This is a genomic window from Pseudomonas sp. Irchel s3f7, assembly GCF_900187615.1.
GTDB lineage: Bacteria > Pseudomonadota > Gammaproteobacteria > Pseudomonadales > Pseudomonadaceae > Aquipseudomonas.
Genome location: NZ_FYDO01000022.1, coordinates 57,672 through 115,342, shown reverse-complemented (window position 1 = coordinate 115,342; position 57,671 = coordinate 57,672). Strand labels below are relative to the sequence as shown.

The window sequence follows — 57,671 nt, the reverse complement described above, 5'->3', positions numbered from 1 at the left end:
CCATGTCACAGCCGGCAGTCAACGCCGCTTCAATGCGGCTGGCGGCATCGCCGACCACCTGGGCGCCGGCCATGGACAGGTCATCGCTGAAAATCACCCCATCGAATTGCAGCTCGCCACGCAGGATGTCCTGCAACCAACGACGGGAAAAACCGGCAGGCTGGGAATCGACTTGCGGATAAATCACGTGAGCCGGCATGACGGCAGCCAGCTGCTTGCTCAATTTCGCGAATGGCACCAGGTCGTTGGCGCGGATTTCATCGAGACTACGCTCGTCGTTCGGGATCGCAACGTGGGAATCTACCTCGGCCCAGCCGTGACCGGGGAAGTGTTTTCCGGTGGCAGCCATACCGGCGGCATTCATGCCTCGGATAAATGCACCGGCCAGTTGAGCGGCGCGCTCAGGATTGCCTTCGAAAGAGCGAGTGCCAACGACGGCACTGCGCTGATAATCGAGGTCCAGCACCGGGGCGAAGCTGAGGTCCAGGCCCACGGCCAGCACTTCGGTGGCCATGATCCAGCCACATTGCTCAGCCAGGTACTCGGCATTGGGGTTATCGGCAATTGCACGCATGGCTGGCAACCGGACAAAACCTTGTCGCAGGCGCTGAACCCGCCCGCCCTCTTGATCCACGGCCAGCAGCAAGTCAGGACGAACGGCACGAATCGCCGCACTCAATTCACGCACTTGGCGCGGATGCTCAATATTGCGGGCGAAAATGATCAGGCCACCCACTTCGGGCTGGCGCAACAATTGGCGATCTTCAGCCGTCAGCCAGGTACCGGCGACGTCCACCATCAATGAGCCTTGCAGGCCAGCAGTCATAGAGATTCCTTGAAAACGATAAACCCGGCCCGCGCCAAATCGCCGCCGAGGGCAGTGCCCGGCAGATCGGCGATAGCAATGGGGAGCGGGTTCAGAACGAGAGTCGGCATGGGCGGCTAGCTTAACGGATGTCAGCTGCCGCGCCCACCCGTGCGCGGTTAAACCTTGGCGCCAACCGCGGGCGATTTGCTGCGCGGACGCAACTGAGCAGTGGCCATGGCTGCGTCAGTGACACCCGATTCGGCGCGCATGCCAGCGGCCAGGAACGGCACCATCAGACGCATGACTTGTTCAATGGATGTGTTAACACCGAAGTCGGTTTCGGCAATCGCGCGCAAGGCCTTGATACCGGACATGCTGAACGCGGCCGCACCCAGCATGAAGTGCACGCGCCAGAACAATTCGATCGGAGGAATACGCGGGGCGGCTTCGTTGACCAGCATCATGTAACGACGGAACACCTTGCCGTACATGTCTTCCAGATAACGACGCAAGTGTCCCTGGCTCTGACTGAAGGCCAGTCCCAGCAAACGCATGAAGATGGACAAGTCGTTGCCACTGCGCGGCTGAACCACCAGCGCCTGCTCGACGAGGATTTCAAGCAGCTCTTCGAGTGTCGGCTTGATTTCAGGCTTGGCCTGACGTCGCTCCAGCTCTTTATCGAGACTGATGCAGAACGGGCCAAGGAAGCGGGAGAAAACCGCCTGGATCAACGCCTTCTTCGAGCCGAAGTGATAGTTCACTGCCGCCAGATTGACACCGGCCTTGCTGGTGATCAAACGCAACGAGGTTTCAGCGAAACCTTTTTCCGCGAACAACTGCTCGGCTGCATCAAGAATGCGTTCAACGGTTTCCGACTGGGCCATGGCTACTCCGCCTGACAAACACTTGTTTGAAACATACGTTTCAGCCTGTGCCTTGTCAAGCTTGGCAGTCAGTTTCGGGAATGGTCGGTCAGACATTTAACCACACAACTGTGCAGCTTTAATCTACTGGTTGCCCGACCGTCCGGCGGTCAGCAAAAAATCGGGCATTGCCAAGAACGTTTCACTGTATATAATCCCAGTCACTGTATAAAAAGACAGAGCGATCAATATGCTAAAGCTGACGCCACGCCAAGCAGAGATTCTGGCCTTCATTAAACGATGCCTGGAAGACAACGGTTATCCGCCGACCCGCGCGGAAATCGCTCAGGAACTGGGCTTCAAGTCGCCCAACGCGGCTGAAGAACACCTCAAGGCGCTCGCCCGCAAAGGCGCGATCGAGATGACGCCCGGCGCGTCCCGCGGCATTCGCATCCCTGGCTTCGAAGCCAAAGCCGACGACTCCACCCTGCCCATCATTGGCCGAGTCGCAGCGGGCGCCCCGATTCTGGCGCAACAACACATCGAAGAGTCCTGCAACATCAATCCTGCCTTCTTCCATCCACGCGCTGATTACCTGCTGCGCGTCCATGGCATGAGCATGAAGGATGTCGGCATTTTCGATGGCGACCTGCTGGCGGTCCACACCACCCGTGAAGCCCGAAACGGCCAGATCGTGGTCGCACGGATCGGCGATGAAGTGACCGTCAAACGCTTCAAGCGTGACGGTAGCAAAGTCTGGCTGATTGCCGAAAACCCCGAGTTCGCCCCTATCGAAGTGAACCTTCAAGATCAGGAACTGGTGATCGAAGGCTTGAGCGTCGGCGTTATTCGCCGCTAACGGAGGCTCCATGCAGTTCCCACAGACACCACCACAGCAAGCCCAACTGCCACTGTTCGAGGCCTTCATGGCGCAGCCATTGGCGCCGATCCTCAAAGATGTGGTCGAGTCGCCCTGGAGCGTCGAACCGGAGGTTTTCAGCGAGCTGTCACTGCGTGGTGCAACCGGGAATTGCCTGAACCTGCTCGCACCGATTCTCAGGGAGCTGAGCCAGGACCAGGACGCACGCTGGCTGACACTGATCGCACCACCAGCCAGCCTGACTCAGGCCTGGTTGCGAGATGCAGGCCTAAACCGCGAACGCATTCTTTTGCTGCAGCCACGCGGCAGCCAGAGTGCACAGCAACTGACCTGCGAGGCATTGCGTCTGGGGCGTAGTCACACGGTTGTCAGCTGGCTCAATCCGCTGAGTGCCAGTTCACGGCAGCAGCTGATTGGCGCCGCCCGAACTGGCGATGCGCAAAGTCTGAATATTCGACTGGGTTAACGGACAAACCAGAGCGCGCCTTTAACAACGCGAGGCTTCTCCAAGGGCAGAGAAGCCGATGTGTAGCGATATCAGAAAAAACGACGGACGGGCATCAATGAAGAACCCGCGAGCCCTCTTCCTTGTCGAATTCGCCTTCAACCAGGCGACCTGCCATCTGAACACCCACGCTCAACATGGCCTTGGCGACTTCTACGTGCTGCCCTTGCAGAAACGCTTTGGCGTCCTCGGAGAAATCCAAAGTAACCAGAGAACCCTCGTCCTCGGCCCTGCGCAGCTCGATTCGGCCGTCTGGTAACTCGACAATTTCTAGAAAGGACGTTGGCATATAGGTGTGTTCTCCACGAAAGGCGGGGATTATATAGGCATCGCTCAGGCTTCGCTTGGGATCTTGACCAACTGCCACCCCGGAACTGTTTCCGTCAGCACTCGTTCAGACCTTCGCGAAAACGGATCGCCAACCCCTTCAGATTCTGACGCCAGCTCTCCAACTCCTCACGACTCAACTCTTGATCAACCTCTTCTTCGTCGAGGTTCACAGCCAGGATCAACGGCTGCGTCACATCGCCTTTAGGTTTGCGCGGCGCACGTGGCGGCTGGAAGAGTGCGGCATGGGCGGCCAGCAGTTTGGCTAGCCAGGTTTCGGGGTTATTGGCCAACTCGACCATCTCGGCCATTTCCGGAATGGCGATGGCTTCCAGGACTTCCCGAGTCAGCAACAACTCCGCACGAGGCGCGTTGGCCTGGGGCAAACGATAGAATCCGGCAATCTCGTGACACAACCCCAGCAGTGCACCGTAGAGGTGAAACAGCGCCGATTCGCGCCCAGCCTGAATCAACGCCAGGGAGTTCATTGCCCGCCCCTCTTCGGCTTTCGCGAGCGCTTCCAGCGAAAGACCGGCGAAATAAATCTTCTGATTGGTACGGGTATAGAGTTCATGGGCCATGACGGCAGCCTCCACAACGAAATAATGGCTTCACGCAGGTGGGACAGTGTCGTGGATCAGCCGATCCGACCGCAAGCACAAAACAAAAAGGCCGCATGAAAACCCGAGGGTTGTCATGCGGCCTTTTCAGTACCGCGACGCTTTACGCCTTCGCGGCTGGGCGCTTGTCTTCGACTTTCCACTTACCACCGTCGTAGAACGCTTTCCAGCCAGTCGGCTTACCGTCGACTTCGGTCTGCACGTATTGCTCCTTGGTCTTGCGGCTGTAACGGATGACCGCTGGCAGACCATCAGGATCTTTCTTCGGCGCTTCGCAGAGGAAATGGTACTTCGGATCGATCTCATCCTTGTGCGGGACGATTTCCAGCACCAGCGGAGCACGGGTTTCGCGGTTTTTCGGGAACTGGCTGGCCGCCAGGAACAGACCCGAAGCACCGTCGCGCAGGATGTAGGTGTCGTTGACCTTTTCGCATTTCAGCTCAGGCATCTTCACCGGATCCATCTTCGGCGGCGCCGCATCACCACTCTTCAAGAGTTTGCGGGTGTTCTTGCAGGTGGCATTGGTGCAACCGAAGAACTTGCCGAAACGGCCGGTCTTGAGCTGCATCTCGCTACCGCACTTGTCGCACTCAAGGCTCGGACCTTCATAGCCCTTGATGCGATAGGTGCCCTCTTCGATTTCGTAGCCATCGCAATCCGGGTTATTACCGCAGATGTGCAATTTGCGCTTTTCGTCGAGCAGGTAGGCGTCCATCGCCGTGGCGCAGATCGGGCAGCGATGCTTGCCACGCAGCACCAACGACTCCGACTCACCCTCGTCGTCCGCAGCGATTTCATCGCCCGGCACCAGGTTCACGGTGGCCTTGCAGCGCTCTTTCGGTGGCAGGCTGTAACCGGAGCAACCGAGGAACACGCCGGTCGATGCGGTACGAATCTGCATCGGACGACCGCACGTGGTGCACGGAATGTCGGTCATGACCGGCTGGTTGGCACGCATGCCGTTTTCCGGGTTTTCAGCCACTTCGAGTTTCTTCTTGAAGTCGCCGTAGAACTCGTCCAGCACGTTTTTCCAGTCGCGCTCGCCCTGGGCCACGTCATCGAGGTGTTCTTCCATGCCGGCGGTAAAGCCGTAGTCCATCAGGTTGGAGAAGCTCTCTGACAGACGCTCGGTGACGATGTCGCCCATCTTTTCCGAGTAGAAACGACGGTTATGCAGCGCAACGTAGCCACGGTCCTGGATGGTCGAAATGATTGCCGCGTAGGTCGAAGGACGACCGATGCCGCGTTTTTCCATTTCTTTTACCAGGCTGGCTTCCGAGTAGCGCGCCGGCGGCTTGGTGAAGTGCTGGGTCGGATCAAGCTTGATCAGCTTCATCGCGTCGCCCTGGGCCATGTCCGGCAGTACATCGTCATCGCCCGGCTTGGCGATTTGCGGCATGACACGGGTGTAACCGTCGAACTTGAGGATGCGGCCCTTGGCACGCAGCTCGAAGTCGCCAGCACCGACAGTGACCGTGGTCGACAGGTATTGCGCCGGCAGCATCTGGCAAGCGAGGAACTGGCGCCAGATCAGCTCGTAGAGACGCTCAGCGTCACGCTCCATGCCCGACAGTTTGCTTGGCTCGGTGTTGGCATCAGAAGGACGAATCGCTTCGTGAGCCTCCTGTGCGCCTTCCTTGCTGCTGTAGACGTTCGGGTTTTCCGGCAGGTACTTCTTGCCGAATTCGCCTTCAATATACGTACGCGCCATCGTTACGGCATCGACCGAGAGGTTGGTGGAGTCGGTACGCATATACGTGATGTAGCCCGCTTCGTACAAACGCTGGGCCATCATCATGGTTTTCTTCACACCGAAGCCCAGGCGGTTACTCGCGGCCTGCTGCAGGGTGGATGTGATGAACGGTGCCGACGGCTTGCTGCTGGTCGGTTTGTCTTCACGCTTGACGATGCTGTAGCTGGAAGCCTTGAGCTTCTCCAGCGCAGCCATGGCCTGGGTTTCGTTGAGCGGCTTGAAGGCTTCGCCCTTTTCGCGAGCCACATCGAAACGCACGGTCGCGCCTTTGGCGGTACCGAGGTCGGCGTGGACTTCCCAGTACTCTTCCGGGATGAACGCGCGAATTTCACGCTCACGCTCGACCACCAGCTTCACGGCAACCGATTGCACACGACCGGCGGACAGACCACGAGCGATCTTGGCCCACAGCAGCGGCGAAACCATGTAACCCACTACGCGGTCGAGAAAACGACGCGCCTGCTGGGCGTTGACACGATCGATGTCCAGCTCGCCTGGTTTCGAGAAGGCTTCTTGAATCGCCTTCTTGGTAATTTCGTTGAACACCACGCGCTTGTAGCGAGTGTCATCACCACCGATGGCTTCGCGCAGGTGCCAGGCAATGGCTTCCCCCTCGCGATCCAAGTCGGTTGCGAGATAGATGGTGTCAGCATCTTTGGCGAGCCGGCGCAGCTCTTCGATGACTTTTTCCTTGCCTGGGAGGATCTCGTACTTGGCTTTCCAGCCATGATCCGGATCGACACCCATGCGAGCGACCAGCTGCTTGCGCGCTTTCTCTTTCGGCGAGAGCACCGGACCTTCGCCCGCGGCAGCCTTGCCGCGCTTGGCGGCTGGCTCTTTGCTGGCGCTAGCCGAACCGCTGGTGGGCAGGTCTCGGATATGGCCGATACTCGACTTCACCACGTATTCGTTACCCAAATACTTGTTGATGGTCTTGGCCTTAGCCGGGGATTCCACAATGACCAGCGATTTGCCCATGGATCAGAAAATTCCTGAATTCGAGAAGTGAAAGGCGATTGGCGCCTGACGCGGCACCGCTATATATAGTGGCAACAAGGTGAGGTCAAGCGCAGGGTTTTGCGCGCACTCAGCTTATGGCTTGTTAAAAAGGCTTTCTTCGGCCTGCACCAACGCAAAGCGTGGCACCTGTTCGCCGTCAACTTCGACAGACTCCAGGAACATGCTCAAGGGACGCACCCAAAAGCCGTAATCGCCATACAGGGCTTGGTAGAAGACCACTTCTTCTTCGGTTTCCGAATGCCGCGCAATGCTGAAAACGCGGTACTGCGGACCTTTGTAATGTTGGTAGAGCCCAGGTTGTATCGGCATGGTTTGGCCCTCACTCAAATTTTTTCAAAAAAAAAACAAAAATAAATCCGGAAAAACAAAAAACCGGGGCACTTGGCCCCGGCTTCCATCAACGAAACGATTAAACGCGTTCGAAGACGGTGGAGATGCCTTGGCCGAGACCAATGCACATGGTGGCTACCCCGAAGGTGCCGCCATTTTGCTTCATCACATTGAGCAAAGTGCCGGAGATACGCGCACCGGAGCAACCGAACGGGTGGCCCAGGGCGATCGCGCCGCCGTGCAGGTTAACCTTCTCGTTCATCTTGTCGAGCACTTTCAGATCTTTCAGCACTGGCAGGGCCTGTGCGGCGAAAGCTTCGTTAAGCTCAAAGAAGTCGATGTCGGAGATGCCGAGACCCGCGCGCTTCAGTGCTTTTTGTGTGGCCGGTACTGGACCATAGCCCATGATCGCCGGATCCACACCTGCCACTGCCATCGAACGAATCACCGCCAAAGGCTGAATGCCCAGGTCTTGTGCACGCTGCGCCGACATCACGATCATGCACGAAGCACCATCGGTGATCTGCGACGAAGTACCCGCTGTCACGGTGCCGCCCTTTGGATTGAATGCCGGCTTCAGAGCCGCCAGGCTTTCCAGGGTGGTTTCCGGACGAATGGTTTCGTCGTAGTCGAAGGTTTTCAGGAAACCGTTCTCGTCGTAGCCCTGCATCGGGATGATTTCGTCTTTGAACTTGCCTTCCAGGGTCGCCTTGTGGGCGAGTTGGTGGGAGCGCACGCCGAAAGCGTCCTGTTGTTCGCGAGTGATGCCGTGCATTTTGCCCAGCATTTCAGCGGTCAGGCCCATCATGCCCGAGGCTTTCGCCGCGTACAGGGACATGTGCGGGTTCGGATCGACACCGTGCATCATGCTCACGTGGCCCATGTGCTCGACGCCGCCGACAACGAACACGTCACCGTTGCCGGTCATGATCGCTTGCGCAGCGGTGTGCAGTGCGCTCATGGACGAGCCACACAGACGGCTGACGGTCTGGCCGGCCGAGGTGTGCGGGATCTGGGTCATCAGCGACGCCATGCGCGCGATGTTCCAGCCCTGCTCCAGGGTCTGGTTAACGCAGCCCCAGATCACGTCTTCGACTTCGCTCGGGTCAACCTTGACGTTGCGTTCCAGCAATTTGCTGATCAGGTGCGCCGACATGTCTTCGGCGCGGGTGTTGCGGTGCATGCCGCCCTTGGAGCGGCCCATCGGAGTACGACCGAAGTCGACAATCACGACGTCTCTAGGATTCAAGCTCATAAGTTCACTCTCACTCTAGTTGGGGGCGCTTAACCGAAGAAGCTCTGGCCGTTTTTGGCCATTTCGCGCAGCTTCGCGGTCGGGTGGTACAGCGCGCCCAAATCAGCGTACTGGTCAGCCAGGGCAACGAACTCTGCAACACCGAGCGAGTCGATGTAGCGCAGCGCACCGCCACGGAATGGAGGGAAACCAATACCGTAGACCAGACCCATGTCGGCTTCGGCAGCGGTTTCGACAATGCCGTCTTCCAGGCAACGCACGGTTTCCAGGCACAGCGGGATCATCATCCAGTTGATGATGTCTTCGTCGGTGACTTCGCGCTGCTCGTAAACGATCGGCTTGAGCACTTCCAGCACCGAAGGATCGGCGACTTTCTTCTGCTTGCCGCGCTTGTCGGTCTCGTAGGCGTAGAAGCCCTTGCCGTTCTTCTGGCCCAGGCGCTTGGCTTCGTAGAGCACGTCAACGGCCGAGCGACGGTCGTCCTTCATGCGATCCGGGAAGCCTTCAGCCATTACGTCACGACCGTGGTGGCCGGTGTCGATGCCGACCACGTCCATCAGGTACGCCGGGCCCATCGGCCAGCCGAATTTTTCCATGATCTTGTCGATGCGGACGAAGTCCACACCGGCGCTGACCAGCTTGGCGAAACCGCCGAAGTACGGGAACAGAACGCGGTTGACCAGGAAGCCCGGGCAGTCGTTGACGACGATCGGGTTCTTGCCCATTTTCTTGGCGTAGGCAACGGTGGTGGCAACCGCCAGTTCGCTGGACTTCTCGCCACGGATCACTTCAACCAGCGGCATCATGTGCACCGGGTTGAAGAAGTGCATGCCGACGAAGTTTTCCGGACGTTTGAGAGCCTTGGCCAGCAAGGTGATGGAAATGGTCGAGGTGTTGGACGCGAGGATGGTGTCCTCTTTGACCTTGTCTTCGACTTCGGCCAGCACAGCTTGCTTGACCTTAGGGTTCTCGACGACCGCTTCAACCACCAGGTCCACGTGACCGAAATCGCCGTAGGACAAGGTAGGACGAATGCCGTTGAGCACTTCTGCCATTTTCGCAGCCGTCATGCGGCCCTTTTCAACGCGGCCAACCAGCAGTTTGGCGGCTTCGGCCAGACCCTGCTCGATACCGTGCTCGTTGATGTCCTTCATCAGGATCGGCGTGCCTTTGGAAGCCGACTGATAGGCGATACCGCCACCCATGATGCCCGCGCCCAATACGGCAGCCTGCTTCACGTCCTTGGCGATTTCGTCGTAGGCCTTGGCCTTTTTCTTCAGCTCCTGATCGTTCAGGAACAGACCGACCAGGCTCTGCGCGGCAGAGGTCTTGGCCAGTTTCACGAAACCGGCAGCTTCGATTTCCAGTGCCTTGTCGCGACCGAAGTTCGCGGCTTTCTGGATGGTCTTGATCGCTTCAACCGGCGCCGGGTAGTTCGGGCCGGCCTGACCAGCGACGAAACCTTTGGCAGTTTCGAAAGCCATCATTTGTTCGATGGCGTTCAGCTTCAGCTTTTCCAGCTTAGGCTGACGCTTGGCCTTGTAGTCGAACTCGCCGGAGATGGCGCGCTTGACCAGTTCCAGTGCAGCTTCTTGCAGCTTCTCAGGCGCCACGACCGCATCGACAGCGCCGACTTTCAGCGCGTCTTCAGCACGGTTTTCCTTGCCGGCGGCAATCCATTCGATGGCATTGTCGGCACCGATCAGGCGCGGCAGACGCACGGTACCGCCGAAGCCCGGGTAGATGCCCAGCTTGACTTCCGGCAGACCGATCTTGGCCAGGGTGGACATGACGCGGTAATCCGCGGCCAGGCACATTTCCAGACCGCCACCCAACGCGATGCCATTGATGGCAGCCACGGTCGGAACGTTGAGGTCTTCGAAATCGCTGAAAATCTTGTTGGCTTCGAGGTTGCCAGCAACAAGCTCTGCATCCGGCAGCTTGAAGTTGTCGACAAATTCGGTGATGTCGGCGCCGACGATGAACACGTCCTTGCCACTGCTGACGATCACGCCCTTGATCGAAGCATCTGCCTTGATGGTGTCCACGGCCTGACGCAGTTCGTTCAGGGTTAGACGGTTGAACTTGTTGACGGACTCACCCTTGAGGTCGAACTTCAGTTCGACAATGCCACTTTCAAGAGCCTTAACCGTGATGGCTTTACCTTCGTAAATCATCAACTGATCTCCACGATATGGAAGCTGAACAGTACACGTCGGACATAGGTAAACGGCTTGGCAGGGACGTTAAACGTCGATGCTACGCCCATTTACCCGACACACCCGCCAACGCGATAGTCGGGATTCTGTAGGAGCGGTCTGAAATACAAACGCTCAATTCATACGCCCGTTTGATTTGGGTACGTCACCTTCACGGAATTTCCGACAATTGTCAATCGCCCAAAACACGGGACGAAACACGACTTTCCAGTCATTTCCGTACTGCGAAGACCTTAAACACGCATGAGCATGCGAAATCATTCATAGGATCAATCATTAGAAAAGTCGCCCTAATTCCCTGCAGCCTGTGTTTAACAAGCTATGCTGGGGAACCAAAGGAAAAATGTGAACGCTGTTGGCGAATGCCCAGCGCAAGATCAGCCCACACCGTTTTACCGGCCTGCCTGGCCAATCCAGCCCGATGATTTTGTCGGGCTTTTTATTGCCTGATGATTTTTTACTGCTTACCCCTGCAGGAGCTGCCGCAGGCTGCTCCTACAGGTGCGCGGTGTCAGGCTAGTGCTTTTAGGGTGGCGTCGATTTGTTGCAAAACCTCGGCTTCGCCCTTCTCGCCCCAATACAGGGCAATCATTTGTTTGTCCGCCTCGACTTTGTAGACATTGCCTGGCAATTTTTCGAAATGATTGAGCAGCGCCTGATCTTCACAGACTTCCTGCCACTGATTGACCCACACACCCGGTGATTTTTGCCAGTAGATCCAGCAAGCTGGCTGACGGCCACGACGCGGCCGATGGTACTGGGCGCAAGGGCTCGGCGGCTCCTGACTGAGCCAGTGCGGCCAGTCCTGGGGCGCCAATTGCATGGCCAGACCAATGCGCCTGGCCTCCATGCGCAGGGCGATACGCCCGCTCTGTACCCGCGACGGACGCAACCATGCCAGCGGACTTAGCACCACCAACAGGATTGACACCACTATCCAGACCGTCATATCTGTACTCCCGATTCTTGATGAGCGCATTCAGTCACTTTGAATCCAATGCGCTTGAAACCAGCCATACTTACCCATATTGCAATCCTCAGGAGGAGCACCTCATGCCCTACAACCATATTCTGGTCGCTGTAGATCTGACCGAAGAGTGCGACCCTGTGATTCACCGCGCTCGCGAACTGTCGGTGAGCAACGGTGCAACGTTGTCGCTGGTGCACATTGTCGAGCCCATGGCCATGGCCTTTGGTGGCGACGTGCCGATGGATCTGTCGCAACTGCAACAACAACAGTTCGATCAGGCCAAGGAGCGCCTTGACCGGTTAATCCTGAAGTACCCGGAGCTGTCCAGGGAGTACAGCCACCTGACCTACGGCCAGCCGCGCCAGGAGATTCACCATCTGGCCAAGGAACAGACCTGCGACCTGATCGTGGTGGGCAGCCATGGTCGCCACGGCCTTGCACTTCTGCTGGGCTCAACGGCCAATGACGTGCTGCATGGCGCGCCTTGCGATGTGCTGGCGGTACGCCTGCAAAACAAATCCTGACAATCGATCCTGTAGGAGCCGGCTTGCTGGCGATATAGGCGCCGCGGTTCAGCATGTGAACCGAGTCATCGCCTATCGCCAGCAAGCCGGCCCCTACAGTAGGTTGTGTTGCCAATGAAAAGCCCGGCCCTCATCACTGAGCGCCGGGCTTTTTTTTGTTACCGAATCAATCAGGCATCCAGCTCGGCCCAACGCTCGACCATTACCTCGAGCTCAGCCTGCAACTGCGCCAACTGAGCAATCACTGCCGCGGTTTCGGCCGCAGGGCGCAGGTAGAAACCCGCATCCGCCATTTGCGCTTCGACCGCAGCGATCTGTTGCTCCATCGCTTCGATCTCGCCCGGCAATGCTTCCAGCTCACGCTGCAACTTGTAGCTGAGCTTTTTCTTTGCAACCGGTGCTTCGACGGCTTCCGGCGCAGGCTCTGCCTTCACTACCGCAGAGTTCAAGTCGGCCTTGCCGGACTTGCTCTCGGTCACGCCCAGCAGACGCGGCGAACCGCCCTGACGCAGCCAGTCCTGATAGCCACCGACGTATTCGCGAACCTTGCCTTCACCTTCGAAGACCAGCGTGCTGGTGACCACGTTGTCGAGGAATGCCCGGTCGTGGCTGACCATCAGTACGGTGCCGTTGAAGGTCAGCAAGACCTCTTCGAGCAATTCCAGGGTTTCGACGTCGAGGTCGTTGGTCGGTTCGTCGAGGACCAGCAGGTTCGCCGGCTTGCTGAACAGCTTGGCCAGCAACAGACGGGCACGCTCACCACCGGACAGCGCCTTGACCGGCGTGCGGGCACGCTGCGGGCTGAACAGGAAGTCGCCGAGGTAGCTCAGCACGTGACGGCTCTGGCCGTCGATGTCGATGAAGTCGCGACCTTCGGCGACGTTGTCGATCACGGTCTTTTCCAGGTCCAGCTGATGGCGCAACTGGTCGAAGTAGGCAACGTCGATCCTGGTGCCCTCTTCCACCTTGCCGCTGGTCGGTTGCAGGCCGCTGAGCATCAGCTTCAGCAACGTGGTCTTGCCGGTACCGTTGGCGCCCAGCAGACCGATGCGGTCGCCGCGCTGCAACACCATCGAGAAATCCTTGATCAGGAACGGGCCGCCCGGGTGAGCGAAGCTCACGTTCTCGAGCACCATCACCTGCTTGCCGGACTTGTCAGCGGTATCCAGCTGGATGTTGGCCTTGCCGGTGCGCTCACGACGCTCGCTGCGTTCGACACGCAGGGCTTTCAGGGCACGGACACGACCTTCGTTACGGGTACGGCGGGCCTTGATGCCCTGGCGAATCCACACTTCTTCCTGGGCCAGACGCTTGTCGAACAGCGCGTTGGCCGTGGCTTCAGCAGCAAGTTCAGCTTCTTTATGCACGAGGAAACTGGCGTAGTCGCCGTTCCAGTCGATCAGGCCGCCGCGATCCAGTTCGAGGATGCGGGTCGCGAGGTTTTGCAGGAACGAACGGTCGTGCGTGATGAACAGCACGGCGCCCTGGAAATCCTTCAGCGCTTCTTCGAGCCAGGCGATGGCACCGATGTCCAGGTGGTTGGTCGGCTCGTCGAGCAGCAGCAGGTCCGGCTCGGAAACCAGGGCCTGAGCCAGCAGGACGCGGCGACGCCAGCCGCCGGACAATTCGGCGAGAGTCTTGTCGGCCGGCAGTTGCAGGCGGCTCAACGTGCTGTCGACCAGCGTTTGCAAGCGCCAGCCATCACGGGATTCGAGGTCGTGCTGGACGTGCATCAACTTGTCCAGATCGGCATCGGTGACGATGTTCTGGCTCAGGTGGTGATACTCGGCGAGCAGCGCGCCGACGCCGTCCAGGCCTTCGGCCACCACGTCGAACACTGTCCGCTCGTCGGCCACCGGCAATTCTTGCGGCAATTCGCCAATCTTGAGGCCGGGTGCACGCCAAACGGAGCCGTCATCCGGCTTCTGGTCGCCCTTGACGAGCTTCATCATGCTGGACTTGCCAGTGCCGTTGCGGCCGATGATGCACACCCGCTCTCCACGGGCGATCTGCCAGGACACCTTGTCCAACAACGGCATAGCGCCGAAAGCAAGGGACACATCGCTGAATTTGAGCAGGGTCATGAGCTTCTCCAAAAACCGGGCGCGCATTCTACCTGACTTGAGGCTTCAGAAGGCCGGCTATTTCACTCTCGTAGCACTCTGAATGACAAATGTTGCGAACTGATGCAGACAGACCCGCAAAGCTTTCGCCGGCTGCTGGCAAAAGGCTAAGCTACAGATAATTCAGTGCGGGCCCGACCCGCACTTGTCATGTTTTCTCTGCCTGGACGTCTCATGCGCAGTCGCCTTTTCAATCTATTGTCCTGTTTTTTACTCACAGCCACTGCGATTCAATCCGCCCAGGCGGTGGACCTGTCCACCCAACGCCAGTATTACGATGAAGCCAAGCGCGCCTTGGCCAAGGGTGATACCGGGCCGTACTTCCGGTACAGCCAGGCGCTCGCCGATTATCCGCTGGAACCCTATCTGGCCTACGACGAACTGACCGCACGCCTGAAAACCGCAAGCAACGCCGAAATCGAGAAGTTCCTTGCCGAGCATGGCGACCTGCCACAAGCGAACTGGATGAAACTGCGCTGGTTACGCTGGCTGGCCGACCGCGGCGACTGGGCGACCTTCGTCAAGTACTACGATCCGAAAATGAATTTCACCGAACTGGATTGCCTGAATGCGCAATACCAGATCAGCCACAATCTCAAATCCGAAGGTTACGCCAACGCCAACAAGCTCTGGCTGACGGGCAAATCCCAGCCGGAAGCCTGTGACTCGCTGTTCAGCATGTGGGCCGCCGAGGGGCAACTGACCGAGCAAAAACGCTGGGAACGCGTCAAGCTTGCCGCCCAGGCGCGCAACTATCCGCTGGCCAACAGCCTGGTCAACGGCCTCTCCACCCTCACCCCACGCGGTCGCTTGCTGATCGACGTGGCGCAGAAACCGGAACTGCTCAACCAACCATCGCGATTCACGCCAGCCGATGAAGCCATGGCCGACGTGGTCAGCCTCGGCCTGCGTCGCCTGGCCCGTCAGGACCCGGACAAGGCGATGAACCTGCTCGACGGGTACGCCAGCAGCATGCATTTCTCTCGGGATGAAAAAGTCGCGATCGCCCGTGAAATAGGGTTGACCCTCGCCAAACGTTTCGACGGTCGCGCCCTGAACGTCATGACCAAGTACGACCCGGAACTGCGCGACAACACCGTGTCCGAATGGCGCTTGCGTCTGCTTCTGCGCCTGGCGCATTGGGACGATGCCTATCAATTGACCCGCCGCGTGCCACAAGAACTGGCCACTACCAATCGCTGGCGCTACTGGCAGGCCCGCAGCCTGGAACTGGCGCAACCGCAGAACCCGGAAGCCCAGACCCTCTATCGGGCCGTGGCTCGCGAGCGTGACTTCTATGGCTTCCTCGCTGCGGATCGCTCGCAGTCCCCGTACTCGCTGAACAACAAACCGCTGGTGATGAGCCAGGCACTGATCAACAAAGTGCGTAATACCCCCGGTATACGTCGCGCCCTGGAGTTCCACGCTCGCGGGCAAGTCGTCGACGGTCGCCGCGAGTGGTACCACGTCAGCCGCCACTTCAGCCGTGACGAGATGGTTGCCCAGGCGAAACTGGCTTACGACCTGAAATGGTATTTCCCGGCCATTCGCACCATCAGCCAGGCGCAATACTGGGACGATCTGGATATCCGTTTCCCGATGGCCCACCGCAACACACTGGTGCGTGAAGCGAAGAGTCGCGGCCTGCATCCGAGCTGGGCGTTCGCCATCACTCGCCAGGAAAGCGCCTTCATGGAAGATGCCCGCTCCGGGGTCGGCGCCTCGGGCCTGATGCAACTGATGCCCGCCACCGCCAAGGAAACCGCCCGCAAGTTCAGCATTCCCTACAGCTCGCCACAGCAGCTGTTCAACCCGGACAAGAACATCCAGCTCGGCGCCGCGTACCTGAGCCAGGTGCACAGCCAGTTCAACGGCAACCGCGTCCTCGCCTCCGCCGCCTACAACGCCGGCCCGGGCCGCGTGCGCCAATGGCTGCGCGGGGCCGATCACTTGAGTTTCGACGTGTGGGTGGAAAGCATCCCGTTCGACGAAACCCGTCAGTACGTGCAAAACGTGCTGTCGTATTCGGTGATCTATGGTGAGAAGCTCAACTTGCCGCAACCGATCGTGGATTGGCACGAGCGGTATTTTGATGATCAATAATCGGTAATGCCGGTTACAAAAAATGCCCACATCAATCGATGTGGGCATTTTTTATTGGATGGCAATGAAGCGAAGATCAAAAGATCGCAGCCTCGTTTCTCTCGACAGCTCCTACAGGTGGAGATCCAATTCTGTCTTATCGTTGTTGAACTGCAACGCCGCCAACCGCGCATACAGCGCATTACTGGCGATGAGCTCCTGATGCGTGCCCACAGCCACCAGTTTTCCTTGATCCATCACTGCAATGCGGTCGGCGTTTTTTACCGTGGCCAGGCGATGGGCGATGACCAGGGTGGTGCGGTTTTTCATCAAGCTTGGCAAGGCTTGCTGGATCAGGTGTTCGCTCTGGGCATCGAGGGCGCTGGTGGCTTCATCGAGCAACAGAATGGGTGCATCGACCAACAGCGCCCGTGCGATGGCGAGTCGTTGGCGCTGGCCGCCGGACAAACCGAGCCCGCCATCACCCAGGTGGGTCTGATAACCGTTGGGCATGGCCTCGATAAAGTCGTGCGCATAGGCAATTTTTGCCGCGTTCTGAACCTCGGCCAAGGTTGCCGACGGGTTGCCGTAGCGGATGTTCTCTTCGATGCTGCCGAAAAACAGCGCCGGGGTTTGCGAGACCAAGGCGAAACAACGACGCAAGTCCAATGGATCAAGCTGTGTGAGGGGCACGCCATCGAGCAAAATACGCCCGTGAGCCGGGTCGTAAAAACGCAGCAGCAGGTCATACACCGTCGATTTGCCGGCACCGGACGGCCCGACCAAAGCAAGGGTTTCACCGGCGTTGATCGTCAGACTCAAGCCATCGACGGCATAACTTTCGGGTCGCGACGGGTACGAAAAACGCACATCCTGCAGGATCAAGTCGCCCTTCACGCGCTCGGGCAAGCTCACCAGATCGGTGGCTGGTGGCTGGATGATGTTTTCCGAGCGCAGCAACTCGGCAATCCGCTCCGCCGCCCCGGCCGCGCGCTGTAACTCGCCGATCACTTCACTCAAGGTACCGAACGCGCTGCCGACGATCAGGCTGTAAAAGACAAACGCCGCCAGCTCACCCGCCGAAATTCGCCCGGCAATGACATCCATGCCACCCACCCAGAGCATCACCCCGACCGCGCCCAGTACCAACACAATCACCAGGGTGATCAGCCAGGCCCGCTGAAAAATGCGTTTACGTGCCGTGTCGAATGCCTCTTCCACAGTCACGGCGAAACGACGTTCGTCCTGAGCCTGATGGTTATAGGCCTGTACGGTTTTGATCTGACCGAGGGTTTCGGAAACATAGCTGCCGATGTCGGCAATCCGATCCTGACTCAGTCGCGACAGATTGCGCACACGGCGACCGAAAATCAGGATCGGCGCGATCACCAATGGCAAGGTCACCACCACGATACTGGTGAGTTTGGGGTTGGTGATAAACAGCAGAACGATCCCGCCGATGACCATCAACAGATTGCGCAAAAACAGCGACAGTGAAGAACCGATGACCGATTGCAGCAGCGTGGTATCGGCGGTCAATCGTGACTGGATCTCGGAGCTGCGGTTGTCTTCGTAGAACCCCGGATGCAGGTAAATCAGATGGTTGAACACCTGCCGACGAATGTCGGCGACACAGCGCTCGCCGATCCACGACACCAGGTAAAAACGCGCAAACGTGCCGACCGCCAGCCCCATCACCAAGAGCATGAACAAACCGATGGACTGGTTGAGCAGATGTGGCGACTGGGTCATGAACCCTTGATCCACCAACAATCGAATGCCCTGCCCCATGGACAGGGTGATGCCCGCGGTCACGATCAATGCGAGCAACGCACCGAACGCGTGCCATCGATACGGCACGATGAAACGACTGGCCAGGCGAATTGCACGGCGGTGACGGGCAGAGAGCATCGCAATCATCCAGAACATTGAGTCAAGGGTTTCAGCCTACACCGCGCCATTGAAAGCGCTGCGTAAATCACAATGAGTGAGGTTAATTATGTCGACAGCGACTAGAGCCTAGATGCTATTGGTCTAAAGTTCGGGTAGCCATCCGAGGGCATTTCTGGTGGACTGGCTCTACCGTCCGGAAGATCGTCGCAGGTTGTCACAGCCCGGTCACCTGGCGGTTCTACAGTCACTAAACAACCTGATGAGGAGACAGGCCATGTCCTTGCAAAACAGCAGCGATGACAAGATTCAAGTGATCCGCACGCAGCCAGACCAGTCCCTGGGTTGCTCGATTATTGATGAAAATGGCCGCGAAGTACCGATCACTGAAGAAATGATCCAGCAAGCATGCAGCGAACTGGAAAAGCGATTGGTCAAGCCTGCCGAACAACAGTGATATAGCCACCGTCTTCTTGGCCCGGCCCTAGTTGGCCGGGTTTTTTATGTCTTTTACTCAGGACTGTGGCGCCCTTCGCAAGCCTGCTCGCGAAGGGCGCCACCACGGTCGATCAGATTGCCGTTGCCCCCAACGCCGCCACAATCCGCTGCAACACCGGCGCATCCCCTTCGATCCGCACCTGTAATCCATCGATCTCACGGCGCGACGGATAATTCTTGCGCAGCCTATCGAACGCCGCACGCTGCTCGGTGACACTGCCTACAAGGCTGCGGCGGAAATCTGCATCGTCGCGGCGCGGGTCGTACACGCCACGGCACAGCATCGCCAACGTCCAGGCCGGATCGCTTTGTGCATTCAAGGTCACGTGTGACAACCACGGTGCCGGCAGCAAATCACTCAAGCTGACCTGGGCCGGTTGCCCGAGGAAGTCACAATACGCCTGGTAGATCTGCGCCGTGCCACGTTGCTTGCCATCGAGGCTGTAACCGGCAATGTGCGGCGTCGCCAGCACACACAGTTCGGCCAGCGCGACATCGACCTCGGGCTCGCCTTCCCAGACATCGAGCACCGCTTGCAGGTCTTCGCGCTCCAGCAACACATCGCGCAAGGCGGAGTTGTGCACCACCGGACCGCGACTGGCGTTGATCAGCCATGCACCCTGGCGGAGTCGCTTCAAACGTTCTTCATCGAACAGATGCCAGGTCGATTGCGAGCCTTGCTTGGTCAATGGCGTATGCAGGCTGATCACATCGCATTCGGCGACGATCTGTTCCAGGCTGACAAAATCGCCGCCTTCCGCAGCTTGCCGAGGCGGGTCGCAGACCAGCACTTTCCAGCCAAGACCTTGCAGGACCTTGACCAGTCGCCCGCCCACCTCACCGGCGCCGACCACGCCATAAGTACGCTGGGTCAGGTCGACGCCTTCGATTTCGGCCAGGGTCAGCAGGCTGCCGAGCACGTAGTCAACCACACCGCGGGCATTGCACCCCGGGGCGCTGGACCACGTGATGCCGGCCTGATCAAAGTACTTCAGATCCAGATGATCGGTGCCAATGGTGCATGTGCCGACAAAACGCACCTTGCTGCCTTCCAGTAACGCGCGGTTGACGTTGGTCACCGAACGCACCAGCAGCACATCGGCCTGCTCGACGGTAGCGCGGTCGATCGAACGCCCCGGCACTCGGCGGATTTCACCGAAACCTTCAAAAAACGCATCGAGCAGGGGGATATTTTCGTCGGCAACAATCAGCATGGCAGGCTCCTTTGGCGGACCGGCAGTGTAGGCGTAGATGGCCATACTGAGCCAGTGAGCATTGCACATCCCTCGCCACAGAAACCGGGTTTACAAATCCGCAACACGGGTCTTTTCCTGACCGCCGCGTCAACGCGTAGAATGCGCGCCTGTGCATCAACACTTTTTGGACGTTTCGCCATTGAATCCTGCAACTCAAAACACCATCACCCTTGATACCCCGCGCACGACGCCCGTACGCATGGAGCTCAAAGGCCTGCTCAGCCTGGCTCTGCCGATCATGATTGCGCAACTGGCCACCACGGCCATGGGCTTCGTCGATGCCGTGATGGCCGGCCGCGTCAGCCCGCGGGACCTTGCCTCGGTGGCGCTGGGCAACTCGATCTGGATTCCGGTCTACCTGTTGATGTCTGGCGTTCTGCTGGCCACTACACCCAAGGTCGCGCAACGCTTTGGCGCCGGTCACCTTGACGAGATCGGCCCACTGGTGCGCCAGGCATTGTGGCTCGCCCTGTGTGTCGGTTTGATCGGCAGCGGCCTGCTGCTCGCCGCCGAACCGATCCTGCACTGGATGAAAGTCGATCCGCAGTTGATCGAACCGAGCATGGGTTACCTGCACGGGATCGCCTTTGGCTTGCCGGGCATGGCGTTCTATTACGTATTGCGCTGCTACAGCGATGGCATGGGTCGCACCCGCCCGAGCATGGTCATTGGCTTGTGCGGGCTATTGCTGAACATCCCGCTGAACTACACGCTGATCTATGGCCATTTCGGCGCACCGGCCCTGGGTGGCGTCGGGTGCGGCTGGGCCAGTGGCATCGTGATGTGGTTCATGGCGTTGAGCATGGCGGCTTGGACCTTCTGGGCTCCTTTTTATGCACGCACGCGTGTGCTGGTGCGCTTCGACCGTCCGAAGTGGGCCGTGATCAAGCGCTTGATCAGCATTGGCCTGCCGATCGGTATTGCAGTCTTCGCCGAGTCCAGCATCTTCGCGGTCATCGCCCTGCTGATCGGCAGCCTCGGCTCGACCGTGGTGGCTGGGCATCAAATTGCCCTGAACATCAGCTCGCTGCTGTTCATGATTCCTTACTCGCTGGGCATGGCGGTGACCGTGCGGGTCGGTCAGGCACTGGGGGCCGGAAATCCGTATCAGGCGCGCTTCGCAGCGAAAGTCGGGCTCGGCGCGGCACTGGTGTTCGCGGCCTTCTCGGCGGCCCTGATTCTGCTCCTGCGCGAACAAATCGCCTCGATCTACACGCCTGACAGGGCCGTGATCCAGATTGCGTCGATGTTGATTGTATATGCCGCGCTGTACCAGTTTTCCGATGCCATCCAGGTGATTTGCGCGGGCGCGCTACGTGGCTATCAGGACACTCGGGTGACGATGATCCTGACACTGTTCGCGTATTGGGGCATCGGCCTGCCAGTCGGCTACGTGCTGGGACTGACCGATTTGTTCGGTCCGGCGAGTGGCCCGAACGGGCTGTGGGAAGGGTTGATTGCCGGCCTGAGTTGCGCGGCGCTGATGCTGTCGATTCGACTGACGCGCAGTGCGCGCAAACGAATTCGACTTAGCCACTCGGCGGGGTGATCGCACAGACAAAAAGACCTGCTTTCGCAGGTCTTTTTTTGTTTGCGTCAAACGGACTTCTTGCGGATCCAGTACAGATAGGTGCCTGCCTCTTCGTGCTGCCCCACCAGTTCATGGTCGAGAAACACGCAGAACTTGGGAATGTCGCGACGGGTCGACGGGTCAGTGGCGATCACCTTGAGCAGGCCGCCAGGCACCAGGTCACGGATGTGCTGGTGCAGCATCATCACCGGTTCCGGGCAGTTGAGGCCAGTGGCATCGAGGGTGCCGTCTACCGGCGTATCAAGCATTTCACTCATGATTAACTCCTGAAACTGTCCAGCATTGTCGCGCATTGCCGGGTACTCGGTCATCTCTGGCGTAACGCCAGCTTTTTTAGGAGCCGGCTTGCCAGCGAAGGCGTACTGTCAGGCACCACGCTGCCAAATGTGCCGCCGCCTTCGCCAGCAAGCCGGCTCCTACAGATCATTCATCGTCCGTCGACTCATCGTTGAACGGAACTTCACCTTCTTCTGTAGGAGCTGGCTTGCCAGCGAAGGCGTACTGTCAGGCACCACGCTGTCAAATGTGCCGCCGCCTTCGCCAGCAAGCCGGCTCCTACAGATCATTCATCGTCCGTCGACTCATCGTTGAACGGAACTTCACCTTCTTCTGTAGGAGCTGGCTTGCCAGCGAAGGCGTTCTGTCAGGCACCGCCCTGTCAAATGTGCCGCCGCCTTCGCCAGCAAGCCGGCTCCTACAGGTTATGCATTGTCCGTCGACTCATCGTTGAACGGAACTTCACCTTCTTCTGTAGGAGCTGGCTTGCCAGCGAAGGCGTACTGTCAGGTACGCCCTGCCAAATGTGCCGCCGCCTTCGCCAGCAAGCCGGCTCCTACAGGTTATGCATTGTCCGTCGACTCATCGTTCAGCGGGATTTCGGTTTCTTCACATCCAGCCGGCGCAGGTGACAGGTCACTTCTTCGCGGTCGTGGTACAGCTGCTTGCAACCGATCTCGACCCGAATGCCCCGCGCCTTGAAGCCGTCGGCAATCCGCTCCAGCAAGCGTTTGACCTCGGCATAGCGCTGCTTCATCGGCAGCTTGAGGTTGACCACCGCTTCGCGGCAATGCCCGTCGCCGATCCACTCTTCGAGCATGGCGGCGTTGCGCGCCGGTTTCTCGACGATGTCGCAGACCATCCAGTCCACCGGCTGCTTGGGCTTGAAGGTGAAACCGTCGGCCATCAAGTGCTGTACAAGGCCGGTGTCCATCAGGCTTTCGGCCATCGGACCGTTATCAATGGCAGTGACCAGCATGCCGCGGTTGACCAATTGCCAGGTCCAGCCACCCGGCGCAGCACCGAGGTCGACGCCCGTCATGTCACCGTGCAGGCGCTCGTCCCACTGGTCACGCGGGATGAAGTGGTGCCACGCCTCTTCCAGCTTGAGCGTCGAACGGCTCGGCGCCTCGCGAGGAAACTTCAAACGGGGAATGCCCATCGGCCACATCGCCGAGTTGTTCGACTCCGCCAGCCCCATGAACACTTCACGACCGCTTTTGAACGTCAGCAACAAACGCGGCTTGTGTGCGTCTTCCACCAGTTTGCCGGCGGCCATCAGCGCTTTGCGCAAGTGCACTTCGAATTTTTTGCAGAAGTTCGACAGCTCTTTGCCATCGTTGGTGTCGACCATCTCCAGCCACAGGCTGCCGCACAGCGGAAAGTCGGCCATGTGCGCGAGGATCACGCTGATACGGTCGGTTTCCGGCAGATCGATGAAAATTCCCCGGGCCCACTGGCGCGGGAAGATCAGATCGGCGAAACGCTGACCACGCATCAGGCGCTCGGCACCGTCTTCTTCGGTGCAGACAAATTCGGCGCAGGCGCTGGCAGTCTTGGCCTTGGCATAACCGGCCACGTTCAAACGCGCGGCGAGGTCGGAAATCTCGGAACAGACTTCACCTTCGAAGCCTGGTCGGCAATGCATAAAAAGGGTGTTCATTCTTACTCCTGGGCAATGGCGACCAATTTCAGCCACTGCGCGATGCCCAGACTTGCTCTAAAGCAAAGCCTGTCACGAAAACCCGCGCATGATAGCCGAGTTCGGAACCTTGAACTTGCCCATAGAGTCCAGTTATTAGCCAGCTACTGAAAACAGGACTAGGTTTAAGGCTCTGCCCGTCCCCTCAGTCCGTAACCGTGCGGACTCACAGGAGTGATCGTAATGCTGTCCCTCAATAGCCTGAACGCTCTGAAAGAACTGCAAGTCGACACCAAGACCTACCACTATTTCAGCCTGCCGGAAGCCGCCAAGACCCTGGGCGATCTGGACAAGTTGCCGATGTCGCTGAAGGTGCTGCTGGAAAACCTGCTGCGCTGGGAGGACGAAAAGACCGTCACCGGCGCCGACCTCAAGGCGATTGCCGCATGGCTCAAGGAGCGTCGCTCGGATCGCGAAATCCAGTACCGCCCGGCGCGGGTCCTGATGCAAGACTTCACCGGCGTGCCCGCCGTGGTCGACCTGGCCGCCATGCGCGCGGCGATGGCCAAGGCCGGTGGCGATCCGCAACGCATCAACCCGCTCTCCCCCGTCGACCTGGTGATCGACCACTCGGTGATGGTCGACAAATTTGCGACCAGCAGCGCCTTCGAGCAGAACGTCGACATCGAGATGCAACGCAACGGCGAACGCTATGCCTTTCTGCGCTGGGGCCAAAGTGCTTTCGATAACTTCAGCGTGGTGCCGCCGGGCACCGGGATCTGCCATCAGGTGAACCTGGAATACCTGGGGCGCACGGTGTGGACCAAAGATGAAGACGGTCGCACCTATGCCTTCCCCGACACCCTGGTCGGCACCGATTCCCACACCACCATGATCAACGGTCTCGGCGTCCTCGGTTGGGGTGTCGGCGGTATCGAGGCGGAAGCCGCGATGCTGGGGCAACCGGTGTCGATGCTGATACCCGAAGTGATCGGTTTCAAACTGACTGGCAAACTCAAGGAAGGCATCACCGCCACTGACCTTGTGCTGACAGTGACGCAGATGCTGCGCAAAAAAGGCGTGGTGGGGAAATTCGTCGAATTCTATGGTGACGGCCTCGCCGACCTGCCATTGGCCGACCGCGCGACCATCGCCAACATGGCCCCGGAATACGGCGCCACCTGCGGCTTCTTCCCGGTGGACGAGGTGACGCTGGACTACCTGCGCCTGTCCGGCCGCCCCGCCGAGACCGTAAAACTGGTTGAGGCGTACAGCAAGGCTCAGGGTTTGTGGCGCCTTCCGGGCCAGGAACCGGTGTTCACCGACAGCCTGGCGCTGGACATGACCAGCGTCGAAGCCTGCCTGGCAGGGCCGAAACGTCCACAGGACCGCGTTGCACTGCCCAACGTTGCGCAAGCGTTCAGCGACTTCACTGACCTGCAGTTCAAGCCCACCAGCAAGGAAGAAGGCCGACTCGAAAGCGAGGGCGGTGGCGGTGTCGCCGTCGGCAACGCCGATCTGGCCGGTGAAGCGGATTACCACTATGAAGGCCAGACCTATCGCCTGAAAAACGGCGCCGTGGTCATCGCCGCGATCACGTCCTGCACCAACACCTCAAACCCGAGCGTGATGATGGCCGCCGGGTTGCTGGCGAAGAAGGCCGTGGAAAAAGGCCTCAAGCGCAAGCCATGGGTGAAAAGCTCGCTGGCGCCCGGCTCGAAAGTCGTCACCGACTACTACAAAGCGGCAGGCCTGACGCACTACCTTGATGAGCTGGGTTTTGCCTTGGTCGGTTACGGCTGTACCACGTGCATCGGCAACTCGGGTCCGTTATCGGAGCCGATCGAAAAAGCTATCCAGCAAGCCGACCTGACGGTGGCATCGGTGCTGTCGGGCAATCGCAACTTCGAAGGGCGCGTGCATCCATTGGTCAAAACCAACTGGCTGGCCTCCCCGCCCTTGGTGGTGGCCTACGCCTTGGCCGGGACGGTACGGATCGACATCAGTCGCGAACCCTTGGGCGAGGACAAGGACGGCAACCCGGTTTATTTGCGGGACATCTGGCCGAGCAGCAAGGAAATCGCTGACGCGGTGAACCAGGTCAACACGGCCATGTTCCACAAGGAATACGCCGAAGTGTTTGCCGGTGACGAACAGTGGCAAGCGATCAAAGTCCCGCAAGCGGCGACCTATGTCTGGCAGGACGATTCGACCTACATCCAGCATCCGCCGTTCTTCGATGACATTGCTGGCCCGCCGCCCGTGGTCAAGGATGTCTCGGGGGCGCGGATCCTCGCACTGCTCGGCGACTCGGTGACCACCGATCACATTTCCCCGGCCGGCAACATCAAGGCCGACAGCCCGGCAGGACAATACCTGCGCGACAAAGGCGTGGAGCCACGGGACTTCAACTCTTATGGCTCGCGCCGTGGCAACCATGAAGTGATGATGCGCGGCACCTTCGCCAACATCCGCATTCGCAACGAAATGCTCGGCGGCGAAGAAGGCGGCAATACGTTCTACATCCCGACCATGGAAAAGATGCCGATCTACGACGCGGCCATGCGCTATCAGGCTGCGGGCACACCGTTGGTGGTGATCGCCGGCCAGGAATACGGCACCGGTTCAAGCCGCGACTGGGCGGCCAAGGGTACCAATCTGCTGGGTGTAAAAGCCGTCATCGCCGAGAGTTTCGAACGGATCCACCGCTCCAACCTGGTGGGCATGGGCGTGTTGCCTCTGCAGTTCAAGCTGGATCAAAACCGCCAGAGCCTGAACCTGACCGGCCGGGAAACGCTGGACATCCTCGGTTTGACCGGCGTCGAACTGACGCCGCGGATGAATCTGACCCTGGTCATCACCCGCGAGAATGGCACCCGCGAGCGAATCGAAGTGTTGTGCCGGATCGATACATTGAATGAAGTGGAATACTTCAAGTCAGGAGGGATTCTGCATTATGTGTTGCGGCAGTTGATTGCGTCGTAATCGGCAGTTGTTACAAACACCGCCTTCGGGCGGTGTTTTTGTTTGGACGCTACCCCGTACAATCGCGCCTTTATGTTCGCGAACATAATCCGTGCAGGCCCGCAAAATTTCGGACACAAGGATTTTCAATGCTCGCCCTGCCATGGACGCTTCTGGCCCTTCTCTCCCTCGGTTACGGCATGGCGCTGGCTTACGGCCACCTCAGTGGGTTCGCCGGAATCTCTGTCGCATTGCTCCTCATTGCCGGCCTTGCCGTTCGCCAGCAAAAACTCCAATTTGGCCGCTTTCTCGGTCACAGCCTGTTCATCTTCCTGGCCCTGGCCTTGGCGATGCACTGGTTACCGGGTTTCTATAACGGTCGTGTGATACCGCCCCAGCGTTTTACCGACGATGCCGTCACGTTCGCGATGCATTTGAATCTGGACAAGCCACTGATCGGCTTCTGGTTGTTGATCGCCTGTCCCTGGATCGTCTCCCGGCGTTCGCTGCGGGCTTCCCTCTCTGCAACTGTCGTGGCGCTCTTCTTGAGCGTCGTCCTCGCACTCGGAGGTGCGATGCTGCTGGGTGTCATCGCTTGGGCGCCCAAATGGCCGGAGCACGCCTGGTTATGGCTGCTGAACAATCTGCTCATGGTGACGCTGGTCGAAGAAGCGCTGTTCCGCGGCTACATTCAGGGCGGATTGAGCCGGTGCATGAAACATCTGCCCCAGGGCGAAAACCTTGCCTTGCTGCTGGCAGCATCGATCTTCGGCCTGGCTCATGCAGGGGCAGGATGGCAATGGGCGCTGCTGGCGACCCTGGCCGGCATGGGTTACGGCCTGGCCTACCGTTTTGGCGGATTGGCTGCGGCCATTGCCACTCATTTTGGCTTGAACCTGCTGCACTTCGGCCTGTTCACCTATCCGATGCTTGCGCGCTGACGCAAGGGTCATTTTGCGACGCACTGCCGACTATCAAAAAATAACCTCAATAAATGCCGGGAGATGCCGATACAGCGCTTGAAAGCCTTGCGGATTAAATATGCCATGCGTAACAACCAGCCCATTACCCAACGCGAACGGACCTTCCCGGCTCAGCAGCGGTTGATTTCCACCACCGATGCCAAGGGCGTGATCACCTACTGTAACGACGCATTCGTCGAAATCAGCGGGTTTTCCCGTGAGGAACTGATCCGTGCACCGCACAACCTGGTGCGTCACCCTGACGTCCCGTCGGCGGTCTTCGCGCACATGTGGGGCACACTCAAACAAGGCTTGCCATGGATGGGCATCGTCAAGAATCGCTGCAAGACCGGCGACCATTACTGGGTCAACGCCTACGTCACGCCGGTCTTCGATGGCAATCAGGTAATCGGTTACGAGTCGGTCCGGGTCAAGCCCACCGCCGAACAGATCCGCCGTGCCGAAGCGCTCTACCAACGCATCAACCAGGGCAAGTCAGCCATTCCCTCCTCGGATAAATGGCTGCCGGTTCTGCAGGACTGGCTGCCGTTTATTCTGGTCAGCCAACTGAGCTTCATGATTGGCGCGTCGCTCAACTCCCACTGGGGCTTCGCCCTGGCGGCCGGCCTCTCGGTGCCGCTGGGCCTGATGGGCTTGAGCTGGCAACAGCGCGGCCTCAAGCGCTTGCTGCGCCTGGCTGAGCAGACCACGTCTGACCCGCTGATTGCGCAGATGTACACCGACAGCCGTGGCGCCCAGGCACGTCTGGAGATGTCGATCCTCAGCCAGGAAGCACGCCTGAAAACCTGCCTGACCCGTCTGCAGGACACCGCCGAACACTTGACCGATCAGGCCAGACAGTCCGACGCCCTGGCGCACAAAAGCTCCAGCGGTCTGGAGCGCCAACGCGTCGAGACCGAGCAAGTGGCGACCGCCGTCAACCAGATGGCCGCGACCACTCAGGAAGTCGCCAGCCATGTGCAACGCACCGCCGACGCCACCCAGGAAGCCAATCGCCTGACCGGCCGTGGTCGTGACATTGCCGGGGAAACCCGCGAAGCCATCCAGCGCCTGTCGGTGGTGGTCGGTGAAACCGGCCAGACCGTGACCCAACTGGCCAAGGACAGCAACGAAATCGGTGGCGTGGTCGATGTGATCAAAGGCATCGCCGACCAGACCAACCTGCTGGCGCTGAACGCCGCTATCGAAGCGGCCCGTGCCGGTGAGATGGGTCGCGGCTTTGCGGTGGTCGCCGATGAAGTTCGTCAGCTGGCGCAACGCACCACCGAATCCACCGGGCAGATTCACGCGCTGATCGCCAAGCTCCAGCAAACCGCCGGCACCGCCGTGCAAACCATGGAAGCCGGGCATCGTCAGGCGGAAGAAGGTGTGGCGCGGGTGCTGGAAGCGGATCAGGCGTTGGTGGGGATCAGCGAGGCGGTGGCCAACATCACCGACATGACCACCCAGATCGCCGCTGCGACCGAAGAACAAAGTGCCGTGGCCGAAGAGATCAGCCGCAACATCAGCAATATCTCGGAACTGGCGGACCAGACCTCGGAACAGGCGCAGAACTCGGCGTTGTTGAGTGAAGAACTGACCCGCACGGCGAATACCCAGTACTCGTTGGTGGAACGGTTTAACCGCTAGGCCTTGATACCGCCATCGCTGGCAAGCCAGCTCCTACAGAGACCGCAATCCCCTGTAGGAGCTGGCTTGCCAGCGATGAGGCCCTGACTGCTGGCGAAAACTTTACTGAATAAACACCGCGACTTCCCCCGCCACTGACCAAAACACGATACTGCCTGGAAGGCCGCCTTCGCTGGCAAGCCAGCTCCTACAGAAACGCTGCAACCTTCTGCGCTGCAGCCGCCAAATGCTGCTCATGGGTAAACCCGGAAACCTTCAACGGTTTCAAATCATGATCCCCCGCCACCAGCCAGAACACCTCGATACTCGGCGATAGCGCATAACCCTCGACCGCCTCGCGATTGCCCAGCGCATCCCGCTCGCCTTGCACGATCAATGTCCGGGTTTTCAGGGAAGCCAAATGCTCGACCCGCGGTTTCTCCGGCTTGCCCACGGCATAAAACGGATAACCCAGGCACACCAACGCATCCGCCTTCAATTCATCGGCCAGCAAACTGGCCATCCGCCCGCCCATGGACTTGCCGCCAATGGCCAGCAACCCAGTGACATGGCGTCGCACCTGGGCATACACCTCGCGCCAGCATTCCAGCAGTTTCGGGGCCGGATTCGGTGGGCGTTTACTGCCGTCGACACGCCGCTGCGCCATGTACGGAAACTCGAAGCGCAACACGTTCACGCCTTGTGCCGCGAGGCGTGCAGCCATGTCGCTCATCCAGCTACTGTCCATCGGTGCGCCGGCGCCGTGGGCAAGAATCAGCGTCGCCGAAGCCTTGCCGGCAGCGGCATTCCACAGCCATCCATGATCCTGCACGCACTGCGCCCATTGATCCCCGTCAATACTGGCCTTGTGCTGTTTGTCCATGCTTGCCTCGCTTTTAGTCTGCCTATAACTCCAGGCGAAGGATGCGCCGTTTGCGCTCACTTCGGCTGAACCGTGGATGGGGAACCATGAACACTTCTATCAGTACCGCCTACAACTACAAGGTGGTCCGCCAATTCGCCATTATGACGGTGGTGTGGGGCATCGTCGGCATGGGGCTCGGGGTTTTTCTCGCGGCCCAGTTGGTCTGGCCCGAACTCAACTTCAATTTGCCGTGGACCAGCTTCGGCCGCTTGCGCCCGCTGCACACCAATGCGGTGATCTTCGCCTTTGGCGGCTGCGCACTGTTCGCCAGTTCGTTTTATTCGGTGCAACGCACCTGCCAGACTCAACTGTTCGCGCCGAAAATCGCCGCGTTCTGCTTCTGGGGCTGGCAACTGGTGATTCTATTGGCAGCGATCAGCCTGCCGCTGGGCTACACCAGTTCCAAGGAATACGCCGAGCTGGAATGGCCGATCGACATCCTGATCACCATCGTCTGGGTCGCCTACGCCGTCGTGTTCTTCGGCACGATCATGAAGCGCAAGACCAAGCACATTTATGTGGGTAACTGGTTCTTTGGCGCGTTCATCGTCACCGTGGCGATCCTGCATATCGTCAACAACATGGAACTGCCGGTCAGCTTCACCAAGTCCTACTCGCTCTACTCAGGCGCCACCGACGCGATGGTGCAGTGGTGGTACGGGCACAACGCCGTGGGCTTTTTCCTCACCGCCGGTTTCCTCGGGATGATGTACTACTTCGTGCCGAAACAGGCCGAGCGTCCGGTGTACTCCTATCGCCTGTCGATCGTGCACTTCTGGGCGCTGATCACCCTGTACATCTGGGCCGGTCCGCACCACTTGCACTACACCGCGCTGCCAGACTGGGCGCAATCGCTGGGCATGGTGATGTCGCTGGTCCTGCTGGCACCGAGCTGGGGCGGCATGATCAACGGCATGATGACCTTGTCGGGCGCCTGGCATAAGTTGCGCAGCGACCCGATCCTGCGCTTCCTCGTGGTGTCGCTGGCGTTCTACGGCATGTCGACCTTCGAAGGGCCGATGATGGCGATCAAGACCGTGAACGCCCTCTCCCACTACACCGACTGGACCATCGGCCACGTACACGCCGGTGCGCTCGGCTGGGTGGCGATGATTTCCATCGGCGCGCTGTATCACATGATCCCGAAAGTCTTCGGTCGCGAGCAGATGCACAGCATCGGCCTGATCAACGCGCACTTCTGGCTCGCCACCATCGGCACCGTTCTGTACATCGCCTCGATGTGGGTCAACGGCATCGCCCAGGGCCTGATGTGGCGTGCAGTGAACGAAGACGGCACGCTGACCTACTCCTTCGTCGAGACGCTGGTGGCCAGCCACCCTGGCTTCGTCGTGCGACTGGTGGGCGGCGCGATCTTCCTCAGCGGCATGTTCCTGATGGCCTACAACACCTGGCGCACCGTGCGGGCCTCGCAGCCTGCCGAAGCCGCCGCTGCCGCGCAGATGGTCTGAGGAGTCCGCCATGAAACACGAAACTATCGAGAAAAACGTCGGCCTGTTACTGCTGCTGATGATCCTGGCGGTGAGCATTGGCGGTCTGACCCAGATCGTCCCGCTGTTCTTCCAGGACGTAACCAATAAACCGGTGGAAGGCATGAAGCCCTACACCGCGCTGCAATTGGAAGGTCGCGATATCTATATCCGCGAAGGCTGCGTCGGCTGTCACTCGCAGATGATCCGGCCGTTCCGCGCCGAGACCGAGCGCTACGGCCACTACTCGGTGGCCGGCGAAAGCGTCTGGGATCACCCGTTCCTGTGGGGCTCGAAACGCACCGGTCCGGACCTGGCCCGTGTCGGCGCGCGCTACTCCGATGACTGGCACCGCGCGCACTTGTACAACCCGCGCAACGTCGTGCCCGAGTCGAAGATGCCGGCCTACCCATGGCTGGTGGCCAACCCGGTCGACAGCAGTCATACCGAAACCAAGATCAAGGCCATGCGCACTTTGGGCGTGCCGTACACCGACGAAGACATCAGCGGCGCCGTCGCTTCGCTCAAGGGCAAAAGCGAGATGGATGCCCTGGTCGCCTACCTGCAAGTGCTCGGCACTGCCATCAAGAGCAAGAGGTGAGCAATGTTTGAATTGAGCACCGGCATGATCCGCGGCCTTGGCACCGTCGTCGTGTTCGTCGCGTTCATAGGCCTGACCCTTTGGGTGTTCAACGGCAAGCGCGGCCCGGAATTCGCCGAAGCACGCCTGCTGCCCTTCGCCGACGAGCCGCAACCCGACACCACTGAACAACCTGCGACAAGGAGTACCCGGTCATGACCACCTTCTGGAGTACGTGGATCTGCGTACTGACCATCGGCAGCCTGATCGGCCTGACCTGGCTGCTGCTCAGCACCCGCAAGGGCGAAACCAAGGGCAGTGTCGACCAGACCATGGGCCACAGCTTCGACGGCATCGAGGAGTACGACAATCCATTGCCGCAATGGTGGTTCATGCTGTTCGTGGGCACCCTGGTGTTTGCCGTCGGTTACCTGATCCTTTATCCGGGCCTGGGCAACTGGAAAGGCATCCTCCCCGGTTATGAAAACGGCTGGACCGGCGTGCACGAGTGGGAAAAGGAAATGGCCAAGGCCGACGCGAAGTTCGGGCCGATCTTCGCCAAATTCTCCGCCATGCCCCTGGAAGAAGTCGCCAAAGACCCGCAAGCGCTGAAAATGGGCGGCCGCCTGTTCGCCTCCAACTGCTCGGTGTGCCACGGCTCGGATGCCAAGGGTGCATACGGCTTCCCCAACCTGACCGACAGCGACTGGCGCTGGGGCGGTAGTCCGGAAACCATCAAGACCACCATTATGGGTGGGCGGGTGGCCGCCATGCCGGCCTGGGGTGAAATCCTCGGTGAAGACGGCGTCAAGAACGTTGCCGCCTATGTTCGCCATGACCTGGCCGGCCTGCCGCTGCCTGCCGACAGCAAGGCTGACCTGCAAGCAGGCCAGCAGGCGTTCAACACCACGTGCGTCGCTTGTCACGGGGCCAAAGGCCAGGGCACTGAAGCGATGGGCGCGCCAAAACTGACGCACCCGGGCGGTTTCATCTACGGCACCGGCCTGACGCAGCTTGAACAAACGATTCGTCATGGCCGTCAGGGCCATATGCCGGCGCAGAACGAACTGCTCGGCAACGATAAGGTGCAGTTGCTGGCTGCCTACGTTTACAGCTTGTCTCACGCTGCCGGTTCCGAGCATTTGCTGGCGGAGGACAAAGCCGAATAAATCCTGACCGCTCTACTGCCGCATTCATCTGGATGCGGCAGCTCCCCCTCCCTTTGCGACGCATTGTCGCACCCTCATTGCATCTTCCTTTCGGTTCACCGGATTCGGGTCTAAGCTTGCTCCGATGCGGACCGGCGAGCACCGGTTGCAGGTCGACCTTAACCGATGTGTTCGATGCTTCTGCCCGATGACAGGCCGCAAAGGCCGGGAATACCGGCTATCGCGCCAATTGCCGTCGGTCAACCGGCCGTTGCGTTTGAACACACCCCGTTACATGCGACCTGAACCCCTCGCCTATTTCCTCCGCGAAGACATTTTGCCCTTGGGCAATTTTGTCCTTACGCGGCGCATGGAAAGGCCGCAGAATCAGCATTTGAAAGCATTGACCCACGTCATGGCGCGTTGCAATGACCCCCTGCTTTCTCCATACTTGCGGCCGATTTTTAATCCTAATAAAACACCCAAACCGTGGAACCTTAGAATGAGCACAGCAATCAGTCCGACTGCTTATAACTATAAGGTAGTCCGCCAGTTCGCCATCATGACGGTGGTCTGGGGGATCCTTGGCATGGGGCTCGGTGTCTTCATCGCCTCGCAACTGGTCTGGCCGGAGTTGAACTTCGGTCTGCCATGGACGAGCTTTGGACGCCTGCGCCCGTTGCACACCAACCTGGTGATTTTCGCCTTCGGTGGATGTGCACTGTTTGCCACTTCTTATTACGTCGTGCAGCGAACCTGCCAAACGCGACTGATTTCCGACAGCCTCGCGGCCTTCACCTTCTGGGGATGGCAAGCGGTGATCGTCGGTGCTGGTATCTCCTTGCCGCTGGGTTACACCACCAGCAAGGAATACGCCGAACTGGAATGGCCCCTGGCTATCCTGCTGGCCATTGTCTGGGTTACCTACGCTTTGGTGTTCTTCGGCACCATCGTCAAGCGCAAGACCAAGCACATCTATGTCGGTAACTGGTTCTACGGTGCCTTCATCCTCGTGACTGCGATGCTGCACATCGTCAACCACATATCGCTGCCGGTCAGCCTGTTCAAGTCCTACTCGGCCTACGCCGGTGCGACTGACGCGATGATCCAGTGGTGGTACGGCCACAACGCCGTGGGCTTCTTCCTGACCACCGGCTTCCTGGGGATGATGTACTACTTCGTGCCGAAACAGGCCGAACGTCCGATCTACTCCTATCGCCTGTCCATCGTGCACTTCTGGGCGCTGATCACCCTGTACATCTGGGCCGGTCCGCACCACCTGCACTACACCGCTCTGCCGGATTGGGCTCAGTCCCTGGGCATGGCGATGTCGATCATCCTGCTGGCTCCGAGCTGGGGCGGCATGATCAACGGCATGATGACCCTGTCGGGCGCCTGGCATAAGCTGCGCACCGACCCGATCCTGCGCTTCCTGGTGGTGTCCCTGGCGTTCTACGGCATGTCTACCTTCGAAGGTCCGATGATGGCGATCAAGACCGTGAACTCCCTGTCGCACTACACCGACTGGACCATCGGCCACGTACACGCCGGCGCCTTGGGCTGGGTTGCGATGATCTCGATCGGCGCGGTCTACCACATGATCCCGAAACTGTTCGGTCGTGCGCAGATGCACAGCACCGGCCTGATCAACACCCACTTCTGGCTCGCGACCATCGGTACCGTGCTCTACATCGCTTCGATGTGGGTCAACGGCATTACCCAGGGCCTGATGTGGCGTGCAATCAACGATGACGGCACCCTCACCTACTCGTTCGTCGAAGCGCTGCAAGCCAGCCACCCGGGCTTCATCGTCCGTGCCCTGGGCGGTGCATTCTTCGCCGCCGGCATGCTGTTCATGGCCTACAACGTATTCCGCACCGTACGTGCCTCGAACCCGGCTGATGCCAAAGCCGCCGAACAGATTGCCGTAGTTGGAGCTCACTGATGAAGCATGAAGCAGTCGAGAAGAATATTGGCCTGCTGGCCTTCTTCATGGTCATCGCCGTCAGCATCGGCGGCCTGACCCAGATCGTTCCGCTGTTTTTCCAGGATGTCACCAACAAGCCGGTCGAAGGCATGAAGCCTCGCACCGCCCTTGAACTGGAAGGCCGGGACGTTTACATCGCCAACGGTTGTGTCGGCTGCCACTCGCAGATGATCCGTCCGTTCCGTGCTGAAACCGAACGCTACGGCCACTACTCGGTCGCCGGTGAAAGCGTCTGGGACCACCCGTTCCTGTGGGGTTCCAAGCGTACCGGTCCGGACCTGGCCCGTGTCGGCGGTCGTTACTCCGATGACTGGCAGCGTGCGCACTTGTACAACCCGCGCAACGTGGTGCCTGAGTCGAAAATGCCGGCCTACCCGTTCCTCGTGGAAAACAAGCTCGACGGCAAAGACACCGCCAAGAAAATGGAAGTCTTGCGCACGCTCGGCGTCCCTTACACCGACGAAGACATCGCCGGTGCCAAGGATGCTGTGAAGGGCAAAACCGAAATGGACGCGCTGGTGGCCTATCTGCAAGGCCTGGGCACCATCATCAAAAGCAAACGGTGATTTAGATGGATATCGGGATGATTCGTGGCCTGGGCACCGTTGTTGTGATGGTGGCCTTCATCGGTCTGGCGCTGTGGGTATTCAGCCCCAAGCGCAAGTCGGAGTTTGAAGACGCGACCTTGCTGCCTTTCGCGGATGATCCCGAAGCCATCAAGCACGTCGAGCAAGCTTCTAGGAGTAACAAAGAATGACTACGTTCTGGAGTCTGTACGTCACAGTCCTCAGTCTGGGTACCATCTTCGCCCTGACCTGGCTGCTGCTGTCGACCCGTAAGGGGCAGCGCAGCGAACAGACAGATGAGACGGTTGGCCACTCCTTCGACGGGATCGAGGAGTACGACAACCCGCTGCCGAAATGGTGGTTCATGCTGTTCGTCGGCACCATCATCTTCGCACTGGGCTACCTGGCGCTGTATCCGGGCCTGGGTAACTGGAAAGGCCTGCTGCCGGGTTACGGCTACCTCGATAACGAGAAGCAGACCCCGTTCGCCAACGGCCAGAGCGGCTGGACTGGCGTTCACGAGTGGGAAAAGGAAATGGCCAAGTCGGACGCCAAGTTCGGTCCGATCTTCGCCAAATTCGCTGCCATGCCAATCGAAGAAGTGGCCAAGGATCCGCAAGCCTTGAAGATGGGTGGCCGCCTGTTCGCCTCCAACTGCTCGGTTTGCCACGGTTCCGACGCCAAGGGCGCTTATGGCTTCCCTAACCTGACCGACGCCGACTGGCGCTGGGGCGGCGACGCACAAGCCATCAAGACCACCATCTTGGGTGGCCGCCACGCGGTCATGCCGGCGTGGGCTGAAGTGATCGGCGAGCAAGGCGTTGCCGACGTGTCTGCGTTTGTCCTGACCAACCTCGATGGGCGCAAGCTGCCTGAAGGCGCCAAGGCTGATCCGGTTGCCGGCCAGAAGCTGTTCGCTGCCAACTGCGTCGCGTGCCACGGCCCACAAGGCAAAGGCACTCCGGCCATGGGCGCACCTGACCTGACTCACCCGGGCGCGTTCATCTACGGTTCGAGCTTCGCTCAACTGCAGCAGACCATCCGTTACGGCCGTCAGGGCCAGATGCCTGCGCAAGAAGCCATGCAAGGTAACGACAAGGTTCACCTGCTGGCCGCTTACGTCTACAGCCTGTCTCACGGTGAGAAAGCTGCGGCGGAAGATGCCAAATAAGGCAAACGCTTGAAGCAACAAAAAACGGCCCCGCCAGGTAACTGACGGGGCCGTTTTCATTTCCACCTGGAACTGGCTTTCAATTAATAAAACATTTATCGAACGCCACACCGAAACAAACACTATCAATACAAACACAACACACCCTAGCGCCTGCAAGCGCACACCCCTACAGTCAAATCCGCGGAATATCAGAAATAAAAACCCATTATTCATAGAAAAGGATTTCCATGAAAAACCCAATCAATTTGAAATTTTTACCCGTCTTGTTGTTTGCCTACGGCGTATCGATCATGCATTCATTTGCCGCAGATACACCTCCTGCCCACATCGTATTTGCTGCGAGCCCGAAATACCCTTCCAGTGAAACTTCCGACAACGGCGAATCAGAATCCACCGCCGATACGGAGACCCGCTCCCGATGGCTGATCGATGCGCAATACACCAGCATTGCCGATTTCCGCATGCAATCGGGCGGGCATGCCGCCGTTCCCGTCATGATCAACGGCGACCTGACCAGCACAGGCCAATCCAGTGAGCGCGCCTACATCAAAACGGTGTTGCAGAAGACACTGAACAACGTCTACGACTACGGCTTGGGCAATCACGATTACAACTTCAATGCCGGTAGTTGTTCCAGTTGCGCGGCCGGCAGTGTCGATGACCTCAAGGAACGTTACTGGGGAAAGGTCCAGAACATGGACCTTGCGGCCCAGGCCTCCGGTCTGACGAAAACCTGGTATGGAAGCCTCGCTTACTCCCGGGACTTCGGTGATGTTCACCTGATTCAGTTGCATAACCAGCCAACCTATTCGGTGAATTTTTCCACGCAGTCCTTATTCAACACGACAGCTTACGAAATCATTCCGTCCCTAGACTGGCTGGAACGTGATCTGCGGCAGGCGCGCTCACAAGGAAAAATCATTCTGCTGAATTTGCACCAGGCGTTTCACTGGCCAACCAGGGAGACTGAAATCATTCGTTTCAAAAAGCTGATTGATGATTATGGCGTCACCGCCGTGTTCTCCTCCGATGCGAACAAGCAGCACGGAATGTACCCGCCCAACTATATCTACGGCGATGTGCCGCTGTTCACGAGTGGCTCGGCAGCCCGAAAAACCTGGTTGTACGCAAAGATCTCTGACGACAGAACACAACTGACGGTCAATGTCGTCGCCGACAACGATTGGCGCAATCCTGTCGCCCGCCATACCATCGCCGTCAGGTAAGACATCCAGCGACGCCAATGGATACCTGATTGGCGTCGTTACCTGCGGTTCGACGGCTATACTCGACAAGTCAATTGACCTGCATCATGTTTTGTTACATCTGCTACACCATCCATTGTTTTTCCCCAACGCGACCAAAGGTCGCACCCGCGAGCTAGAGCGACAGGCGTATCATTGCGCCACTGTAAGCCCCCTTTTTGACCGCGGTTGGCACGTACTGGCCGGGGCAATTTTTCCACTGCCGTGGGATGCAACTGATGAGCAACCAGATTCCGGTACACGACGTCACTCCACCCAACAAGAACGCGAACAACAGCGTCGATCTCTACGCCTCTCGGGAAAAAATCTACACCCGCGCCTTCACCGGCCTGTTCCGCAACCTGCGGATGACGGGCGGTGCCGTGCTGTTTCTGCTGTATTTCGGTACGGTCTGGCTGAACTGGGGTGGCCATCAAGCCGTCTGGTGGAACCTGCCAGAGCGCAAGTTCTTCATCTTCGGTGCAACCTTCTGGCCCCAGGACTTCATCCTGCTGTCTGGCATGCTGATCATCGCCGCGTTTGGCCTCTTCTTCATCACGGTGTACGCCGGGCGGGTCTGGTGCGGCTACACCTGCCCGCAAAGTGTGTGGACCTGGATCTTCATGTGGTGCGAAAAGGTCACCGAAGGCGACCGCAACCAGCGCATCAAACTCGACAAGGCGCCCATGAGCGCCAACAAGATAGTGCGCAAGCTCAGCAAGCACACAATGTGGCTGCTGATCGGCTTCGTGACCGGCATGACCTTCGTCGGCTATTTCTCGCCGATCCGCGAACTGGTGATCGAATTCTTCACCGGCCAGGCCGATGGCTGGTCGTACTTCTGGGTCGGTTTCTTCACCCTCGCCACCTATGGCAACGCGGGCTGGCTGCGTGAGCAGGTGTGCATCTACATGTGTCCGTACGCACGCTTCCAGAGCGTGATGTTCGACAAGGACACCCTGATCGTGTCCTACGACCCGCGCCGTGGCGAAAGCCGTGGCCCGCGCAAGAAAGGCATCGACTACAAGGCCCAGGGCCTGGGTGATTGCATCGATTGCACCATGTGCGTCCAGGTCTGCCCGACCGGTATCGACATCCGTGACGGCCTGCAAATCGAATGCATCGGTTGCGCCGCCTGCATCGATGCCTGCGACGCGATCATGGACAAGATGGAATACCCGCGCGGCCTCATCAGCTACACCACCGAACACAACCTGTCCGGGCAGAAAACCCATAAACTGCGTCCGCGCCTGATCGGCTATGCCGTGGTGTTGCTGGCGATGATCAGTTTGCTGGCCACGGCCTTCGTCATGCGTTCGCTGGTGGGTTTCGACGTCAGCAAGGACCGCGTGCTGTACCGCGAGAACGCCGAAGGCCGGATCGAAAACGTCTACAGCCTGAAAATCATGAACAAGGACCAGCGCGACCACACCTACATCCTCGAAGCCTCGGGCCTGCCGGATCTCAAAATGCAGGGCCGGCGCGAGATCAAGGTCGCGGCCGGCGAGATTGTCAGCCAGCCTGCCGAGTTGTCGGTCGCACCGGAAAAACTGCCGTCGAGCACCAACGAGGTGAAATTCATCCTCAAGGATGCCGATGACGACAGCGTCCACATTGAAGCCAAGAGCCGGTTCATCGGCCCACAAAATCGTTAAGAGAACTGATCATGCCCGCAGCAACTGCCGCAAGTCCCTGGTACAAGCACCTCTGGCCGTGGATCATCATCGGGATCCTGGCCTGCTCGGTGACCCTGACCTTGTCCATGGTGACCATTGCGGTGAATAACCCGGACAACCTGGTCAACGACAACTATTACGAAGCCGGCAAAGGCATCAACCGCTCCCTCGACCGTGAACTGCTGGCACAGACCCTGCTGATGCGCGCCAGCGTGCACCTGGATGGCGTGACCGGCGAAGTCGACCTGCACCTGAGCGGCAACAGCCAGCCCAAAACCCTGGAACTCAACCTGATTTCGCCGACCCAGCCAGAGAAAGATCGCAAGATCACCCTGACCCGCAGTGAAACCGAACAGGGCCGTTACATCGGCCAGTTGAGCGACAAGATCGAAGGCCGTCGCTTTATCGAATTGCTCGGTACCCAGGACGACCATATCTGGCGCATGTTCGAAGAAGAGCTGGTCAGCCATGACAAGGATCTGTTGCTCGGTGACGAACCCCTTCAGGGCGCCGAAGACCTGAAGAAATAAAGCCGCGCTTCGCGCATCGCCGGCAAGCCGGCTCCTACAGAATCACGCGAACTCTGTAGGAGCCGGCTTGCCGGCGATGAGGCCCTCCTGAACGATGTAGACTCCACTTCATGACCACCCCAACCCCCTGCTACCACTGCGCCCTGCCCGTCCCGGCCGGCAGCCGCTTCACCGCCGTCGTGTTCGGGCAGGCCCGCGAATTCTGCTGCCCGGGTTGCCAGGCCGTGGCCGAAGCCATTGTTGCCGGCGGCCTGGAAAGCTATTATCAGCACCGCAGCGAAGCCTCGGCCAACCCACAGGCATTGCCGGTGCAACTGGTGGACGAGCTGGCGCTGTACGACCGCGCCGACGTGCAAAAGCCCTTTGTCCGCCACGAAGGCGAACTCGCTGAAACCACCCTGCTGATGGAAGGCATCAGTTGCGCCGCCTGCGGCTGGCTGATCGAGAAGCACCTGCGCACCTTGCCGGCCGTCGCCGAAGCACGCTTGAACCTGTCCAACCATCGCCTGCATGTACGCTGGACCGACGCGCAACTCCCCCTGAGCCAGATCCTCAGCGAGCTGCGTCACATCGGTTACGCCGCCCACCCCTACCAGGCCGACCGCGCCAGTGAACAACTGGCCAGCGAAAACCGCCTGGCCCTGCGTCAACTCGGGGTGGCCGGGTTGTTGTGGTTCCAGGCGATGATGGCGACCATGGCCACCTGGCCGGAATTCAACATCGACCTCAGCCCGGAATTGCACACGATCCTGCGCTGGGTCGCGCTGTTCCTCACCACGCCGATTGTGTTCTACAGCTGCGCGCCGTTCTTCAAGGGCGCCATGCGCGACTTGCGCACCCGCCATCTCACGATGGACGTTTCGGTGTCGCTGGCCATCGGCAGCGCCTACATTGCGGGGATCTGGACCTCGATCACCGGGGTCGGCGAGCTGTATTTCGACGCCGTGGGCATGTTCGCGCTGTTCCTGCTGGCCGGGCGATACCTGGAGCGTCGCGCCCGTGAACGCACCGCCGCCGCCACGGCGCAACTGGTGAATCTGCTGCCCGCCTCGTGCCTGCGCCTGAGCTCCGACGGCCAGAGCGAGCGCATCCTGCTCAGCGAATTGCGCGTGGGAGATCAGGTGCTGGTGCATCCGGGCGCCATTCTGCCGGCCGACGGCAAGATCATCGATGGCCAATCCAGTGTCGACGAGTCACTGCTGACTGGCGAATACCTGCCGCAGCCTCGGACCCTCGGTGACTCGGTCACTGCCGGCACCCTGAACGTAGAAGGCGCTCTGACGGTCGAGGTCCAGGCGCTCGGCCAGGACACACGCCTGTCGGCCATCGTCCGCTTGCTGGATCGCGCTCAAGCGGAAAAACCACGACTGGCGGAAATCGCCGACCGCGCCGCGCAGTGGTTTCTGTTGTTGTCGCTGATTGCCGCTGCCGCCATTGGCCTGTTGTGGTGGGAACTGGATGCCTCGCGGGCATTCTGGATTGTGTTGGCCATGCTGGTCGCGACCTGTCCGTGCGCGTTGTCGCTGGCCACGCCGACCGCCCTCACAGCCGCTACCGGCACCCTGCACAAACTCGGTTTATTGCTGACTCGCGGCCATGTGCTCGAAGGCTTGAACCAGATCGACACGGTAATTTTCGACAAGACCGGCACCCTGACCGAAGGTCGCCTGGCACTGCGCGCCATCCGGCCACTCGGCGCACTCGACAGCGATCAGTGCCTGAGTCTGGCCGCCGCGCTGGAAAACCGCTCAGAACACCCGATTGCCCGTGCGTTCGGCCGCGCGCCAACGGCCGCCGAAGAAGTCCACAGCACACCGGGACTTGGCCTCGAAGGCCTGGTGGACGGGCAACGCCTGCGTATCGGCCAACCCGGTTTTGTCTGCGAACTCAGCGGCGCCGACGAACCAGCGATGCCGGACGAAGCGGGCCAATGGCTGCTGCTCGGCGATAGCCACGGTCCACTGGCGTGGTTCGTTCTCGATGACCGCTTGCGTGCCGACGCCCCCGCACTGCTGGCGGCGTGCAAGGCGCGTGGCTGGCGTACGCTGCTGCTTTCTGGCGACAGTTCGCCGATGGTCGCCAGTGTCGCCGCCGAGCTCGGCATTGATGAAGCTCGGGGCGGATTGCGCCCGGACGACAAACTGCAAGTCCTGCAACAGCTGCACAAGGAAGGTCGCAAGGTGTTGATGCTCGGCGACGGGGTCAACGATGTGCCGGTGCTGGCGGCTGCCGACATCAGCGTTGCCATGGGTTCGGCCACCGACCTGGCGAAAACCAGCGCCGACGCCGTGCTGTTGTCCAACCGTCTCGATGCCCTGGTGCAAGCGTTCAGCCTGGCACGGCGCACCCGTCGGGTCATCATCGAGAACCTTCTTTGGGCCGCGCTGTACAATGGCCTCATGTTGCCGTTCGCGGCCCTCGGCTGGATCACGCCAGTGTGGGCTGCGGTCGGCATGTCCATCAGTTCGTTGACCGTGGTACTGAACGCCCTGCGCCTGACTCGCCTGCCGAGTGCGCCGGTAACCCAGGCCACGCCAGAAACCCGTCCGTTGCCGGCCTGAGCCGCGCGGGCATGGAGTCCAGATGCCAGCTCTTTACGTGATGATCCCGGCCGCACTGCTGATCGTGGCCATCGCCGTCTACATCTTCTTCTGGGCGGTCGACAGCGGCCAGTACGACGACCTCGACGGCCCGGCCCACAGCATCCTGTTCGACGACCAGGACCCGAAGCACACCGCTGCCGTCGATGAGGCCAGCGGTCACCCGGCCAAACCGGACGACAAGGCACCGCCCCATGCTTGAACTGGCGCCACTGCTGGTGTCGGCGGTGATCCTCGGTTTGCTCGGCGGCGGCCATTGCCTTGGCATGTGCGGCGGTTTGATGGGCGCCTTGACCCTGGCGATCCCCAAGGAACAGCGCAGTCGGCGCTTTCGCCTGCTGCTGGCCTACAACCTGGGACGAATTCTGAGTTATGCCACCGCCGGATTGTTGATCGGTCTGGCAGGCTGGGCGCTGGCCAACAGTCCGGCGGCGATGTTCCTGCGCGTTCTCGCCGGACTGCTATTGATCGCCATGGGCCTGTACCTCGCCGGATGGTGGAGTGGACTGACCCGCATCGAAAGCCTTGGTCGCGGGCTGTGGCGACACATCCAGCCCGTGGCCAACAAGTTGCTGCCAGTCTCAAGCATTCCCCGCGCACTGTTGCTGGGCGCTCTGTGGGGTTGGCTGCCTTGCGGCCTGGTTTACAGCACCCTGTTGTGGTCAGCCAGCCAGGGCAATGCGCTGGACAGCGCGTTGTTGATGCTCGCGTTCGGGCTCGGCACGTGGCCGGTGTTGCTGGCGACAGGCCTTGCCGCCGAAAGGGTGACGGCACTGTTGCGCAAACGCAGCGTGCGCATGACCGGTGGGTTGCTGGTGATGCTGTTCGGCATCTGGACATTGCCAGGCCCACATCAGCATTGGTTGATGGGACACTGACATTGTGGCGAGGGGGCTTGCCCCCGTTGGGCTGCGCAGCAGGCCCATCTCTTTGGGGCCGCTACGCGCCCCAGCGGGAGCAAGCTCCCTCGCCACAAAAACCCATCACAGCCAATTACCACTCTTGATGCAAATCAAGATGCCCTCACCCGCCTGCGCATAAAGTGAGCAGCATTGCCAGCCTATCCGGGGGAATGCCCGCATGATGCTCGACGCCATTCGTTGGGACACCGATCTGATCCGCCGTTATGACCTGGCGGGACCCCGCTACACCTCATACCCCACTGCCGTGCAATTCCACAGCCAGGTCGGCACCTTCGATCTGTTCCACGCCTTGCGCGACAGCCGCAAGGCCCTGCGTCCGCTGTCGCTGTATGTGCACGTGCCGTTTTGCGCGAACATTTGCTACTACTGCGGCTGCAACAAAGTCGTCACCAAGGACCGCGGCCGCGCACTGCCTTACCTGCAACGTCTGGAGCACGAAATCCAGTTGATCGCCTGCCACCTCGACCCCACGCAAAAAGTCGAGCAACTGCACTTCGGTGGCGGCACGCCAACCTTTCTCAGCCACGACGAACTGCGTCAGTTGATGGCGCACCTGCGCAAGCACTTCAACTTGCTGGACGACGACTCCGGCGACTACGGCATCGAAATCGACCCTCGCGAGGCCGACTGGTCGACCATGGGCCTGTTGCGCGAACTGGGTTTCAACCGGGTCAGCATCGGCGTGCAAGACCTTGATCCGGCCGTGCAGCGAGCGGTCAATCGCCTGCAAAGCCTGGAAGAAACCCGCGCGGTGATCGACGCTGCTCGCACCTTGCAGTTTCGCTCGATCAACATTGACTTGATCTACGGCCTGCCGAGACAGACGCCGGATAATTTTGCCCGTACCGTCGAAGAAGTGATCAGTCTGCAACCGGACCGGTTGTCGGTGTTCAACTACGCGCACCTGCCGGAACGCTTCATGCCGCAACGGCGCATCAACAGCGACGAGCTGCCGACGCCCAGCCAGAAACTGGAAATGCTGCAACGCACCATCGAACAACTGACCGCTGCCGGTTACCGCTACATCGGCATGGACCATTTCGCCCTGCCCGACGATGAGCTGGCGATCGCCCAGGAAGAATCAACCCTGCAACGCAACTTCCAGGGCTACACCACCCACGGTCATTGCGACCTGATCGGCCTCGGCGTATCGGCGATCAGCCAGATCGGCGACCTGTATTGCCAGAACAACAGCGACCTGAACCAATACCAGAACGCCCTCGCCTCGTCGCAGCTGGCCACCAGCCGCGGACTGCTGTGCAATGCCGACGACCGTTTGCGGCGCGCAGTCATTCAGCAACTGATGTGCCACTTCAACCTGGAATTTTCCGACATCGAGCAGGCGTTCAACATCGACTTCCAGGGTTATTTCGGTGAACTCTGGCCCCAGTTGCAGGAAATGGCCAAGGACGGGTTGATCGAGCTGGATCGCGACAGAATCACCATCCTGCCCGCCGGCCGGCTGTTGGCGCGATCGGTGTGCATGGTGTTCGATGCGTACCTGGAGCAACACAGTCGCCAACGTTTTTCACGGGTAATCTAATTCTGCAAGCAAGCGCCACAGACTGGCCTCGATATCCTTGGGTGGGTTACCCTTACGCCTTATGTGTGATTTCCCACAAGGATTGAAGAAATGTCCGAGCCAGTAAAACTGCGCACACACAATCAGGCCCACTGCAAGGATTGCAGCCTGGCCCCTCTGTGCCTGCCACTTTCGTTGAATCTGGAAGACATGGATGCACTGGACGAAATCGTCAAACGTGGCCGGCCGCTGAAAAAGGGCGAATTTCTGTTTCGTCAGGGCGATACCTTCGATTCTGTCTACGCCGTCCGTTCCGGCGCGCTCAAAACCTTCAGCCTGAGCGACACCGGTGAAGAACAGCTCACCGGCTTCCACCTGCCCAGCGAACTGGTCGGTCTGTCGGGCATGGACACGGAAAAACATCCAGTGTCTGCGCAGGCGCTGGAAACCACTTCCGTGTGTGAAATCCCGTTCGAGCGCCTCGATGAACTGGCCCTGCAACTGCCACAACTGCGTCGTCAGTTGATGCGCGTGATGAGCCGTGAAATCCGCGATGATCAGCAGATGATGCTGCTGCTGTCGAAAAAAACCGCCGACGAACGCATCGCCACGTTCCTGGTCAATCTCTCGGCCCGCTTCCGTGCTCGAGGGTTTTCGGCCAATCAGTTCCGCCTGAGTATGTCGCGCAACGAAATCGGCAACTACCTGGGTCTGGCCGTCGAGACGGTGTCCCGCGTCTTTACCCGATTCCAGCAGAACGAACTGATCGCGGCCGAAGGCAAGGAAATACACATCCTTGACCCGATCCAGCTGTGCGCGCTGGCCGGTGGTTCGCTGGAAAGCTGATACAAGCCATTGCGGCTGAGCGAAACGGCTCAGCCGCCGTTATACTGCGTCGTTTGCAGCCTGCCAGGACACCTCGACGATGGTCTTCGACTCCTTCGACATCAAATCCCTCATCCGCCCTGTCATCGACTTCCCGAAACCGGGCGTGATCTTTCGCGACATCACCCCCCTGTTCCAGTCGCCGAAAGCCCTGCGCCTGGTGATGGACAGTTTCGCCCATCGTTACGTCGAGGCTGACTTCACCCACATCGGCGCCATGGATGCCCGCGGCTTCCTGATCGGTTCGGTATTGGCCTATCAACTGAACAAGCCGCTGGTGCTGTTCCGCAAACAAGGCAAGCTGCCCGCCGACGTGCTGGCCGAGGGTTACGCGACCGAATACGGCGAGGCCTTCCTTGAAGTGCACGCCGACAGCCTGTGCGAAGGTGATTCGGTAGTGATGTTCGATGACCTGATCGCCACAGGCGGCACGCTGATTGCCGCGGCCAACCTGATCCGCCGCATGGGCGCGCGGGTGCATGAGGCGGCGGCAATCATTGATCTGCCAGAGCTGGGTGGTTCGCAGCGTCTGGAAGACATGGGCATTCCGACGTTCTGCCTGACGCAGTTTGCCCTTACCGACAAGTAAGCGGCGCCTGTACTGACGCCTCGCCGGCAAGCCGGCTCCTACAGTCGAGCGCGTCTTGTAGGAGCTGGCTTGCCAGCGATGGCGTCGGTCGCCGCACTGCAAAACTCAAAGCCCCATCTGCTTGCTGATGATCTCGTTCATCACTTCCCGCGTCCCGCCCCCGATGGACAGAATCCGGTTATCGCGATACAGCCGCTCCACCAGGTTTTCACGCATGTAACCCAAACCGCCCAGAATCTGCACCGCATCGTTGACGATCCGGTCCGCCGTGTCCGTCGCGAAATTCTTGGCCATGGAAATCTCCTTGATCACACTCTGACCTGCCGCCATTTTCGCCGCCTGCCGGTAAGTGAACTCCCGGGACACCTCCAGCGCCGTGGCCATTTCGGCAAGGCGATGCTTGATCACTTGAAACTTGCCGATGGGTTTGCCGAAGGCTTCACGCTCTCTGGCCCATTTCAGGCTCTCTTCCAGAGCAAGCTGCGCAGTCATGTTGGCCATCAGCGCCAAGGCCAGCCGTTCACTCTGAAAGTTGCCCATGATGCAGGCGAACCCCATGTTCTCGGCACCGATCAGGTTTGCTGCGGGTACCCGGCAATCGTCGAAAAACAGTTCGGCCGTGTCCGACGCCCACCAGCCCATTTTCTTCAACGGCCGCCCCACGGTGAATCCGGGAGTGCCCTTCTCGATCAATAACAGACTGATGCCAGCAAAACCCGGCTCACCGGTTCGCACCGCGACGGTGTAGTAATCCGCACGGACGCCGCTGGTAATAAAGGTTTTACTGCCACTGACCCGATAGAAATCGCCGTCACGCACGGCACGGGTTTGCAGGTTGGCGACATCGGAGCCGCCACCGGGCTCGGTGACCGCCAGGGCGCTGATCTTCTCGCCGGCCAGCACCTGTGGCACCACACGCTCACGAACGTCAGGCCTGGCCCATTTGAGAATCGGCGGTAAACCGATATCGAGCGATCCGAGGCCTGCCACCAGGCCTCCAGAGCCACAACGCATCAGCTCTTCGCTGGCGGCGACCTTGGCGAACAGATCGCCTTCATGGCTGCCGCCCAGCGCCTCCGGGTAGCCGATGCCGAGAATCCCTGCGGCGCCAGCCTTGAGGTAGAGCTCACGGGGGAAGCCTTCAGCTTCTTCCCACTGGTCGATGTCCGGAAGAATTTCGCGCTCGACGAAACGCCTGACGCTGTCGCGGACCAATTGGTGGCTGGGATCGAAGTATTCCTGAAAGGCAGGCATCGGCGAGCTCCACTGAAGGGTTCAGCGAAGTTAACCGAGCGCTTGCTTGGTTTTCAAGCAATGAATCCGAGTATCAAAAGATCGCAGCCTGCGGCAGCTCCTACAAGGGATAGCATTCCTCTGTAGGAGCTGCCGCAGGCTGCGATCTTTGGCTTTAGTCAGAGACTGATCGGCTTACGCCCCGCAAACGAATGCGCCAACGTCCCGCCATCCACCAACTCCAGCTCACCACCCAGCGGCACGCCATGGGCGATGCGCGATGCAATCAGGCCTTTGCTGCTGAGCAATTGGGCGATGTAATGCGCCGTCGCCTCGCCTTCCACAGTCGGGTTGGTCGCGAGAATGACTTCGGCAAATGTACCGGCCTCTTCGATCCGCGCCATCAGCTGTGGGATACCGATAGCGTCCGGCCCCAGCCCGTCCAGTGGCGACAGGTGACCCTTGAGCACGAAGTAGCGCCCACGGAAACCGGTCTGTTCGACCGCATAGACGTCCATCGGGCCTTCCACTACGCAAAGCACGGTGTCGTCGCGACGAGTGTCGGCGCATTGCGGGCAAAGGTCATCTTCGGTCAACGTGCGACACAATCGGCAGTGACCGACCCCTTCCATGGCCTGGCTCAACGCCAGCGCCAGTCGCGAGCCACCGCTGCGATCACGTTCGAGCAACTGCAATGCCATGCGCTGGGCAGTTTTCTGACCCACACCAGGCAGAATTCGCAGGGCGTCGATCAGTTGGCGAATCAAAGGGCTGAAGCTCATGGTGGAAAAGTCCGACAAAACAACGAGACGCGGTTTATACCCGCGCCTCGAATGAGCGTCAATCAGTCCTGGGCGACGCGCACCACCAGCTTGCCGAAGTTGCGTCCTTCCAGCAGGCCGATGAATGCCTCGAGAGCGTTCTCCAGACCGTCGACCACGTCTTCGCGGAACTTCACCTTGCCATCACGCACCCATGGCGCCATTGCGCTGATGAACTCCGGCTGACGGTCACCGTAATCGTCGAACACGATAAAACCCTGGATTCGCACACGCTTGGTCAACAGCGTGCGCTGCAACAGTGGCAGACGATCCGGACCGCTCGGCGCTTCATGGGCGTTGTAGGAAGCGATCAAACCACACAGCGGAATCCGTGCCTTGGGGTTGAGCAATGGCACCACCGCATCGAACACCTTGCCGCCGACGTTTTCGTAGTAGATATCGATGCCCTTGGGGCACGCCTGCGCCAGTTCATCGGCGAAGTCCGGGCTCTTGTGGTCGATGCAGGCATCGAAGCCCAGGTCCTCAACCACATAGCGGCACTTGTCCACACCACCCGCCACGCCGACTACCCGCAGGCCTTTGATCTTCGCTACCTGGCCGACCACAGAACCCACAGCACCGGAAGCTGCCGCGACCACCAGCGTCTCACCGGACTTGGGCTGCCCGATGTCCATCAGGCCCATGTAGGCGGTCATGCCCGGCATGCCCAGCACACCCAAGGCCAATGAGGCGCTGGGCAATCCGTTCGGAACGGGAATGATACTGCGACCGTCATTGATGCTATGGCTCTGCCAGCCTGTGGCGCCCACGACCAGATCGCCTTCCTGAAACTTGGGATTGAGCGAACGCTCGACCCGGCTGACAGCGCCACCGGTCATCACCCCGCCGATTTCCACCGGGGCGGCGTAGGACGGCGCATCACTCATGCGTCCACGCATGTAGGGATCCAGCGACAGGTAGACGGTCTTGAGCAGCACCTCGCCATCGGCCAGGTCCGGCAACGCCACCCGCTCCAGACGAAAATTCTCCGGCGTCGGCGCGCCTGCCGGGCGCGAGGCAAGGACGATGCGTTGATTGAGGGTCATGGGGTCGGACATGGTGGCGTCTCCTTTGATCGATGAGTGACTATAGGGGAGCAGACCTTTGTGGCGGTGTGGCGTTCGATGTTTCTTCTGGAACCGAGTCGACTCCATCGCGAGCAGGCTCGCTCCCACATGGGATCTATGCCGTATACAAATCCAATGTGGGAGCGAGCCTGCTCGCGAAGCGATCTCACAGAGACTGTCATCCCAAATGCAGATACAAAAATGCCAGGCGCAATGCCTGGCATTTTTTTGTAGCCCATCCGACGCGTTTTAGCGAATCAGAACGGCAGTTTCATGCCTGGCGGCAGTTGCATGCCAGCGGTCACGCTGCCCATTTTGTCCTGGCTGTTGGCTTCGATCTTGCGCACGGCGTCGTTGACGGCGGATGCGATGACCGCTTCCAGCATTTCCTTGTCGTCTTCGCTCATGCCTTCTACCAGGCTTGGGTCGATGGTCACGCTTTTAACGTCGTGACGACCGGTCATGACCACAGTGACCATATCGCCACCGGCCTTACCGATGACTTCGGCGTTGGCCAGTTCTTCCTGCATCTTGGCCATTTTTTCCTGCATCTGCTGTGCCTGCTTCATCAGGCCGGCCATGCCACCTTTCATCATGGGAATCACCTCAAAAGTACTTGGATCAAAACGGCGCCCGGCCTGTTCGGCCGAGCGCCTTCAGTTATTAGCCCTGAGTGACCAGGACGTCGACAGGTTCAATAGTATCGTTTCGGACCACCGCACCGAACTGCTGCATCATCTGCTGGATGAACGGATCACCGTGGATCGATTCCTCCGCCTCGCGCTGACGGTTGGCGCGGCGGCGCGAAGCCGCTTGCGCCGGGGTTTCCTGCTCAGGCTTGATCAGCTCGATGCTCAGGGTCAGCGTGCGTTGATGATACTGATTCAACGCATCGTTCAGGCGACGCTGCTGAGTGGCGTTGAACAAGGCGCTGTGGGCCGGGTCCAGGTGCATCAGCCAGCTATCGCCTTCCACCGAGATCAGCGTGCAGTTGGCGGCGATGCTGCCGGTCATGCCGGAGATCGGCAGTTTCGGAAACAGTTCCAGCCATTGCAGGGCCAGGCCGGTGGCCGGCATCGCTGCAGGTTCAGGCTCGGGTTCCGGTGCCGGCTCGGCGGCGTGTTCGCTGGCCAGGTCATCCAGATAACTGTAAGCCGAATCCATGTCCGGCTCGATGTAGTCCTCGTCCAGCGGCGGCTCGTCGTCCGCATCCATGCCAGGCGTCGCGGCATCGACCTCGGCCACCGATGGCTCGGGAATCGGCGCGGCAGCCCACTCAGGCGCCTCCGGCACCACGCTGTCCGGCGTCGGCAGCGGCATCGGCGGCAGCTCGGGTTGCTCGCTGGCGGTTTCCAGCACCGGTTCAATGGCGGGTTGCTGAACGGGCGCGGTCTCTACCGGGTCATTCCATGGCAGATCGATGACTTCTTCGACCTCGACGGGTTCTGGCTCAGCAACAACCTGCGGCGCAACGGGCACAGGCACAGGTTCAGGGACCGGTGCGGGCGCAACCACAGGCGCTGGAGACGGTGCCACCGGTGCAGCCGCCACCGGCGCAATAACCGGTGAGGCAGCCACTGATTTGGCGGAATCAACCGTGGCCTGGCTGATCCCCACTGGCTTTAGTGGCTGTCTCGGTGCGTCGGCGGTATCGGCGGGCCGGAATGCAAGCATCCGCAGCAGGACCATTTCGAAACCACCGCGAGGGTCCGGCGCCAGCGGCAAATCGCGGCGGCCGATCAAGCCCATCTGGTAATAGAACTGCACGTCTTCGGCCGGCAACGCCTGAGCCAGCGCCAGCACCCGGTCACGATCGCCGTGACCATTGTCGACGCCTTCAGGCAAGGCCTGGGCGATGGCGACACGATGCAGCACGTTGAGAATTTCCGAGAGCACGCCGCTCCAGTCCGGGCCTTGTTCGGCCAGATGACGGACAGCTTCGAGCAACGCCTTGGCGTCACCTTCGATCAACGCGTGCAAAACGTCGTAGACCTGACCGTGATCGAGCGTACCGAGCATCGCCCGCACGTCGGCGGCCATGACCTTGCCTTCACCGAAAGCGATGGCCTGGTCGGTCAGGCTCATGGCATCGCGCATCGAACCGTCGGCGGCACGACCCAGCAGCCACAGTGCATCGTCTTCGAACGGCACGTTCTCGACACCCAGCACATGGGTCAAATGCTCGACCACCCGTTCCGGCGTCATGTTCTTCAGGGAGAACTGCAGACAACGCGACAGAATCGTTGCGGGAAGTTTCTGCGGATCAGTGGTCGCCAGGATGAACTTGACGTAGGGTGGCGGCTCCTCAAGAGTTTTGAGCAGCGCGTTGAAGGAATGGCTCGAGAGCATGTGCACTTCGTCGATCAGGTAGACCTTGAAGCGCCCACGGCTCGGGGCATATTGCACGTTGTCGAGCAGCTCACGGGTGTCTTCGACCTTGGTGCGGCTCGCGGCGTCGATCTCGATCAGGTCGACGAAGCGGCCTTCATCGATCTCGCGACAAACCGAACATTCGCCACACGGCGTGGACGTAATACCCGTTTCACAGTTCAGGCATTTGGCGATGATCCGTGCGATGGTGGTCTTGCCGACCCCACGCGTACCGGTAAACAGGTAGGCGTGATGCAGCCGCTGGCTGTCCAAGGCATTGATCAGAGCCTTGAGCACATGGGTCTGGCCGACCATTTCGCGGAACGAGCGCGGACGCCATTTACGTGCAAGAACCTGATAACTCATCGAAAACCGTCGCAGCGAAGGAAGCAGAAGCGGCTAATGCTAGCGGAGCAAGGCACAAATTGCATCCGGTGTGCTCGTCTATTCTGGTCAAGCTGTAATTTGCAGGCCTTTAACGGAGCGTTTATGCGGTCAGCCTTGGGGGCACTGCTGTTGATCAGCCTGGCTACCCAGGTCGGCGTCGCGATTGGGCCTTAGCAGCCGACAAAAAACGCGCACAGCAAAATACCGCCGCTGGACAGGATCCATGGCAGACAGATTAAAAGTATTGTTTCGATAGACGCGCGAGCGAGGACTCACAAGGCGTTAAGGTGGTAACCCCACCAGCCACACCCCGGCACACAATGTTCCCGCTGTGGCTGCTGCCTTCCGGCTCTGACCAGGTTCACGGGTAATCGTTGCGGGGGGACCGATGGGGTCACCATAACGACGCTCACCTGTCGGCGAGCCGCGCCATTGTACCTATCTGAAGCGAAGTTACAACCGTCCAGACAGATTAAAAAACATGAATCAGGTCAAGGACATGCGCAGCCTGGAAAGATCGCAGCCTGCGCCAGCTTCTACGAGTCTTGCAGCACCTCGTCCGCCCTGCCGCCCTGTTGCTGGATCACCAGGTGGATAAAGTGCAGCCTGGCGATCACCGCCGATGGCAGGACGAATGGATAGAAGTCCGGCTGGCCCATGCTGCGTGACAATTCGTTGAGCATTCCGGCCAACTCGATCCATGCATTGACGAACGACAGGAACGCCGCACCGCCAGGATGCTGCGGATCGTAGAGGGTCTCTAGCGTAAACGGCTGGTAGTCGAAGTCCATTTCCCGGGCACTCATGCCGAACCCCAGTGCGGTGTCCACCGCATCCATCATGTGCAGGTAATGCGCCCAGGTTTCCGCCCAGTCTTCCCACGGATGCATGGTGGCGTAGGCGCTGACGTAGCGCTGTTGCCAGTCCAGCGGTGCACCCTGTTGATAATGCCGTTCGAGTGCGTCGGCGTAACTGGCGCGCTCGTCACCGAACAAGCCGCGAAACGGCTCAAGCCAATGGCTGTTGGCGATCAGCCGATCCCAGTAATAGTGTCCGACCTCATGGCGAAAATGCCCAAGCAAGGTGCGATACGGTTCGTGCATTTGCACCCGTACCTGCTCGCGGTGAGCGTCGTCAGCTTCCCTGATATCGAGGGTGATCAAGCCATTGGCATGGCCGGTGGTCGGGGGTTTTCCGTCAAGGTCTTCGCCGATGAAATCAAATGCCAGCCCGATTTCTTCGTCATCGATTTTGGCAATGACCGGCAGCCCCAGCGTGATCAATTGCGCGACCATCCGGCGCTTGGCGGTTTCCACCTTGCGCCAGCGTTCGTGGTTTTCGGTGATCGACAGGTCGGGAATGGTGCGATTAAGGCGACAGGCGATGCACAGCGTTTCGCGCTGACCGGCAGGAAGCAGCCAGTTGCACGCGGCAGGTGAATCGAGGTTGGCACAGCGGCGGTACACACCCGCCTGCGGGTCGGCGTCGAGCACCCAGGTATCCGCCAGCTCACCCGGTTGCAGCGAGGTTAAACGGCTCTGTTCAGGCTGATAACCCAAAGCTGCCGAACACGCCAGGCACTGGCTGTTGCGAAAGAACAGCGACTGCCCGCAACGACAGGGCCAGACCTTGCTGTTGCGCGAGTGCTCGCCCATGAACGGGGCGGCAATGCGCGAGCTGAGCTGCTCGAAGAAACGGTACATGGCGATCTCTCCCTGAGGCTTGCAGAGACTAGATCATTCCCGCTTCAAGAACGTTCCCCTTTTTTGTAGCAGCCGGCTTGCCGGCGAAGGCGGTCTTGAGCCTTGCACCAATCTTTCTGGCCTCTTCACTGGCAAGCCAGCGCCTACAAGGGTTGCGTAGATCTGTAGGGCATCACACGGTAATACCGTGCGTGCTCAAAAACGCCACAAACGCCTCTTCATCCAAAACTTTCAACCCAAGCTCATTGGCCTTGGTCAACTTCGACCCCGCTCCCGGCCCGGCAACAACACAATGGGTTTTCGCAGAAACCGAGCCGGCGACTTTCGCTCCCAGGCGTTCGAGCTTGTCCTTGGCGATATCGCGACTCATCAATTCCAGCGAACCCGTCAACACCCAGGTCTGCCCGGCCAGCGGCAGGCCTTCGACGACTTTCTTTTCGCTCAGCCAGTGCATGCCGAAATCGGCCAGTTGCTTCTCGGCGGCTTCGGCCAATTGACGATTTTCCTCGACCGCAAAGAACTCGCGCACCGAATTGGCCTGCTTCTCCGGAAGCGCCTGACGCATGTCCAGCCAGTCTGCGCCGATCACTGCTTGCAGCGAGCCGAAGCGGTCAGCCAGTTTCTGAGCCCCGCCCGGCCCGACCGATGGAATGTGCAGCTTGTCGAGGAAACCACCCAGGGTGGTACTGGCCGCGAACTCGGCACCCAACTCACCCTGATCCTGAATCTGCAAACCATGCTTGAGCAGTTCCGCGATCACCTGCTGGTTGTGCGTGTCTTCGAAGAAACTGTGGATCTCATGCGCGACTTCCAGGCCGACATCCGGCAAGTACGTCAGCACCTGCGGCAAGGCTTGCTGCACGCGCTCCAGCGAACCCAGCGAGCGAGCCAGAACCTTGGCCGTCTCCTCACCGACATCGGGAATCCCGAGGGCATAGATGAAGCGCGCCAGTCCCGGTTTCTTGCTGTCTTCGATGGCGCTGAGCAGCTTCTTGCTCGACAGTTCGGCAAAGCCTTCCAGGTCGACAATGTCTTCGAATTTCAGGGCATACAGATCGGCTGGCGAACTGACCAGCCCTTCATCCACCAACTGCTCGACGCTCTTGTCGCCCAAGCCTTCAATGTCCATGGCGCGACGGGAAACGAAATGGATAATCGCCTGCTTAAGCTGCGCGCCGCAGGCCAGGCGGCCGACGCAGCGGTACACCGCGCCTTCGCTGACGGTCTCGCGGCCCTTGCTGCGCTTGATCAACTGTGTGCGTTCGACATGGGAACCGCACACCGGGCATTGCTCGGGAATCTGCACCGGCCGGGCATTTTCCGGACGACGATCCATGACCACCTGCACCACTTGCGGAATCACGTCACCGGCACGACGGATGATCACCGTGTCGCCGATCATCAGACCGAGACGCGCCACTTCGTCCATATTGTGCAGCGTGGCGTTGGCCACGGTGACACCGGCAACCTTGACCGGCTTCAAGCGTGCCACGGGCGTCACCGCACCGGTGCGACCGACTTGAAACTCCACATCCAGCAGCTCGGTAAGCTCTTCCATGGCCGGGAATTTGTGGGCGATGGCCCAACGCGGCTCACGGGCGCGAAAGCCCAGCTCGCGCTGGGAAGCGATGCTGTTGACCTTGAACACCACGCCGTCGATTTCATAGGGCAGCGCGTTGCGGCGCTCACCAATGTCACGATAATAATCGAGGCACTCATCAATGCCATTGGCCAGTTTCAGCTCATGACTGATCGGCATGCCCCAGGCCTGGAGCTGCTGCAAATTGCCGATATGCGTATCGGCAATGTCCGCCGACACCTGGCCGATGCCGTAGCAGCAGAATTCCAGCGGACGATTGGCGGTGATCTTTGAGTCCAGCTGACGCAAGCTGCCTGCCGCCGCGTTGCGCGGGTTGGCGAAGGTCTTGCCGCCAACTTCCAGTTGCGTGGCATTGAGCCGCTCGAAACCGGCCTTGGACATAAAGACTTCGCCACGCACTTCCAGGGTTTGCGGCCAGCCCGTGCCATGCAGCTTGAGCGGAATATTGCGCACGGTGCGCACGTTGACGCTGATGTCTTCGCCGGTCGTGCCGTCGCCCCGCGTTGCGCCACGAACCAATACGCCGTTCTGATACAACAGACTGACCGCCAGGCCATCGAGCTTGGGTTCGCAGCTGTATTCAACCGTTGCGCCACCACCGAACAGGTCGCCGGCCGGCAGGTCCAGACCTTCGGTCACCCGGCGATCAAACTCGCGCATGTCGGTTTCTTCGAAGGCGTTGCCGAGGCTGAGCATCGGCACTTCATGACGCACCTGGGTAAACGCCGACAACGCCGCGCTGCCCACTCGCTGGGTCGGCGAGTCGCTGGTGATCAAGTCGGGATTGGCCGCTTCGAGGGCCTTGAGCTCGTTGAACAAACGGTCGTACTCGGCGTCCGGAATGCTCGGCTCGTCGAGGACGTGGTAACGGTAGTTGTGCTGATCCAGCTCGGCGCGCAGCGCTAGAACGCGGTTTTCGGCGGCAGTCATGGGTGTTCTCTCATAAAGCAAAAGAGCAGCCGAGGCTGCTCAATCTGTTGATGCGGCGCAGATTCATTGTAGGAGTCCGGCTTGCCGGCGATGGCGGTTTCAAGTCCGCATCGCCAGCAAGCCGGCTCCTACAGCGCGTGGCAGTCATGCCCACACACTTCCAAATTCAACGCTTCTGGGTCAGTGCACGACGTTCGAACTCGACGATGCGCTGACGGTAGTGCTCGATCGTCTGGGCAGTCAGTACGCTGCGCTGATCGTCCTTCAGTTCGCCGTTCAGCTCCTGGGACAATTTGCGCGCCGCTGCCACCATTACGTCAAACGCTTGCTTCGGATGACGCGGACCCGGCAGACCGAGGAAGAAGCTCACGGCCGGCGTGCTGAAGTGGTCGATGTCGTCCAGGTCAAACACGCCTGGCTTGACCGCGTTAGCCATGGAGAACAGCACTTCGCCGTTGCCTGCCATGCTTTCGTGCCGATGGAAAATGTCCATCTCGCCGAAACGCAAACCACTCTCCAGAATGTTCTGCAACAGCGCTGGGCCCTTGAAGCCTGCCGCGTCACGGCAGATCACGCTGATCACCAGGACTTCTTCAGCTTGCGGCTGATCTTTTTCGCCGACCGATGGCGAAGCCTTGGTGTCATCCGGGAAATCGTCGTCACGGCTGCTGAAGCTCGGGCCGCCGTCCAGATCCAGGCTGAGGTTCATGTCGCCCTGCGAAGGTTCGCTGTGACCC

Annotated in this window: 49 protein-coding genes and 1 other RNA gene (2 of these 50 cut by a window edge); 26 read left to right on the top strand and 24 right to left on the bottom strand. The window is 59.7% G+C overall.

What is annotated here, in order from left to right; genetic code table 11:
* Together nagZ and CKW19_RS19585 are read right to left on the bottom strand one after the other, a co-directional pair.
* Positions 1–826, bottom strand: partial view of a beta-N-acetylhexosaminidase gene (gene nagZ / locus CKW19_RS19590; RefSeq protein WP_095059439.1) — the 5' portion only. Its footprint begins 185 nt before the window's first position; only the first 826 of its 1,011 coding nucleotides appear in the window; its start codon is at positions 824–826; its stop codon lies off the left edge, out of view.
* 158 nt (positions 827–984) lie between these two features.
* Positions 985–1,692, bottom strand: coding sequence for a TetR/AcrR family transcriptional regulator (locus tag CKW19_RS19585; RefSeq protein ID WP_095059438.1), 708 nt, complete (start codon positions 1,690–1,692; stop codon positions 985–987).
* Positions 1,693–1,921: 229 nt separating this feature from the next.
* Between CKW19_RS19585 and lexA the strand changes: the two genes are divergently transcribed.
* The gene (gene lexA, locus CKW19_RS19580) at positions 1,922–2,530 is read left to right on the top strand and encodes a transcriptional repressor LexA (RefSeq protein WP_007974043.1); all 609 of its coding nucleotides are present in this window, start codon (positions 1,922–1,924) and stop codon (positions 2,528–2,530) included.
* A 10-nt stretch (positions 2,531–2,540) separates the two neighbouring features.
* Entirely contained in the window at positions 2,541–3,017 is a 477-nt protein-coding gene (sulA, locus tag CKW19_RS19575; RefSeq protein ID WP_095059437.1) for an SOS-induced cell division inhibitor SulA, read from the top strand.
* Positions 3,018–3,111: 94 nt separating this feature from the next.
* Here the strand turns inward: sulA and CKW19_RS19570 are convergent, their stop codons facing one another.
* The 7 genes from CKW19_RS19570 to CKW19_RS19540 form a co-directional block, all read right to left on the bottom strand.
* A complete protein-coding gene (locus CKW19_RS19570; RefSeq protein ID WP_046041430.1) occupies positions 3,112–3,345 on the bottom strand; it encodes a hypothetical protein in 234 nt (77 codons plus the stop codon).
* 94 nt (positions 3,346–3,439) lie between these two features.
* Positions 3,440–3,964: a DUF6586 family protein gene (locus tag CKW19_RS19565; RefSeq protein ID WP_095059436.1), complete on the bottom strand. Its 525-nt coding sequence runs from the start codon at positions 3,962–3,964 to the stop codon at positions 3,440–3,442.
* Positions 3,965–4,106: 142 nt separating this feature from the next.
* Positions 4,107–6,734 carry a type I DNA topoisomerase gene (topA, locus tag CKW19_RS19560; protein ID WP_095059435.1) on the bottom strand — a complete coding sequence of 876 codons (2,628 nt, stop codon included), beginning with the start codon at positions 6,732–6,734 and terminating at the stop codon, positions 4,107–4,109.
* 114 nt (positions 6,735–6,848) lie between these two features.
* Positions 6,849–7,085 (bottom strand): DUF1653 domain-containing protein, encoded by a 237-nt coding sequence (locus CKW19_RS19555; RefSeq protein ID WP_095059434.1) that lies wholly within the window; start codon positions 7,083–7,085, stop codon positions 6,849–6,851.
* Positions 7,086–7,185: 100 nt separating this feature from the next.
* Positions 7,186–8,361, bottom strand: coding sequence for an acetyl-CoA C-acyltransferase FadA (gene fadA / locus CKW19_RS19550; RefSeq protein ID WP_095059433.1), 1,176 nt, complete (start codon positions 8,359–8,361; stop codon positions 7,186–7,188).
* A 29-nt stretch (positions 8,362–8,390) separates the two neighbouring features.
* Positions 8,391–10,538, bottom strand: a complete 2,148-nt coding sequence (gene fadB, locus CKW19_RS19545) for a fatty acid oxidation complex subunit alpha FadB (RefSeq protein ID WP_095059432.1) — start codon at positions 10,536–10,538, stop codon at positions 8,391–8,393.
* Between the two features lie 553 nt (positions 10,539–11,091).
* A complete protein-coding gene (locus CKW19_RS19540) occupies positions 11,092–11,529 on the bottom strand; it encodes a hypothetical protein (RefSeq protein ID WP_095059431.1) in 438 nt (145 codons plus the stop codon).
* A 104-nt stretch (positions 11,530–11,633) separates the two neighbouring features.
* Between CKW19_RS19540 and CKW19_RS19535 the strand changes: the two genes are divergently transcribed.
* Positions 11,634–12,074, top strand: a complete 441-nt coding sequence (locus CKW19_RS19535) for a universal stress protein (protein WP_095059430.1) — start codon at positions 11,634–11,636, stop codon at positions 12,072–12,074.
* A gap of 170 nt (positions 12,075–12,244) precedes the next feature.
* Here CKW19_RS19535 and CKW19_RS19530 read toward each other — a convergent pair whose 3' ends face one another.
* Positions 12,245–14,158: an ATP-binding cassette domain-containing protein gene (locus tag CKW19_RS19530; RefSeq protein WP_095059429.1), complete on the bottom strand. Its 1,914-nt coding sequence runs from the start codon at positions 14,156–14,158 to the stop codon at positions 12,245–12,247.
* A gap of 213 nt (positions 14,159–14,371) precedes the next feature.
* Between CKW19_RS19530 and CKW19_RS19525 the strand changes: the two genes are divergently transcribed.
* Positions 14,372–16,300 carry a transglycosylase SLT domain-containing protein gene (locus CKW19_RS19525; protein WP_095059428.1) on the top strand — a complete coding sequence of 643 codons (1,929 nt, stop codon included), beginning with the start codon at positions 14,372–14,374 and terminating at the stop codon, positions 16,298–16,300.
* Between the two features lie 111 nt (positions 16,301–16,411).
* Here CKW19_RS19525 and CKW19_RS19520 read toward each other — a convergent pair whose 3' ends face one another.
* Positions 16,412–18,199, bottom strand: a complete 1,788-nt coding sequence (locus CKW19_RS19520) for an ABC transporter transmembrane domain-containing protein (RefSeq protein WP_177408838.1) — start codon at positions 18,197–18,199, stop codon at positions 16,412–16,414.
* Positions 18,200–18,446: 247 nt separating this feature from the next.
* On the opposite strand from CKW19_RS19520, the gene CKW19_RS19515 reads away from it, so the two are divergent.
* Positions 18,447–18,626 carry a PA1571 family protein gene (locus tag CKW19_RS19515; protein WP_095059427.1) on the top strand — a complete coding sequence of 60 codons (180 nt, stop codon included), beginning with the start codon at positions 18,447–18,449 and terminating at the stop codon, positions 18,624–18,626.
* A gap of 112 nt (positions 18,627–18,738) precedes the next feature.
* Here CKW19_RS19515 and pdxB read toward each other — a convergent pair whose 3' ends face one another.
* The gene (pdxB, locus tag CKW19_RS19510; protein WP_095059426.1) at positions 18,739–19,881 is read right to left on the bottom strand and encodes a 4-phosphoerythronate dehydrogenase PdxB; all 1,143 of its coding nucleotides are present in this window, start codon (positions 19,879–19,881) and stop codon (positions 18,739–18,741) included.
* Positions 19,882–20,122: 241 nt separating this feature from the next.
* Between pdxB and CKW19_RS19505 the strand changes: the two genes are divergently transcribed.
* Positions 20,123–21,472 carry an MATE family efflux transporter gene (locus CKW19_RS19505; RefSeq protein ID WP_095059425.1) on the top strand — a complete coding sequence of 450 codons (1,350 nt, stop codon included), beginning with the start codon at positions 20,123–20,125 and terminating at the stop codon, positions 21,470–21,472.
* A gap of 47 nt (positions 21,473–21,519) precedes the next feature.
* On the opposite strand, the gene tusA is transcribed toward CKW19_RS19505, so the two are convergent.
* Positions 21,520–21,771, bottom strand: coding sequence for a sulfurtransferase TusA (gene tusA / locus CKW19_RS19500; RefSeq protein WP_095059424.1), 252 nt, complete (start codon positions 21,769–21,771; stop codon positions 21,520–21,522).
* 608 nt (positions 21,772–22,379) lie between these two features.
* Positions 22,380–23,453 carry a 23S rRNA (cytidine(2498)-2'-O)-methyltransferase RlmM gene (gene rlmM / locus CKW19_RS19495; RefSeq protein ID WP_095059423.1) on the bottom strand — a complete coding sequence of 358 codons (1,074 nt, stop codon included), beginning with the start codon at positions 23,451–23,453 and terminating at the stop codon, positions 22,380–22,382.
* Positions 23,454–23,675: 222 nt separating this feature from the next.
* Here rlmM and acnA point away from each other — a divergent pair, with 222 nt between their 5' ends.
* The 3 genes from acnA to CKW19_RS19480 all read left to right on the top strand — a co-directional run bounded on the left by acnA (position 23,676) and on the right by CKW19_RS19480 (position 29,008).
* A complete protein-coding gene (acnA, locus tag CKW19_RS19490; protein ID WP_095059422.1) occupies positions 23,676–26,417 on the top strand; it encodes an aconitate hydratase AcnA in 2,742 nt (913 codons plus the stop codon).
* A 128-nt stretch (positions 26,418–26,545) separates the two neighbouring features.
* Positions 26,546–27,337 carry a CPBP family intramembrane glutamic endopeptidase gene (locus CKW19_RS19485; RefSeq protein ID WP_095059421.1) on the top strand — a complete coding sequence of 264 codons (792 nt, stop codon included), beginning with the start codon at positions 26,546–26,548 and terminating at the stop codon, positions 27,335–27,337.
* Between the two features lie 105 nt (positions 27,338–27,442).
* The gene (locus tag CKW19_RS19480; protein ID WP_095059443.1) at positions 27,443–29,008 is read left to right on the top strand and encodes a PAS domain-containing methyl-accepting chemotaxis protein; all 1,566 of its coding nucleotides are present in this window, start codon (positions 27,443–27,445) and stop codon (positions 29,006–29,008) included.
* Between the two features lie 187 nt (positions 29,009–29,195).
* Here CKW19_RS19480 and CKW19_RS19475 read toward each other — a convergent pair whose 3' ends face one another.
* A complete protein-coding gene (locus CKW19_RS19475; RefSeq protein WP_095059420.1) occupies positions 29,196–29,870 on the bottom strand; it encodes an alpha/beta fold hydrolase in 675 nt (224 codons plus the stop codon).
* A gap of 86 nt (positions 29,871–29,956) precedes the next feature.
* On the opposite strand from CKW19_RS19475, the gene ccoN (CKW19_RS19470) reads away from it, so the two are divergent.
* The 17 genes from ccoN (CKW19_RS19470) to CKW19_RS19390 all read left to right on the top strand — a co-directional run bounded on the left by ccoN (CKW19_RS19470) (position 29,957) and on the right by CKW19_RS19390 (position 46,823).
* Positions 29,957–31,381: a cytochrome-c oxidase, cbb3-type subunit I gene (ccoN, locus tag CKW19_RS19470; RefSeq protein ID WP_095059419.1), complete on the top strand. Its 1,425-nt coding sequence runs from the start codon at positions 29,957–29,959 to the stop codon at positions 31,379–31,381.
* A 10-nt stretch (positions 31,382–31,391) separates the two neighbouring features.
* Positions 31,392–32,000 (top strand): cytochrome-c oxidase, cbb3-type subunit II, encoded by a 609-nt coding sequence (gene ccoO, locus CKW19_RS19465; protein ID WP_008050390.1) that lies wholly within the window; start codon positions 31,392–31,394, stop codon positions 31,998–32,000.
* Positions 32,001–32,003: 3 nt separating this feature from the next.
* The gene (locus tag CKW19_RS19460; RefSeq protein ID WP_095059418.1) at positions 32,004–32,198 is read left to right on the top strand and encodes a cbb3-type cytochrome c oxidase subunit 3; all 195 of its coding nucleotides are present in this window, start codon (positions 32,004–32,006) and stop codon (positions 32,196–32,198) included.
* The gene (gene ccoP / locus CKW19_RS19455; protein ID WP_095059417.1) at positions 32,195–33,148 is read left to right on the top strand and encodes a cytochrome-c oxidase, cbb3-type subunit III; all 954 of its coding nucleotides are present in this window, start codon (positions 32,195–32,197) and stop codon (positions 33,146–33,148) included. The genes CKW19_RS19460 and ccoP (CKW19_RS19455) overlap by 4 nt, the downstream gene beginning before the upstream one ends.
* 481 nt (positions 33,149–33,629) lie before the next feature.
* Positions 33,630–35,072 carry a cytochrome-c oxidase, cbb3-type subunit I gene (gene ccoN / locus CKW19_RS19450; RefSeq protein ID WP_095059416.1) on the top strand — a complete coding sequence of 481 codons (1,443 nt, stop codon included), beginning with the start codon at positions 33,630–33,632 and terminating at the stop codon, positions 35,070–35,072.
* A complete protein-coding gene (gene ccoO / locus CKW19_RS19445; RefSeq protein ID WP_009042961.1) occupies positions 35,072–35,680 on the top strand; it encodes a cytochrome-c oxidase, cbb3-type subunit II in 609 nt (202 codons plus the stop codon). The genes ccoN (CKW19_RS19450) and ccoO (CKW19_RS19445) overlap by 1 nt, the downstream gene beginning before the upstream one ends.
* Before the next feature lie 5 nt (positions 35,681–35,685).
* Positions 35,686–35,871 (top strand): CcoQ/FixQ family Cbb3-type cytochrome c oxidase assembly chaperone, encoded by a 186-nt coding sequence (locus CKW19_RS19440; RefSeq protein WP_003175465.1) that lies wholly within the window; start codon positions 35,686–35,688, stop codon positions 35,869–35,871.
* Positions 35,868–36,851, top strand: a complete 984-nt coding sequence (ccoP, locus tag CKW19_RS19435) for a cytochrome-c oxidase, cbb3-type subunit III (protein WP_095059415.1) — start codon at positions 35,868–35,870, stop codon at positions 36,849–36,851. Before CKW19_RS19440 ends, ccoP (CKW19_RS19435) begins: the two co-directional genes overlap by 4 nt.
* A gap of 230 nt (positions 36,852–37,081) precedes the next feature.
* Positions 37,082–38,080 (top strand): metallophosphoesterase, encoded by a 999-nt coding sequence (locus tag CKW19_RS19430; RefSeq protein WP_256580359.1) that lies wholly within the window; start codon positions 37,082–37,084, stop codon positions 38,078–38,080.
* 257 nt (positions 38,081–38,337) lie between these two features.
* Positions 38,338–39,753 carry a cytochrome c oxidase accessory protein CcoG gene (gene ccoG, locus CKW19_RS19425; protein WP_095059414.1) on the top strand — a complete coding sequence of 472 codons (1,416 nt, stop codon included), beginning with the start codon at positions 38,338–38,340 and terminating at the stop codon, positions 39,751–39,753.
* 11 nt (positions 39,754–39,764) lie between these two features.
* Positions 39,765–40,304, top strand: coding sequence for a FixH family protein (locus tag CKW19_RS19420; protein ID WP_095059413.1), 540 nt, complete (start codon positions 39,765–39,767; stop codon positions 40,302–40,304).
* A gap of 110 nt (positions 40,305–40,414) precedes the next feature.
* Positions 40,415–42,865 (top strand): heavy metal translocating P-type ATPase, encoded by a 2,451-nt coding sequence (locus CKW19_RS19415; RefSeq protein WP_095059412.1) that lies wholly within the window; start codon positions 40,415–40,417, stop codon positions 42,863–42,865.
* A gap of 22 nt (positions 42,866–42,887) precedes the next feature.
* Entirely contained in the window at positions 42,888–43,106 is a 219-nt protein-coding gene (gene ccoS / locus CKW19_RS19410) for a cbb3-type cytochrome oxidase assembly protein CcoS (protein WP_019579896.1), read from the top strand.
* A complete protein-coding gene (locus CKW19_RS19405) occupies positions 43,099–43,782 on the top strand; it encodes a sulfite exporter TauE/SafE family protein (protein ID WP_095059411.1) in 684 nt (227 codons plus the stop codon). Before ccoS ends, CKW19_RS19405 begins: the two co-directional genes overlap by 8 nt.
* A 205-nt stretch (positions 43,783–43,987) precedes the next feature.
* Complete coding sequence (gene hemN, locus CKW19_RS19400) at positions 43,988–45,370, top strand: oxygen-independent coproporphyrinogen III oxidase (RefSeq protein WP_095059441.1); 1,383 nt, start codon at positions 43,988–43,990, stop codon at positions 45,368–45,370.
* Between the two features lie 90 nt (positions 45,371–45,460).
* Positions 45,461–46,195, top strand: coding sequence for a fumarate/nitrate reduction transcriptional regulator Fnr (gene fnr / locus CKW19_RS19395; protein WP_095059410.1), 735 nt, complete (start codon positions 45,461–45,463; stop codon positions 46,193–46,195).
* Positions 46,196–46,274: 79 nt separating this feature from the next.
* The gene (locus CKW19_RS19390) at positions 46,275–46,823 is read left to right on the top strand and encodes an adenine phosphoribosyltransferase (RefSeq protein ID WP_003223345.1); all 549 of its coding nucleotides are present in this window, start codon (positions 46,275–46,277) and stop codon (positions 46,821–46,823) included.
* A gap of 105 nt (positions 46,824–46,928) precedes the next feature.
* Here the strand turns inward: CKW19_RS19390 and CKW19_RS19385 are convergent, their stop codons facing one another.
* The 9 genes from CKW19_RS19385 to zipA form a co-directional block, all read right to left on the bottom strand.
* Positions 46,929–48,077, bottom strand: a complete 1,149-nt coding sequence (locus tag CKW19_RS19385; protein ID WP_095059409.1) for an acyl-CoA dehydrogenase family protein — start codon at positions 48,075–48,077, stop codon at positions 46,929–46,931.
* Between the two features lie 158 nt (positions 48,078–48,235).
* Positions 48,236–48,838, bottom strand: coding sequence for a recombination mediator RecR (gene recR / locus CKW19_RS19380; protein ID WP_095059408.1), 603 nt, complete (start codon positions 48,836–48,838; stop codon positions 48,236–48,238).
* Positions 48,839–48,900: 62 nt separating this feature from the next.
* Entirely contained in the window at positions 48,901–49,935 is a 1,035-nt protein-coding gene (locus CKW19_RS19375; protein ID WP_095059407.1) for an NADP-dependent oxidoreductase, read from the bottom strand.
* A gap of 266 nt (positions 49,936–50,201) precedes the next feature.
* Positions 50,202–50,540: a YbaB/EbfC family nucleoid-associated protein gene (locus CKW19_RS19370; RefSeq protein WP_095059406.1), complete on the bottom strand. Its 339-nt coding sequence runs from the start codon at positions 50,538–50,540 to the stop codon at positions 50,202–50,204.
* A gap of 67 nt (positions 50,541–50,607) precedes the next feature.
* Positions 50,608–52,680 carry a DNA polymerase III subunit gamma/tau gene (gene dnaX / locus CKW19_RS19365; RefSeq protein WP_095059405.1) on the bottom strand — a complete coding sequence of 691 codons (2,073 nt, stop codon included), beginning with the start codon at positions 52,678–52,680 and terminating at the stop codon, positions 50,608–50,610.
* A 315-nt stretch (positions 52,681–52,995) separates the two neighbouring features.
* An RNA gene (ffs, locus tag CKW19_RS19360) (signal recognition particle sRNA small type) lies at positions 52,996–53,092 on the bottom strand.
* Positions 53,093–53,237: 145 nt separating this feature from the next.
* Positions 53,238–54,404 (bottom strand): putative zinc-binding metallopeptidase, encoded by a 1,167-nt coding sequence (locus CKW19_RS19355; RefSeq protein ID WP_095059404.1) that lies wholly within the window; start codon positions 54,402–54,404, stop codon positions 53,238–53,240.
* 172 nt (positions 54,405–54,576) lie between these two features.
* Positions 54,577–56,934, bottom strand: coding sequence for an NAD-dependent DNA ligase LigA (gene ligA / locus CKW19_RS19350; protein WP_095059403.1), 2,358 nt, complete (start codon positions 56,932–56,934; stop codon positions 54,577–54,579).
* Positions 56,935–57,100: 166 nt separating this feature from the next.
* Positions 57,101–57,671, bottom strand: the 3' portion of a protein-coding gene (zipA, locus tag CKW19_RS19345; RefSeq protein WP_095059402.1) for a cell division protein ZipA. 284 nt of this gene lie beyond the right edge of the window; the window shows 571 of its 855 coding nt (coding positions 285–855); its start codon lies beyond the right edge, outside the window — the gene reads right to left on this strand; it ends in the stop codon at positions 57,101–57,103.

Coding starts and splice junctions, on each gene's coding strand:
- CKW19_RS19585 (WP_095059438.1), bottom strand. CDS start 1,692: ATGGCCCAGTCGGAAACCGTTGAACGCATTCTTGATGCAGCCGAGCAG.
- lexA (WP_007974043.1), top strand. CDS start 1,922: ATGCTAAAGCTGACGCCACGCCAAGCAGAGATTCTGGCCTTCATTAAA.
- sulA (WP_095059437.1), top strand. CDS start 2,541: ATGCAGTTCCCACAGACACCACCACAGCAAGCCCAACTGCCACTGTTC.
- CKW19_RS19570 (WP_046041430.1), bottom strand. CDS start 3,345: ATGCCAACGTCCTTTCTAGAAATTGTCGAGTTACCAGACGGCCGAATC.
- CKW19_RS19565 (WP_095059436.1), bottom strand. CDS start 3,964: ATGGCCCATGAACTCTATACCCGTACCAATCAGAAGATTTATTTCGCC.
- topA (WP_095059435.1), bottom strand. CDS start 6,734: ATGGGCAAATCGCTGGTCATTGTGGAATCCCCGGCTAAGGCCAAGACC.
- CKW19_RS19555 (WP_095059434.1), bottom strand. CDS start 7,085: ATGCCGATACAACCTGGGCTCTACCAACATTACAAAGGTCCGCAGTAC.
- fadA (WP_095059433.1), bottom strand. CDS start 8,361: ATGAGCTTGAATCCTAGAGACGTCGTGATTGTCGACTTCGGTCGTACT.
- fadB (WP_095059432.1), bottom strand. CDS start 10,538: ATGATTTACGAAGGTAAAGCCATCACGGTTAAGGCTCTTGAAAGTGGC.
- CKW19_RS19540 (WP_095059431.1), bottom strand. CDS start 11,529: ATGACGGTCTGGATAGTGGTGTCAATCCTGTTGGTGGTGCTAAGTCCG.
- CKW19_RS19535 (WP_095059430.1), top strand. CDS start 11,634: ATGCCCTACAACCATATTCTGGTCGCTGTAGATCTGACCGAAGAGTGC.
- CKW19_RS19530 (WP_095059429.1), bottom strand. CDS start 14,158: ATGACCCTGCTCAAATTCAGCGATGTGTCCCTTGCTTTCGGCGCTATG.
- CKW19_RS19525 (WP_095059428.1), top strand. CDS start 14,372: ATGCGCAGTCGCCTTTTCAATCTATTGTCCTGTTTTTTACTCACAGCC.
- CKW19_RS19520 (WP_177408838.1), bottom strand. CDS start 18,199: ATGATTGCGATGCTCTCTGCCCGTCACCGCCGTGCAATTCGCCTGGCC.
- CKW19_RS19515 (WP_095059427.1), top strand. CDS start 18,447: ATGTCCTTGCAAAACAGCAGCGATGACAAGATTCAAGTGATCCGCACG.
- pdxB (WP_095059426.1), bottom strand. CDS start 19,881: ATGCTGATTGTTGCCGACGAAAATATCCCCCTGCTCGATGCGTTTTTT.
- CKW19_RS19505 (WP_095059425.1), top strand. CDS start 20,123: ATGGAGCTCAAAGGCCTGCTCAGCCTGGCTCTGCCGATCATGATTGCG.
- tusA (WP_095059424.1), bottom strand. CDS start 21,771: ATGAGTGAAATGCTTGATACGCCGGTAGACGGCACCCTCGATGCCACT.
- rlmM (WP_095059423.1), bottom strand. CDS start 23,453: ATGAACACCCTTTTTATGCATTGCCGACCAGGCTTCGAAGGTGAAGTC.
- acnA (WP_095059422.1), top strand. CDS start 23,676: ATGCTGTCCCTCAATAGCCTGAACGCTCTGAAAGAACTGCAAGTCGAC.
- CKW19_RS19485 (WP_095059421.1), top strand. CDS start 26,546: ATGCTCGCCCTGCCATGGACGCTTCTGGCCCTTCTCTCCCTCGGTTAC.
- CKW19_RS19480 (WP_095059443.1), top strand. CDS start 27,443: ATGCGTAACAACCAGCCCATTACCCAACGCGAACGGACCTTCCCGGCT.
- CKW19_RS19475 (WP_095059420.1), bottom strand. CDS start 29,870: ATGGACAAACAGCACAAGGCCAGTATTGACGGGGATCAATGGGCGCAG.
- ccoN (WP_095059419.1), top strand. CDS start 29,957: ATGAACACTTCTATCAGTACCGCCTACAACTACAAGGTGGTCCGCCAA.
- ccoO (WP_008050390.1), top strand. CDS start 31,392: ATGAAACACGAAACTATCGAGAAAAACGTCGGCCTGTTACTGCTGCTG.
- CKW19_RS19460 (WP_095059418.1), top strand. CDS start 32,004: ATGTTTGAATTGAGCACCGGCATGATCCGCGGCCTTGGCACCGTCGTC.
- ccoP (WP_095059417.1), top strand. CDS start 32,195: ATGACCACCTTCTGGAGTACGTGGATCTGCGTACTGACCATCGGCAGC.
- ccoN (WP_095059416.1), top strand. CDS start 33,630: ATGAGCACAGCAATCAGTCCGACTGCTTATAACTATAAGGTAGTCCGC.
- ccoO (WP_009042961.1), top strand. CDS start 35,072: ATGAAGCATGAAGCAGTCGAGAAGAATATTGGCCTGCTGGCCTTCTTC.
- CKW19_RS19440 (WP_003175465.1), top strand. CDS start 35,686: ATGGATATCGGGATGATTCGTGGCCTGGGCACCGTTGTTGTGATGGTG.
- ccoP (WP_095059415.1), top strand. CDS start 35,868: ATGACTACGTTCTGGAGTCTGTACGTCACAGTCCTCAGTCTGGGTACC.
- CKW19_RS19430 (WP_256580359.1), top strand. CDS start 37,082: ATGAAAAACCCAATCAATTTGAAATTTTTACCCGTCTTGTTGTTTGCC.
- ccoG (WP_095059414.1), top strand. CDS start 38,338: ATGAGCAACCAGATTCCGGTACACGACGTCACTCCACCCAACAAGAAC.
- CKW19_RS19420 (WP_095059413.1), top strand. CDS start 39,765: ATGCCCGCAGCAACTGCCGCAAGTCCCTGGTACAAGCACCTCTGGCCG.
- CKW19_RS19415 (WP_095059412.1), top strand. CDS start 40,415: ATGACCACCCCAACCCCCTGCTACCACTGCGCCCTGCCCGTCCCGGCC.
- ccoS (WP_019579896.1), top strand. CDS start 42,888: ATGCCAGCTCTTTACGTGATGATCCCGGCCGCACTGCTGATCGTGGCC.
- CKW19_RS19405 (WP_095059411.1), top strand. CDS start 43,099: ATGCTTGAACTGGCGCCACTGCTGGTGTCGGCGGTGATCCTCGGTTTG.
- hemN (WP_095059441.1), top strand. CDS start 43,988: ATGCTCGACGCCATTCGTTGGGACACCGATCTGATCCGCCGTTATGAC.
- fnr (WP_095059410.1), top strand. CDS start 45,461: ATGTCCGAGCCAGTAAAACTGCGCACACACAATCAGGCCCACTGCAAG.
- CKW19_RS19390 (WP_003223345.1), top strand. CDS start 46,275: ATGGTCTTCGACTCCTTCGACATCAAATCCCTCATCCGCCCTGTCATC.
- CKW19_RS19385 (WP_095059409.1), bottom strand. CDS start 48,077: ATGCCTGCCTTTCAGGAATACTTCGATCCCAGCCACCAATTGGTCCGC.
- recR (WP_095059408.1), bottom strand. CDS start 48,838: ATGAGCTTCAGCCCTTTGATTCGCCAACTGATCGACGCCCTGCGAATT.
- CKW19_RS19375 (WP_095059407.1), bottom strand. CDS start 49,935: ATGTCCGACCCCATGACCCTCAATCAACGCATCGTCCTTGCCTCGCGC.
- CKW19_RS19370 (WP_095059406.1), bottom strand. CDS start 50,540: ATGATGAAAGGTGGCATGGCCGGCCTGATGAAGCAGGCACAGCAGATG.
- dnaX (WP_095059405.1), bottom strand. CDS start 52,680: ATGAGTTATCAGGTTCTTGCACGTAAATGGCGTCCGCGCTCGTTCCGC.
- CKW19_RS19355 (WP_095059404.1), bottom strand. CDS start 54,404: ATGTACCGTTTCTTCGAGCAGCTCAGCTCGCGCATTGCCGCCCCGTTC.
- ligA (WP_095059403.1), bottom strand. CDS start 56,934: ATGACTGCCGCCGAAAACCGCGTTCTAGCGCTGCGCGCCGAGCTGGAT.